55 protein-coding genes and 2 pseudogenes (2 of these 57 only partly in view) are annotated in these 57671 nt (G+C 53.1%); 33 read left to right on the top strand and 24 right to left on the bottom strand.

Annotated elements, in window-relative coordinates; genetic code table 11:
• Window positions 1-55, bottom strand: the 5' portion of a protein-coding gene (locus JMJ04_RS28805) for a TetR/AcrR family transcriptional regulator (protein WP_201373856.1). Its footprint begins 524 nt before the window's first position; 55 of the gene's 579 nt are visible here — the first part of the coding sequence; it begins with the start codon at window positions 53-55; its stop codon lies beyond the left edge, outside the window.
• A gap of 127 nt (window positions 56-182) precedes the next feature.
• Between JMJ04_RS28805 and JMJ04_RS28800 the strand changes: the two genes are divergently transcribed.
• Together JMJ04_RS28800 and JMJ04_RS28795 are read left to right on the top strand one after the other, a co-directional pair.
• Window positions 183-539 (top strand): CbrC family protein, encoded by a 357-nt coding sequence (locus JMJ04_RS28800; protein ID WP_201373855.1) that lies wholly within the window; start codon window positions 183-185, stop codon window positions 537-539.
• Window positions 540-683: 144 nt separating this feature from the next.
• Window positions 684-2123, top strand: a complete 1440-nt coding sequence (locus JMJ04_RS28795) for a transposase (RefSeq protein WP_236038450.1) — start codon at window positions 684-686, stop codon at window positions 2121-2123.
• 588 nt (window positions 2124-2711) lie between these two features.
• On the opposite strand, the gene JMJ04_RS28785 is transcribed toward JMJ04_RS28795, so the two are convergent.
• On the bottom strand, window positions 2712-3272 hold the full coding sequence (locus JMJ04_RS28785) for a GNAT family N-acetyltransferase (protein ID WP_201373854.1): 561 nt from the start codon (window positions 3270-3272) through the stop codon (window positions 2712-2714).
• 163 nt (window positions 3273-3435) lie between these two features.
• Window positions 3436-4668 carry an NO-inducible flavohemoprotein gene (gene hmpA / locus JMJ04_RS28780; protein WP_201373853.1) on the bottom strand — a complete coding sequence of 411 codons (1233 nt, stop codon included), beginning with the start codon at window positions 4666-4668 and terminating at the stop codon, window positions 3436-3438.
• A gap of 153 nt (window positions 4669-4821) precedes the next feature.
• Here hmpA and JMJ04_RS28775 point away from each other — a divergent pair, with 153 nt between their 5' ends.
• From JMJ04_RS28775 to JMJ04_RS28765, 3 genes are all read left to right on the top strand, one after another.
• Window positions 4822-5280 carry an Rrf2 family transcriptional regulator gene (locus JMJ04_RS28775; RefSeq protein WP_201373852.1) on the top strand — a complete coding sequence of 153 codons (459 nt, stop codon included), beginning with the start codon at window positions 4822-4824 and terminating at the stop codon, window positions 5278-5280.
• Between the two features lie 155 nt (window positions 5281-5435).
• Window positions 5436-6017: a TetR/AcrR family transcriptional regulator gene (locus JMJ04_RS28770; protein WP_201373851.1), complete on the top strand. Its 582-nt coding sequence runs from the start codon at window positions 5436-5438 to the stop codon at window positions 6015-6017.
• A gap of 87 nt (window positions 6018-6104) precedes the next feature.
• A complete protein-coding gene (locus JMJ04_RS28765; RefSeq protein WP_201373850.1) occupies window positions 6105-6833 on the top strand; it encodes an SDR family oxidoreductase in 729 nt (242 codons plus the stop codon).
• Between the two features lie 85 nt (window positions 6834-6918).
• On the opposite strand, the gene JMJ04_RS28760 is transcribed toward JMJ04_RS28765, so the two are convergent.
• The 3 genes from JMJ04_RS28760 to JMJ04_RS28750 are packed head-to-tail and all read right to left on the bottom strand — an operon-like array spanning window position 6919 to window position 8337.
• The gene (locus JMJ04_RS28760; RefSeq protein ID WP_201373849.1) at window positions 6919-7257 is read right to left on the bottom strand and encodes a GIY-YIG nuclease family protein; all 339 of its coding nucleotides are present in this window, start codon (window positions 7255-7257) and stop codon (window positions 6919-6921) included.
• Entirely contained in the window at window positions 7250-7741 is a 492-nt protein-coding gene (locus JMJ04_RS28755) for a DUF3291 domain-containing protein (protein ID WP_201373848.1), read from the bottom strand. The genes JMJ04_RS28760 and JMJ04_RS28755 overlap by 8 nt, the downstream gene beginning before the upstream one ends.
• Window positions 7742-7779: 38 nt before the next feature.
• A complete protein-coding gene (locus JMJ04_RS28750) occupies window positions 7780-8337 on the bottom strand; it encodes a hypothetical protein (RefSeq protein WP_201373847.1) in 558 nt (185 codons plus the stop codon).
• 187 nt (window positions 8338-8524) lie between these two features.
• Between JMJ04_RS28750 and JMJ04_RS28745 the strand changes: the two genes are divergently transcribed.
• The 4 genes from JMJ04_RS28745 to JMJ04_RS28730 all read left to right on the top strand — a co-directional run bounded on the left by JMJ04_RS28745 (window position 8525) and on the right by JMJ04_RS28730 (window position 11782).
• The gene (locus JMJ04_RS28745; RefSeq protein ID WP_201373846.1) at window positions 8525-9448 is read left to right on the top strand and encodes a GNAT family N-acetyltransferase; all 924 of its coding nucleotides are present in this window, start codon (window positions 8525-8527) and stop codon (window positions 9446-9448) included.
• Window positions 9449-9689: 241 nt separating this feature from the next.
• Entirely contained in the window at window positions 9690-10328 is a 639-nt protein-coding gene (locus tag JMJ04_RS28740; protein WP_201373845.1) for a hypothetical protein, read from the top strand.
• Between the two features lie 90 nt (window positions 10329-10418).
• Complete coding sequence (locus tag JMJ04_RS28735) at window positions 10419-10703, top strand: hypothetical protein (protein WP_201373844.1); 285 nt, start codon at window positions 10419-10421, stop codon at window positions 10701-10703.
• A 104-nt stretch (window positions 10704-10807) separates the two neighbouring features.
• A complete protein-coding gene (locus JMJ04_RS28730; protein WP_201373843.1) occupies window positions 10808-11782 on the top strand; it encodes a sodium:calcium antiporter in 975 nt (324 codons plus the stop codon).
• Between the two features lie 55 nt (window positions 11783-11837).
• Here JMJ04_RS28730 and JMJ04_RS28725 read toward each other — a convergent pair whose 3' ends face one another.
• Together JMJ04_RS28725 and galE are read right to left on the bottom strand one after the other, a co-directional pair.
• Window positions 11838-13070 carry an MFS transporter gene (locus JMJ04_RS28725; RefSeq protein WP_201373842.1) on the bottom strand — a complete coding sequence of 411 codons (1233 nt, stop codon included), beginning with the start codon at window positions 13068-13070 and terminating at the stop codon, window positions 11838-11840.
• 204 nt (window positions 13071-13274) lie between these two features.
• A complete protein-coding gene (gene galE, locus JMJ04_RS28720; protein ID WP_201373841.1) occupies window positions 13275-14252 on the bottom strand; it encodes a UDP-glucose 4-epimerase GalE in 978 nt (325 codons plus the stop codon).
• Between the two features lie 239 nt (window positions 14253-14491).
• Between galE and JMJ04_RS28715 the strand changes: the two genes are divergently transcribed.
• Window positions 14492-15067, top strand: a complete 576-nt coding sequence (locus JMJ04_RS28715; RefSeq protein WP_201373840.1) for a YbhB/YbcL family Raf kinase inhibitor-like protein — start codon at window positions 14492-14494, stop codon at window positions 15065-15067.
• A gap of 269 nt (window positions 15068-15336) precedes the next feature.
• Here the strand turns inward: JMJ04_RS28715 and JMJ04_RS28710 are convergent.
• A protein-coding gene (locus JMJ04_RS28710) for an IS3 family transposase (protein WP_420799497.1) occupies window positions 15337-16456 on the bottom strand; the annotation gives its coding sequence in 2 pieces (ribosomal slippage) (window positions 15337-16183 and window positions 16182-16456; 1122 coding nt in all).
• Between the two features lie 39 nt (window positions 16457-16495).
• The gene (locus JMJ04_RS28705; RefSeq protein WP_201373839.1) at window positions 16496-16735 is read right to left on the bottom strand and encodes a putative antibiotic biosynthesis monooxygenase; all 240 of its coding nucleotides are present in this window, start codon (window positions 16733-16735) and stop codon (window positions 16496-16498) included.
• 326 nt (window positions 16736-17061) lie between these two features.
• Here JMJ04_RS28705 and JMJ04_RS28700 point away from each other — a divergent pair, with 326 nt between their 5' ends.
• Together JMJ04_RS28700 and JMJ04_RS28695 are read left to right on the top strand one after the other, a co-directional pair.
• Window positions 17062-17325: a hypothetical protein gene (locus JMJ04_RS28700; protein ID WP_201373838.1), complete on the top strand. Its 264-nt coding sequence runs from the start codon at window positions 17062-17064 to the stop codon at window positions 17323-17325.
• The gene (locus JMJ04_RS28695; protein WP_201373837.1) at window positions 17312-17992 is read left to right on the top strand and encodes a hypothetical protein; all 681 of its coding nucleotides are present in this window, start codon (window positions 17312-17314) and stop codon (window positions 17990-17992) included. Before JMJ04_RS28700 ends, JMJ04_RS28695 begins: the two co-directional genes overlap by 14 nt.
• A gap of 174 nt (window positions 17993-18166) precedes the next feature.
• Here JMJ04_RS28695 and JMJ04_RS28690 read toward each other — a convergent pair whose 3' ends face one another.
• The 4 genes from JMJ04_RS28690 to JMJ04_RS28675 all read right to left on the bottom strand — a co-directional run bounded on the left by JMJ04_RS28690 (window position 18167) and on the right by JMJ04_RS28675 (window position 22001).
• A complete protein-coding gene (locus JMJ04_RS28690) occupies window positions 18167-18424 on the bottom strand; it encodes a hypothetical protein (RefSeq protein ID WP_201373836.1) in 258 nt (85 codons plus the stop codon).
• A 39-nt stretch (window positions 18425-18463) separates the two neighbouring features.
• On the bottom strand, window positions 18464-19684 hold the full coding sequence (locus tag JMJ04_RS28685; protein WP_201373835.1) for a sialate O-acetylesterase: 1221 nt from the start codon (window positions 19682-19684) through the stop codon (window positions 18464-18466).
• A 150-nt stretch (window positions 19685-19834) separates the two neighbouring features.
• Entirely contained in the window at window positions 19835-21394 is a 1560-nt protein-coding gene (locus tag JMJ04_RS28680) for an outer membrane protein assembly factor BamB family protein (RefSeq protein ID WP_201373834.1), read from the bottom strand.
• Complete coding sequence (locus JMJ04_RS28675) at window positions 21387-22001, bottom strand: RNA polymerase sigma factor (RefSeq protein WP_201373833.1); 615 nt, start codon at window positions 21999-22001, stop codon at window positions 21387-21389. Before JMJ04_RS28675 ends, JMJ04_RS28680 begins: the two co-directional genes overlap by 8 nt.
• Window positions 22002-22362: 361 nt before the next feature.
• On the opposite strand from JMJ04_RS28675, the gene JMJ04_RS28670 reads away from it, so the two are divergent.
• From JMJ04_RS28670 to JMJ04_RS28640, 7 genes are all read left to right on the top strand, one after another.
• A complete protein-coding gene (locus JMJ04_RS28670) occupies window positions 22363-23097 on the top strand; it encodes a hypothetical protein (protein ID WP_201373832.1) in 735 nt (244 codons plus the stop codon).
• Between the two features lie 137 nt (window positions 23098-23234).
• Window positions 23235-24734, top strand: a complete 1500-nt coding sequence (locus JMJ04_RS28665) for a phage terminase large subunit family protein (protein ID WP_201373831.1) — start codon at window positions 23235-23237, stop codon at window positions 24732-24734.
• Between the two features lie 260 nt (window positions 24735-24994).
• On the top strand, window positions 24995-26032 hold the full coding sequence (locus JMJ04_RS28660) for a HEAT repeat domain-containing protein (RefSeq protein ID WP_201373830.1): 1038 nt from the start codon (window positions 24995-24997) through the stop codon (window positions 26030-26032).
• Between the two features lie 10 nt (window positions 26033-26042).
• Window positions 26043-27062, top strand: coding sequence for a HEAT repeat domain-containing protein (locus JMJ04_RS28655; RefSeq protein WP_201373829.1), 1020 nt, complete (start codon window positions 26043-26045; stop codon window positions 27060-27062).
• Window positions 27063-27069: 7 nt separating this feature from the next.
• Window positions 27070-27813 carry a hypothetical protein gene (locus JMJ04_RS28650; protein ID WP_201373828.1) on the top strand — a complete coding sequence of 248 codons (744 nt, stop codon included), beginning with the start codon at window positions 27070-27072 and terminating at the stop codon, window positions 27811-27813.
• Window positions 27814-27871: 58 nt separating this feature from the next.
• On the top strand, window positions 27872-28411 hold the full coding sequence (locus tag JMJ04_RS28645; protein WP_201373827.1) for a DUF6036 family nucleotidyltransferase: 540 nt from the start codon (window positions 27872-27874) through the stop codon (window positions 28409-28411).
• 69 nt (window positions 28412-28480) lie between these two features.
• Window positions 28481-28921, top strand: a complete 441-nt coding sequence (locus tag JMJ04_RS28640) for a hypothetical protein (protein WP_201373826.1) — start codon at window positions 28481-28483, stop codon at window positions 28919-28921.
• Window positions 28922-28967: 46 nt separating this feature from the next.
• On the opposite strand, the gene JMJ04_RS28635 is transcribed toward JMJ04_RS28640, so the two are convergent.
• Window positions 28968-29657 carry a hypothetical protein gene (locus tag JMJ04_RS28635; protein ID WP_201373825.1) on the bottom strand — a complete coding sequence of 230 codons (690 nt, stop codon included), beginning with the start codon at window positions 29655-29657 and terminating at the stop codon, window positions 28968-28970.
• A gap of 259 nt (window positions 29658-29916) precedes the next feature.
• Between JMJ04_RS28635 and selD the strand changes: the two genes are divergently transcribed.
• Window positions 29917-30972, top strand: coding sequence for a selenide, water dikinase SelD (gene selD / locus JMJ04_RS28630; protein WP_201373824.1), 1056 nt, complete (start codon window positions 29917-29919; stop codon window positions 30970-30972).
• A 60-nt stretch (window positions 30973-31032) separates the two neighbouring features.
• On the opposite strand, the gene JMJ04_RS28625 is transcribed toward selD, so the two are convergent.
• Complete coding sequence (locus tag JMJ04_RS28625) at window positions 31033-32142, bottom strand: winged helix DNA-binding domain-containing protein (RefSeq protein WP_201373823.1); 1110 nt, start codon at window positions 32140-32142, stop codon at window positions 31033-31035.
• A gap of 225 nt (window positions 32143-32367) precedes the next feature.
• Here JMJ04_RS28625 and JMJ04_RS28620 point away from each other — a divergent pair, with 225 nt between their 5' ends.
• Together JMJ04_RS28620 and JMJ04_RS28615 are read left to right on the top strand one after the other, a co-directional pair.
• Window positions 32368-33342, top strand: a complete 975-nt coding sequence (locus JMJ04_RS28620) for a helix-turn-helix transcriptional regulator (RefSeq protein WP_201373822.1) — start codon at window positions 32368-32370, stop codon at window positions 33340-33342.
• A 121-nt stretch (window positions 33343-33463) separates the two neighbouring features.
• Entirely contained in the window at window positions 33464-34600 is a 1137-nt protein-coding gene (locus JMJ04_RS28615; RefSeq protein WP_201373821.1) for an AZOBR_p60025 family cell surface glycopolymer formation protein, read from the top strand.
• 98 nt (window positions 34601-34698) lie between these two features.
• Here JMJ04_RS28615 and JMJ04_RS28610 read toward each other — a convergent pair whose 3' ends face one another.
• From JMJ04_RS28610 to JMJ04_RS28590, 5 genes are all read right to left on the bottom strand, one after another.
• Window positions 34699-35514, bottom strand: coding sequence for a COG4705 family protein (locus tag JMJ04_RS28610; protein WP_201373820.1), 816 nt, complete (start codon window positions 35512-35514; stop codon window positions 34699-34701).
• Window positions 35515-35699: 185 nt separating this feature from the next.
• Complete coding sequence (locus JMJ04_RS28605; RefSeq protein WP_201373819.1) at window positions 35700-36152, bottom strand: HIT family protein; 453 nt, start codon at window positions 36150-36152, stop codon at window positions 35700-35702.
• Window positions 36153-36324: 172 nt separating this feature from the next.
• Window positions 36325-37086 carry a hypothetical protein gene (locus JMJ04_RS28600; RefSeq protein ID WP_201373818.1) on the bottom strand — a complete coding sequence of 254 codons (762 nt, stop codon included), beginning with the start codon at window positions 37084-37086 and terminating at the stop codon, window positions 36325-36327.
• A 340-nt stretch (window positions 37087-37426) separates the two neighbouring features.
• Window positions 37427-38179, bottom strand: coding sequence for an immunity protein Imm33 domain-containing protein (locus JMJ04_RS28595; protein WP_201373817.1), 753 nt, complete (start codon window positions 38177-38179; stop codon window positions 37427-37429).
• Complete coding sequence (locus tag JMJ04_RS28590) at window positions 38160-38423, bottom strand: hypothetical protein (protein ID WP_201373816.1); 264 nt, start codon at window positions 38421-38423, stop codon at window positions 38160-38162. Before JMJ04_RS28590 ends, JMJ04_RS28595 begins: the two co-directional genes overlap by 20 nt.
• A 97-nt stretch (window positions 38424-38520) precedes the next feature.
• Between JMJ04_RS28590 and JMJ04_RS28585 the strand changes: the two genes are divergently transcribed.
• Window positions 38521-38979 carry a hypothetical protein gene (locus tag JMJ04_RS28585; protein ID WP_201373815.1) on the top strand — a complete coding sequence of 153 codons (459 nt, stop codon included), beginning with the start codon at window positions 38521-38523 and terminating at the stop codon, window positions 38977-38979.
• 138 nt (window positions 38980-39117) lie between these two features.
• A pseudogene (locus JMJ04_RS28580) lies at window positions 39118-40965 on the top strand (glycoside hydrolase family 127 protein); the annotation flags it as partial.
• On the opposite strand, the pseudogene JMJ04_RS48930 reads toward JMJ04_RS28580, so the two are convergent.
• Window positions 40933-41112, bottom strand: a pseudogene (locus JMJ04_RS48930) (hypothetical protein); the annotation flags it as partial. The pseudogenes JMJ04_RS28580 and JMJ04_RS48930 overlap by 33 nt on opposite strands.
• Before the next feature lie 443 nt (window positions 41113-41555).
• Between JMJ04_RS48930 and JMJ04_RS28575 the strand changes: the two are divergent.
• The 4 genes from JMJ04_RS28575 (at window position 41556) to JMJ04_RS28560 (ending at window position 49185) form a co-directional block, all read left to right on the top strand.
• Complete coding sequence (locus tag JMJ04_RS28575) at window positions 41556-43352, top strand: ABC transporter ATP-binding protein (protein ID WP_201373813.1); 1797 nt, start codon at window positions 41556-41558, stop codon at window positions 43350-43352.
• Window positions 43349-45115, top strand: coding sequence for an ABC transporter ATP-binding protein (locus JMJ04_RS28570; RefSeq protein WP_201373812.1), 1767 nt, complete (start codon window positions 43349-43351; stop codon window positions 45113-45115). Before JMJ04_RS28575 ends, JMJ04_RS28570 begins: the two co-directional genes overlap by 4 nt.
• 109 nt (window positions 45116-45224) lie before the next feature.
• On the top strand, window positions 45225-48359 hold the full coding sequence (locus JMJ04_RS28565; protein ID WP_201373811.1) for a winged helix-turn-helix domain-containing protein: 3135 nt from the start codon (window positions 45225-45227) through the stop codon (window positions 48357-48359).
• Window positions 48360-48471: 112 nt separating this feature from the next.
• Window positions 48472-49185 carry a TMEM175 family protein gene (locus JMJ04_RS28560; RefSeq protein ID WP_201373810.1) on the top strand — a complete coding sequence of 238 codons (714 nt, stop codon included), beginning with the start codon at window positions 48472-48474 and terminating at the stop codon, window positions 49183-49185.
• A 17-nt stretch (window positions 49186-49202) separates the two neighbouring features.
• Here the strand turns inward: JMJ04_RS28560 and fxsT are convergent, their stop codons facing one another.
• Complete coding sequence (gene fxsT / locus JMJ04_RS28555) at window positions 49203-51302, bottom strand: FxSxx-COOH system tetratricopeptide repeat protein (RefSeq protein ID WP_201373809.1); 2100 nt, start codon at window positions 51300-51302, stop codon at window positions 49203-49205.
• A 113-nt stretch (window positions 51303-51415) separates the two neighbouring features.
• On the opposite strand from fxsT, the gene JMJ04_RS28550 reads away from it, so the two are divergent.
• Both JMJ04_RS28550 and JMJ04_RS28545 read left to right on the top strand, forming a co-directional pair.
• The gene (locus tag JMJ04_RS28550; protein ID WP_201373808.1) at window positions 51416-51817 is read left to right on the top strand and encodes a hypothetical protein; all 402 of its coding nucleotides are present in this window, start codon (window positions 51416-51418) and stop codon (window positions 51815-51817) included.
• Between the two features lie 269 nt (window positions 51818-52086).
• Complete coding sequence (locus JMJ04_RS28545; protein ID WP_201373807.1) at window positions 52087-53343, top strand: MFS transporter; 1257 nt, start codon at window positions 52087-52089, stop codon at window positions 53341-53343.
• Between the two features lie 45 nt (window positions 53344-53388).
• Here the strand turns inward: JMJ04_RS28545 and JMJ04_RS28540 are convergent, their stop codons facing one another.
• A complete protein-coding gene (locus tag JMJ04_RS28540) occupies window positions 53389-54351 on the bottom strand; it encodes a helix-turn-helix transcriptional regulator (RefSeq protein WP_201373806.1) in 963 nt (320 codons plus the stop codon).
• A 297-nt stretch (window positions 54352-54648) separates the two neighbouring features.
• Here JMJ04_RS28540 and JMJ04_RS28535 point away from each other — a divergent pair, with 297 nt between their 5' ends.
• From JMJ04_RS28535 to JMJ04_RS28525, 3 genes are all read left to right on the top strand, one after another.
• Window positions 54649-56913 carry a sensor histidine kinase gene (locus JMJ04_RS28535; protein ID WP_201373805.1) on the top strand — a complete coding sequence of 755 codons (2265 nt, stop codon included), beginning with the start codon at window positions 54649-54651 and terminating at the stop codon, window positions 56911-56913.
• 121 nt (window positions 56914-57034) lie between these two features.
• Window positions 57035-57442 carry a VOC family protein gene (locus tag JMJ04_RS28530; RefSeq protein ID WP_201373804.1) on the top strand — a complete coding sequence of 136 codons (408 nt, stop codon included), beginning with the start codon at window positions 57035-57037 and terminating at the stop codon, window positions 57440-57442.
• A 124-nt stretch (window positions 57443-57566) separates the two neighbouring features.
• A protein-coding gene (locus JMJ04_RS28525; RefSeq protein ID WP_201373803.1) for an SRPBCC family protein crosses the window boundary here: on the top strand, window positions 57567-57671 show its beginning. Its footprint extends 345 nt past the window's final position; 105 of the gene's 450 nt are visible here — the first part of the coding sequence; it begins with the start codon at window positions 57567-57569; the stop codon falls past the right edge of the window.

Raw genomic sequence — 57671 nt, 5'->3', positions numbered from 1 at the left:
ACGTTGCCGCGGCCTTCACAATAGCGTCATACTCTAGACCCGCTCTCGGCGCCATGGATATCACTCCCTCTATATCTTTCACGAGTAGGTATTTGTTGAATATGTTTACATTCTAGTCTAACATCATTAGATTGTCAAGAGGGATATGATACAATGTGCGAAAAAAGGGGTCGTATAGCTTTATGGATAGGCACGATGACTTACCCCTGCCCTTCTTCAAATATCATCCAGACCCTTTAGCTACAGGAATGATTCAACGGCGTCAAACGACCTGCCCGATATGCCAGCAAGTTCGCGCATATGTCTATGTTGGCCCATTTTATGCTGAAGAGCGGGTCAAGGGCATCTGTCCCTGGTGCATACAGAGCGGCCTGGCGGCCACAATGTACCATGGAGAGTTCCAGGATGTGGCCTCGTGCGAGGATGCAGCTCCGGAATGTCGAGATGAGTTAGCGCATCGAACACCTGGTTATAATGGTTGGCAGCAGGAAATCTGGCTCAGTCATCACAACAACTTCTGCGCATTTGTAGGGGTTTAGACAGTTGTCAAAAAGCTATAACTATCATGTACTTCTGCAACTATCTATAGCCGCTTCAAAGAAGCCCAAAACAGTTGTAAGTACATGCTTTTCCTGTTATACTTCTCTTCATGAGGACAAATGTTCGCAAGAGGAGGAGGAACGATGCGTACCAACCGTACCCACCAGCCCCTGACCTATGATGTGCGGTTGCCTGACGAAGCCCAGGCCGATGCGCTTCGCCTCCTTGACGCCAGTAAGGCCGTCGTCAATGTGGCACTGACGATCCTCTGGCCCTGCCTCGACGCGTTTGGGGATGAGCGTGAAGGGCCTGCCTGGAAGCAGGTTGGCAAGTACATCGCAAGCCCGTTGCCGCATGGTGATCGTCAATGGCGCTGCGAGAGCGAGGTCGTCGGGCGCTTGCTGCGGGCGCAGGCCGAGCGCAAAAAAGTCTTTACCCTCGTCGCTCCCATTCTCTCCGATGGCTTCATTCGCCCCAAAACGGAGAGGCGCCCAGCAGGCAAAAACCGTCCAGCCATCAAAGAAGCCATTACGGCCTTGCAGCAGAGCCTCGATGAGGATGAAACCAGCTTTGTCACCCTACAAAATGTGGTCGAGCAAGCCTGCAATTTTTTCTTGCAGCATGATCGTTTCCCCTCTTCCTATGAAGAATTGCAACCCATCCCCTTGTTACACGTTGGTCTGCTGACCTATGCAGGAGACGATGGTGGGGCCAAAGGCCAGGCCTATCGGCTGGCTCTTGACGCAGATGCAGGGATGGCTCGGTTTCGCTTCCGCTCCCCTGACGAGATGGGGGTGTGGCGCTGGCGCAAAAAGGAGACCCTCATTGCGTTACCTGCTTGCCTCAAAGAGCGTCTTTCCGACGGGAAGCTCATGGCTCCCACGCTGCGCGAAGAGCGCCGAGCCGATGGTGAGCGCTTTGCCGTGCTCGACTTCATCATCGAGGTCGAAAAAACAGCCTTGCCCACCTGGGAACAGGTTGAATGCGTCTTAGGCGTGGACTGGGGTGTGCATACCCTCTTGACAGCGACTGCCATCAATGAACACAGTGAGCAAGTTGGCAGGCCATTCTTCCTGGACACGGGCGGCCTTGATGGCAAACAAGCCCGCACGCGGCGCCAGATTGATGAACTCAAGAAGAAGGTCGCGGCCTTTGAGCAGGAACGAGATGCCTTGCCAGAAGCCCATCCCAAACGCGCCTGGTACCAGGAGCGCCTCGAGCTCTATCGGCGCGAGATCGAGCGCTGCTGGGGCAAATATGAGCGGCGCAATCGAGCGGTGGCGCATCTGGCAAGTAACGTCTTGCTGCTGTTGTGTCAGATCCATGGCTGCTCGCTGCTCTCGATGGAATCGTTGAAAACCCTCAAAACCACCGGGCGAGGGAAAGGCGTCCGGGGGCGCTGGCGCCACTATCGCAATAACTCGACCGTCCGCGGGGAAATCTGGAGGATCCTTCGTTATAAATGTCATCTTCTGGGCGTGCGGTTCCGTACAGCGCAACCACGAGGAACCAGTCATACCTGCCCCCGCTGCGGGATCACGGCAAAAACGTATCGTTCCCCAGTGATCGTCGTGAAACGGTGAAGTGGGGGCGGTGGATGGCTTGTGAGGCCTGTCAGTATAACGGTGATCGGGATTATTGTGCGTCGGTCAACATTGCGAGACTGGGCGTGGCATATCTGGCTCACATGAAACACGTAGGCAAGGCGAAGTCTTGCTCCATCTCTGACCCCAGGGTCAAGCCCGTTTCGTATACCGGAATGGGTTCGGCGTTGCTGTTGCCGCCGACGGGAGAGACACCCGCCCGCACCTTGCGGGGAAAGATCTGGTACTATCCTGGCTGGGTGGCTTCTGCCTTCCTTCAATCGTCACAGCCCAAAGCTGTTTTCCTTCGATTGTGTGGATAGTTGGGCCTTGTTCAAGATAGTTCTAGATTTTAGCAACGGTATATACATTGGAAGGAGCTAGGTCTCCTGGCTGAAGAATTAGCAGAGGACCTGGTAACAATTACAGCGAGGTTTGGGATCTCGCTGGCACAGTTAGAGCAATGGGGAGACGGCAGCCCCTTTCAGGGATATCTGTTCCAGTGTGTTATCTGCGGACAGCACCGTCTCGCAGCCGACGCGACATAGTTGCGTTCCATTTGCTCTTTTTCTTCTTGCTAGAGAAGCCTTATCGCTCCTTGACCCATTGTCCCATTTCGATAGTATCGATATAGACACCAGGGGCCATCTTGATGCGGCCACTCAAGCGGCCCTCTTCTTTGAAGCCAAGCGAGGTATAAAGAGCAATGGCGCGTGCGTTATTCGCGAAGACTTGCAACTCGACCTTCTCGATTGTGGGCTGTTCCCTGGCCCAGCTGAGCAGCGTCGAGAGCAAGGCGCGGCCAATCCCTTGATCGCGTACGGTTTTGGCCACGCTCATGCTGAATTCGCCCTGGTGCGCGATGCGCTTGCGTGCACCATTGGCGAAGTTAAGCATACCAAGTACTCCGCCCTCGTACTCGGCGATGATGACGAGTTTGCAGGGATCATCGAGATTGTTTTGGATCCAGGCCTCCTCCATCTCCTGCGTCATGCGGAAATCTTCCGGAGTGCTCAGCACGAACTCGCCCTCCTCAAGGTTGGCGTGAACCAGTGTTAAAATCTTTGCGGCATCTCTCGGGGTAGCCGAACGAATAGTTGCCACCCGGCCATCCTTCAGGTTGATTGTCTTCTCGGTGATTGTGCTCATCTCTAATGTGCTCCTCATTCTATTGCTGATGTGCTTTAGTATCGCACATTGGAGATGGGTGCTGCTCGCGCCTGCGGCGCTTGCCCTGGTTACTGTGGCTACGGCCTGGTAGCCGTAGCCACAGTAACCAGGGACCTAAAAAACAACATGCGTATAGCGTTAACTACTCCTGGGGGACGGCGAAGGCCAGGGCGGGACCAAAGATCTCGTAGTGGAGTTGCTCTGGCTTGAGTCCCTGTTTGAGTAGTGTGGTAAGGATGCCTTGCATAAAGCCATGGGGACCACAGAGGTAGACTTCGGAGTCCAAGGATACCTGCTCCTGCAACCAGGCTGCGTCTATACGACCGGCGCGATCAAAACGTCCGACCTGCTCATCCTCTACGGCTGGCTGTTCATAGAAGATGGTTGCGCTTACCTGTTCGTTGTCGCGCACCAGGTGGGCGATTTCATCAGCAAAGGCGTGGTATTCTCCATTGCGTACCGCGTAGCCAAGTACTGCTGTGCGCTCAGGCTGTCGCTCGCGTAGCGTATAGAGCATAGAGAGGAGCGGCGTAATGCCAATGCCCGCACCTAGCAAGACAACAGGTCGAGGTAATGTATGGTCCAAAGTAAAAACGCCGCCTGGACAGCTCAGTTCAAGCACATCGCCCTGGGAAGCCTGCTCATGCAGGTAGCTGGAGACCTTCCCCGCATGGCTTCCCTCCTGTCCCTCGCGCTTGACACCGATGCGGAAGTGCTTTTTGCCGGGCGCCTCAGTCAAACTATACTGACGCAGGTGGTAGAATTTATCTATCTGTGCGCGCACGCATACATATTGTCCAGGCTCATAGGCAGGCAAGGTCTCGCCATCCTCTGGCTCTAGATAGAGCGCGATCAGACCCTCGCCCTCCTGCTCTTTGCGCTTGACCACAAAGCTCTTGAAGCCGCTCCAGCCGCCTGGCTGCTCCGCTCCCTGGCGATAGATCTCCTGCTCAAGCTGGATGAAGGCATCGGCGATGACGTTATAGGCCCGCTTCCAGATCGAGAGAATCTCGGGTGTGGCCTGCTCTCCTAACACCTGCTGCACCGCCATAGTCAGGTACTCGCCAACAATGGGATAGTGTTCTGGCTGCACGCCCAGGCTACAGTGTTTATGCGCGATGTGCTTCACGACCGGCAAGATATTTTCCAGGTGATCCAGGTTGGCAACAGCCTCATAGACCGCTGTCGCGAGCGCCTCCTGTTGCAGCCCTGCACGCTGATTATTATGGTTGAATATATTTAGTAGCTCAGGATAATCTCGAAACAGGGTGGCATAAAAGATCGTGGTAATTTCCTTGCCATGCTCTTTCAGAGCCGGAACCAGCGATTTAGCGATAGCGATATCATTCCCACTCAACGTGGCAGTTTGCGTCATAGGTTATATACTTCCTTTGCTTGCTTAAAGATATATGCAATATACATCTTTATATCGGCACATCGCAAGGATAGTAATAGAAAGTCATGAAGAGTATAATACACTGACGATTATCCCCATTATGGTCCTTAGCTCGGTGGAAGGAGATGCTGCATGCGCCTGACCTATCACACTGATTACGCTCTCCGTGTCTTGCTCTACCTGGCGGCCTACCCTGATACCCAGCTAGCAAACATTCAGGACATCGCCGATACCTACGCCATCTCTAGCAACCACCTGATGAAGATCGTGCATAAGCTGGGCAAGCTTGGCTATATTGAAACAATCCGAGGACGTAACGGTGGCATGCGGCTGGCGCGCAAGCCTGTTGATATCCGCATCGGCGAGGTGGTACGACAGACAGAGGAAGATTTTTTTCTGGTGGAATGCTTTGATAGCGAGCACAATTGCTGCGTCATCACGCCTGTCTGCAACCTCCGCACCGCCTTGCAGGAGGCGCTCGCCGCTTTTCTCAGCGTCCTCGACAAATACACCCTGGCCGACCTGACCAGTAATAAGGCCCTCTATCAGCAACTCATTACGATCACGCGGAAGGAACCACAAAGCTTGTAGGAAAAGCCGAGGTGCGGATCGGGTTTGCCCAACCCACGCCTCGACTTTCCCTGCCTGTGAGAGCCATAAGCGCGAAGATTCATCGAATCCTTGACTTTTCATTCCAACATGGTTTATACTTACCATTAAGAGAAGGAGGAAGCAGAGACAGGACTATGGCAGGCAAGAAAGCATTTCAACCGGAGCAGGCACTGCAACAGGCAATGGACCTGTTCTGGGAGCGGGGATATGAAGGCTCATCGGTCGAGGACCTGGTGGCACACACGGGTATCGGGCGTGGAAGCCTTTACGATACGTTTGGCGATAAACACTCATTATACCTGGCCGCACTGGATCGCTATTGCGCCCGAAACCAGGGACAAATAGAGGCCTTTCGTCAGCAATCGGGACCGTTGCGTGAGGTTCTGGCGAGCATTTTTCAAACATATATCGATATGTTGCTCAATGATCCCAAACATCGTGGCTGCTTCCTGGTCAACGCCAGCGTTGAATTGGCGCCTCATGATCCCGATGTACGCACGCGTGTGCAGGCCGCCTACAAAGTTATGGAAGAGGCCTTCTACCGCCTTCTCATCAAAGCACAGGCGGCAGGCGAACTTGCCTGGACATATGATCCACATCAATTCGCCCATTTTCTGCTTGGTGCTCTAATCAGCATTCGCGTGCTCGCACGCGCTAACGTTGAGCGTGAGGTACTCCAGAACATCGCGCGCACAACTCTGTCTGTCTTTGACTAAATTTTTTTACCCTCATGTTGGAATAATTATTCCAACATGAGGGTAAGTTAGATCGATAGTGTGATTAGTTACAAAAGGGAAACGGCTATGCAAATCGAAGGTTCAATCGCTCTAGTGACTGGTGGTAATCGTGGACTGGGGAAAGCCTTTGTTCAGGCCTTGCTTGACGCGGGAGCAAGCAAAGTGTATGTTGGCGCCAGGAAGCTTATAGGGACAGATGATCCCCGTATTCAGCCAATCCAGCTCGACGTGACCAGCGTGGAGGATATCGAGGCAGCCGCACAAGCTTACCAGGACGTCAATATTCTGATCAACAATGCGGGCGTTGCGTATGTAAACTCTCATGCTGCGCCTACGTCAATAGATGAAGCGCGCCAGGAGATAGAGACGAACTACCTGGGAACGCTGGCCATAAGCCGGGCATTTGCCCCAATCCTTAAACAGAATGGAGGTGGCGCTCTCGTCAATATGCTTTCTGTCGTGAGCTGGTTCTCGAATCCCGTTCTTGGCTCCTACAGCGCGTCCAAGGCGGCTGCCTGGTCTATCACTAATAGTATACGTACAGAGTTGCGAGCCCAAGGAACGCTGGTCACCGGCGTCCACGCCGGCTTTATCGACACCGAGCTGGCCTCCTCCTTTCCAGGCCCCAAGTCTCGGCCTCAAGACATCGCTCAGGCTACTATTGAGGGCATTCTTGCTGACCGCGAGGAAGTCCTTGCCGACAAACCGAGCCATGAGATCAAGGCCGCGCTGGCGGCTGACCCAACCGCCTTCTATCATCGGATACAGCAGCAATGGGACAGCAGCACACGATAAGTAACCCTGGACGGGGGTAGGAAGTAGTGGCGTGCATCACGGTAGTGACCGCAATGCACGCCACTACTTCCTACCATAGGCGAAGTCAATATTCTTGTGCAGGGTCAAGGGTAGCACGATAGAGTTGTTCAAGCGCTTGCAAATCGTCCATAAAGGCTTCATGGCTCTGGCCGGGCTTTTGTTCCAACTCTTCCAATATCTTAAATGTAAAGGCGTGAGCGCGTAGCTCCGCCCAGTTCTGGCGCAGCTTGGGATGGAAGGCGACGCCCGTCATCTGCCCAAATTGGAACTTGTTCTGCTCGCTCTCTATATTCGCGCTATAGCCTATGATATACTGCCCTGTGGTGGTATTCGTAATCAGATAGACACAACCACGGCGCTTGCGTTCTTTGTATTCATTGATAAGAGCTTTTCGTTTATTCATTGATGCTCGCCCTTCCAACGCTTTCGGCCTTGTCGCCTTCCGTGGCGGGAGCTGGAAAGTTTTGGCTAAAGGAGAAGGCAAAGGGTGTTGGACCATGCAGGCGTAGATAATCCATACGCTCTTTTACCTCGGCCAGGTCAGGTGTGTGTCCTGCTGGTACCCACCATAGGGCGATGTAGGCCCCCTTCAAGGGTACAAACCATTCTCGCCGGCGACGCATCACCTGCACGTGTTCCCCCTGATAGGTAAAAGCCCTGAGTGCCTCGATGGAGGACCAGACCGATATAGTCGCAAAGAGCCGCTCATCTGTGGGCAGATCATGCGAAGATGAAGAAATGTCCTCGGCCTTTAAGCGCCAGATAAAGCCCGGACTGGCCTCGGCAAGCGCGTAGATTTGGTCTAGTTGAGCGGCAAAAGCGGCCAGACGTGGATCGCCCAACGGCGCGAGGGCGTAGGCCATATTGACCTGGGCAATATGATACATAAATTGTTTGGCTTTCCTTTCTGGAAGCAACGATCTGTTTATTCTTCTAAAAGTCGGCGTTGAGCACCCAGGCGCTCCACCTGGGTGCGAAGCACGCGCTTATTTTGCTGGGGATTAGCCACAGAGGGATCGGGAATCCACTCCAGCAAGCCACTCTCAATCGCTCGCCCAATACGCATCCGGTTGGCCTGGGTATTCTCGCCAAAGGCCAGTGCAGCCGCATTACTGATCGTAATCAGGTCATCGACCGAGATCCACCAGCGCACACGCGAGACCAGGATACCTATATCTGTCTGCCAGAAGCCAGCAGGAAAGCTAGTTTTGGAGCGCAGTGCGTTTCCCAACAGGAGATCCAGGAGGTGACCCAGCGCCACCTCGGCGCGCTGAATCTCATCCCTGGTCGCGCGCATACGCGCATACTCTCCATTAGCAATGCGTATCAACAGATCTAGCTCCTGCCACAGGGAACTTCCCTCATCCAACCACCTCTGACCCGCAGGCAACTCCGGCTCACCCAACGCCATCCCCAGTTCACGATAACGCTGGCGGACCAGGGCCGCGATCTCTTGCACAAGGGCATCAGTAAAAAGAGCCATAAACTTCCTCGTTTCATTACATCATCTCCCCTGGATCATAACGTAACTAACGTTAGTTGTCAACAATTCACCACTTCAGCTTCTCACGCGCCAATGGTTTGCCTTTCTCCTTATTGGTGTGATACAGTTTCCTCACACCTCATCAATAAACAAGAATAAATGGTTGAAGATAAAGGAAGCATTGTAGATGATTTCTCGCCTGGTTCTGTTGCCAGATGATTTTGTTCGTATTGATGAACTCCTCCGTATTTGTGAAACTGCAGATACGGTTGATCTCGATCTTCATCGCCACGCGCTCCAAAAAAACCAGGCTACCGAACGATTCCAGGTATGGCTTGATGATGCTGGCAACATGCAAGGGTTTGCGCGGCTCCACTTTAATGAGACAGAGAGTCTGACAGAAGGCCGGTACTGGTATTACCTTCGGCCAACAGCCATGGGTCAGGGTATCGAGGCGAGTGCTTTACAGTGGGCTGAGCAGGAGACCTTGCAGCAGCGTACGGATCGTGCATGTCGTCTGTTTACCGCGTCGCGTGCGGATCATCCCGCTCGTTTTCAGTTTCTGGAAGCGAACAACTTTACTCGTGAACGCTATTTCTTCACCATGAAACGAGCGCTACATGAGATTCCACCAGATCCAGAAGTACCCAGTGGCTACACGATTCGCACCGCGACATTGGCAGATATCGAAGACTTTACTGATTTGCATAATGTGGCGTTTCGAGAACACTGGAACTCCCTCCCAATTACCAGTGAGGAATTGCATGCGGAGAAGCTTGACCCTAACTATCGGCCTGAGATCGATCTCCTGGCGGTGGCCCCTGACGGCACCCTGGCCAGCTTTTGTACTGCCAGCATTGAGCCCATGAAACGCGAAGGAAATGATGAAGTTGTTGGCTTTATCGATGGCCTCGGAACCCATCCATTACATCGTGGCCTTGGACTTGGTCGTGCACTCCTCCTCCAGAATTTGCGTACACTGCGTGCTCTTGGGATGATCAAGGCATACATTAGTGTCGATGCGGCTAATCCCACTGGTGCAGTGCGTTTGTATGAGTCGGTGGGATTTCAAACGTTTGAGACATGGCTCTCCTACTTCAAATCTTTGTAGCCAAGCGCGCACCGGTTTGAGCGCTGACTTGCATCTCACCTTTCCAGAGGAGATATAGATCAGCGCTTCCAGCTCAATCTGTTTAGACTGGCACCTGCTGATCTTTTTGCTCCCATACACCATACCCCTTCGTGCCTGCGGCACAAAGGGAAAGTAAGCAGGCACAGACATCAAAGAGAGAATATGTGATAGGATAAACAGAACAAAAATTGCTGTGCATTTGTAGAAGGAGAAACCTTTCGTGCAGGATCACTCTATTCCCAGGGCTGCCATGATTGGAGCCGCATCTGGAGTCTTGGTGATGGCTTTCTTTAGCACCGGCTGGGCCTCGCTGGCTGTAGGTTCCTTGAATGGCTGGGGCAATGCCTTCCTCTCGCCTCTTGTGTGGCTCACTGGCATCATACAGCTTATCGCGGGGATCTACCTGCTCATCGCAGCGCGGCAATTTCCTGTCGCGACAGCTGAGCAGCAGGCACAAGGCCGAAATATGGGCAAGTGGTATGGCATCACCTTTGGGCTGGAAGGCGTTTTCATTGGTGTTGCATCAGCGATTTGCAATATAATCGGCCATACTGAGATCCTTATTCCGATCATTGCCCTGATTGTTGGCGTGCATTTCTACCCCTTCGCGCTTATCTTTAACAGGCACATCGACTACTGGCTCGCCTCATGGACCTGCCTGGTCGCGCTTGTGGCGCTGTTTGCCGTCCCAGCAACACCTATAACATCAGGTGGATTGACTATTGACATGCAGTGGCTTGTATGTGGCCTTGGAACTGCCATCGCGACCTGGATCTACAGCGTGTACGGATTCCGCGAGGGAATGCGCATGCTGCGCTTCAATAAACAGCGTCGGGTCGGTGTTACGCTTTCTTCATAGGCGTCACGCCCATAGCTCCATGCTCCTACACACCGCTGCAGGCTATAATGTTCACAAAGCCCAGACCCTTACACGCTATAAGGAGAAGGTATGATGGTGAGCGATAGAATGCTGGGGCAGCCAGCACGCCTCTACTTTCAAGGTCAATATAGCCAGGAGCAACAGGGACTGCGGTTGCTCGATGCCTACCTTTATATCCACAAAGAGAGCTATGAGGTGGCGCGGCGCTTGTTAGCATACCTGGAGTTGGGAAGATACCACGAGAACATAGATACGCACCTGATTTATGGAGAACTGGCTGGTGATTGGACTATTGATGTGGCGGTCTATAGCCTGCAAGGCTATTTCAATTATATGGTTGTACTCAGTACATAATACATAGCGGGAATGCAAGACTTGAAACGCGTGCTAACGCTTCAGGCGCTCCATGACCTGCGCATGGCTTTGCGCAAGCAGTTGATCGAAGAGGAGAACACGGCGTGTTGACTGGTGTATTGGCACTCCTGCTATTGGGGATAGGAACGCTTGCCCTTATGAAGGGCGCGGATTGGTTTATGGATGGCGTTGGCGATGTGGCGCGTCTGGCTGGCATCAGCCTCTTTGTCGTGGGTATTATCCTGGCAGGGCTGGAGCCGGAGGAGATGCTCACCGCGGCCATTGCTTCAGGGCAGGGGAATGCCTCGCTCGCGCTGGGCAATATCCTCGGTAATAATTTCACGATGATTACTATCGCGCTTGGCCTCTCGGCGATCCTCTTTCCCATTGTTCTTGGGCGCGAACTGCGTCGTCAGGCCGTCATTGCCACCCTTATCTCGCTGCTACCAATCGGTCTGCTTTTTCTGGGAACTATATCTCGCCTGGCTGGCCTGCTGCTCCTCGTTGTCTTTGTCGGCTACACATGGTTATTGCTCCGGGTAGATCGCCAGGCCATCGAGCGCTTTCAGAAACGTGAAGATGACGACGATGATGACAATCAACAAGTGCCCAGGCAGAAGCTCTGGCGACCGCTAGGACTCGTTGGGGGTGGCTTGCTGGGGATGGCTCTGGGAGGACCAGCCATCGTGTGGGGCGCGGAAGCCCTGACACAGGTTGTTGGTCTGAGCCAGCACGTTATTGGAGCCACGCTTGTCTCCCTGGCGACCGCGAGCGAGATGATCGCCCTGGGGATCACGGCGGCACGTAAGAGGCAAGCGGAGGTCCTGGTGGGTGGTGTGCTAGGGTCGTTCGCCTATAACCTGCTAGTTACCCTTGGCCTGGCAGCCCTGGTGCGCCCACTCCCAGTAGATCTCCATCAATTGATGATCTCGCTACCCGCTATGATCCTGGCTCATTTGCTGTTGCTTAGCTTCATCTGGCGTGGGCGCCTGGGGCGCTTGACAGGAGCCTTCCTGCTCGTGCTCTATGCTGGCTTTATCCTGGTGATGGTGCTCACCGGCCACCAGGTAAGCTCATAGAAAAAAAGTAATTGGGACATATAGCTAGACAGGCATCTCCTGGCTATTGTGACCCTTACTGCCCATGCTCTTGTCTGTGGGAACGAAGAGGAAGCAGCAGGGCGACAATACTCAAGAGAAGTAACGCCCCTCCCAGGCCAATGCCTACCCACGCCAGCCCGCTATCTCCCAGGCGCCCTATAAGCGGGTCCAGGGTACTTTTCCCCAGCGAGCCAACCAGGGAGAGCGCGGAGAGCGTGGTCGCCCTGGTAGTGTCTGCGATACGCCTATTCACCTCTTGTGCTATCACAGGCTCCTGCCAGGCGGAAATGATGATCACGCCCGCGATTAACAGGAGGGTAAATAACCAGCTATGAGTCGCCCATGGTAAGAGCAGGTAGCAGAGCCCAGGGAAGAAGCAGGAACAGGCCAGCAAGAGACGTGTGCCCAATAGCTTGTGTATAGCTGCCAGGCGTAGGAGAATGAGCAACTGCAAGCCGAGTGCGGCGGCTGTTAGCGGCCCAAATAGGGCAACTGGAATACCCGCTCGTTGAAAGTAGGGCTGATTATACCAGAAGACTGCATTTGTCAGCGCGAAATTCGCTGACCCCCACAGGCTCAAGAGCGTGAGGACAGGTTGAGAACGCACGGTCTTCCAGGCACGTTGTAACACCTGCCTGACTTGCACCTGCTCACTGCTCTCCGTAATTCTAGAAGCTGGGGCATAGTGCCATATACGAAATGCCGCAAGGAACGCGAACAGGGAGGGTACGAGGCTCGCCATAACCGCAAGCAAGGGACTGGCAGCACCCAGAAAGCTACCCGTCAGCAGGCCTAGAAAGAATCCCGCGCTCGACGCGCTGGCGAGCAGTGCGAAAGCCTCTCCCCCTTGCCTGCTTCTCTCATGAGCAGGTAAAGCAGCGTAAACCAGGGCACTTTCGCAACCGGAAACACAGGCAAAAGCCACACCCCCCAGCACTTCAGCACAGGCAAAGAGCCAGAACCCATGTGCGAGCACGAAGACTAGCATCCCCACCAGGCCAATAGCGCGCCCAAGCAGAATCATCCTGGAATAGCCAATGCGCTCCGACCAGATGCTAGTTGGAACGTCAGCTAGCCAGATGCTAGCCGAGAGAATCGCCTCCATCAGAAACATCTCGGTAAAATTAAGCCCTCGCTGCTGCTGAAAGAGGACCAGCGTGGTCGAGTAGAAGAATAAATTACTGAAGAAGCGCGAGATAACCAGCCAGCGAAGTGTTGGCATAGAGAGCAGTGAGCGCCCCGGCACGAAGCGCCTAAAAAAAGACATGTAAATATCCTCCTGTCTAAAAAACACCCATCATCAGAGAAGGTGGATACAGGAGGTGCACGCACGGCCTGTCGAGCCAGCAGGACTTATATTGGATGTGGTTGTACGTGAATACGATCCATAATGAATTTGTTTCCCACTTGCGCATTATACGCCATTGATCTGGTTGCGAACGAATACCCGCAAGCAGACCAATGGCATATATTAATCGTGATAACCCTGGGGATGGGTCTGGAGCCAGTTCCAGGCATCGGCTATCATGCGCGCCAGTTCCGGCTTTTGTGGCTTCCAACCGAGATCGTGCTGGGCCTTCTCGCTGGAGGCAACCAGTACAGGAGGATCGCCCGCGCGCCGATCAGTCTCGATAGCCTTGATGGGTTTGCCCGTCACCTGACGTGCGGTCTCGATGACCTCGCGGACCGAAAAGCCCTTGCCGTTGCCCAGGTTGTAGATTTCGTGTTTCCCTGGCTGGGCATGAGTAAGGGCCAGGATATGCGCTCGTGCCAGGTCCTCGACATGGATATAGTCGCGAATTGCCGTACCATCAGGGGTTGGATAGTCCGTGCCATAGATCTGGACTGCTTCGCGGGTCCCTGCCGCCGCCTGGAGCACAAGCGGGATCAGGTGCGTCTCAGGATTATGCACCTCGCCCAGCTCGCCACTGGCGCCGGCAACATTGAAATAACGCAGGCTGACAGCAGCCAGGCCATGTGCCGCGGCCTCAAAGCCTATCATCTGGTCCACAGCCAGCTTGGAGCCGCCATAGGGATTAGTTGGTCTGGGTTGCGCGGTCTCCAGGATGGGAGTTTCCTCTGGTGCGCCATAGACAGCCGCCGTTGATGAGAAGACCAGGCGCTTCACGCCCGCCTCGCGCATGGCGTCGAGCAGGTTGAGTGTGCCCACGACGTTATTACGATAATAGCGCTCTGGCTGCGTCACCGACTCGCCCACCAGCGAGAGGGCCGCGAAATGCAGCACGCCATCGAAGCCATCCTTGAAGACCTCTTTGAGTCGCTGGGCATTGAGCAACTCGCCCTCCACCAGTTTGACCTGGGGCAGCACTGCCTGGTGATGACCCTTGGTGAAGTTATCCAGCACAGTGACCTCATGTCTAGCCTCCACCAGTTGCTTGGTCATGACACTACCAATATATCCGGCCCCGCCGGTAACAAGAAACTTCAAGCTAGAACCTCCGTATGTATTTCCCTGTAATCATACAACAGATAGAAAGCATCTGTAGATTTTGTCCATGATTTCTTCTATATCACGGAAGCTGCATCTTTCTATTGGTCGAGAGCGTGTAGGCAGAATGGAAGTTGGTTCTACAGAGGAGTTCGTACGTTTCTGCACCCATGTCCAAATCAGCGAGAAGACGGATATCAGCATGGATGGAGGAGGACCGTCGGGAGGAAAAGATCGTCATGAACACTTCTGCCGCCTGGAAACAAGTGTATATCCTATTCCTTAGTAGTATCCTGGGGGCGCTATTCATCGTGAGTACCAGCACGACGACGTTTGCCGCCCCAAGCCTGGCAACAGGAAAAAAGGAGGCTCCTATGAAGCTCACCAGTCCTGCCTTTGAACATGGTCAACCGATTCCATCTCAGTATACCTGTGATGGAGCTAATCACCATCCACCTCTTACCATTTCCGATGTGCCAAGGGAAGCACAAAGTCTCGCCCTGGTGGTTGAAGATCCGGATGCACCGATGAAAGTGTTTACGCATTGGCTCATCTATGATCTTCCTCCCTCAACGCAGCACATCCTGGAACAGGAGGGTTCTCTCGGAGGTGCTGAGGGCGTCAACGATTTTGGCACACGTGGCTATAAAGGACCATGTCCACCTTCTGGCACGCACCACTATGTCTTTCGGCTCTTTGCCCTCGATACACGGTTAGCGTTACCCGAAGGCATGAAAAAAGAGGACGTATTGGCGAAATTGAAAGGCCACGTGCTTGCAACAGCCGAATTAGTAGGAACGTATAAGAGAGGGTAAGAAGTGATGAAAGGTGGGTTGATAAGCCTGGCAGCATGTGAGTGATGGGTGAAAACCTCTCCAATTTAGAGTGCGCGTTCGCTGGAGCAGAGAGAGAAGTGGAAGGATGCCAGCACGACCCCAACACGGTCGAAGGGGGAGAGAATGGTTGCTGGTGCTGCTGCTCTTTCCACGTCTTTGCAACTGAGGGGGTGATGCTTTTATGGTGGTACCGTTTGTCTAGACAGAAATGGGCCAATTTTGAGAGTAAACTCAGCATTATGGAAAAGTCATGACGAATGTTTGGAGCGATACACCACAAAAGGTGTTTTGTAGTCCAGCGACTGGTGATATCGCTCATGATTGTAAAACTGGAAGTAGTGAGTCAGTCCACTCCTCGCCTCTGAAACCGTTTGGTAGTCTTTGAGGTAAACTTCCTCATACTTCACACTGCGCCACAAACGTTCTACGAACACGTTATCTAAGGCTCGCCCTCGCCCATCCCAGCTGATGCGAATGTTTGAGCGAAGCAGACGAGTGGTAAACTCGTGACTGGTAAACTGAACCCCCTGGTCAGTATTGAAAATCTTGGGTTGCCCAGCCCCCAGAGCCCGATCAAGCGTATCGACACAGAAACCAGTGTCCAACGTCGTTGAGAGCTCCCAGGCCAGGACGTAGCGGCTAAACCAATCAATGATGGCCACCAAGTAGACAAACCCTCGGGCCAGGCGGATGTAGGTAATATCGCTACTCCAGACGTGATCTTGGCTGGTGATACTCACTCCTCTCAAGAGATACGGATAACGTACGCTTGGTTCGCCAGGTCGGCTCAGCCGTGGTTTGGGATAGATCGTCTCTAGCCCCATTCGTTGCATGAGTCGTCTGACGCGTTTGCGGTCTACCTGATATCCTTGCTCGGCAAGAAAAGTGACCATCTTGCGCTTCCCGTAAAAAGGCGTCCTGGTATACTGTTCATCAAGCAAGCGCATCAAGAGAAGATCTTCCTCGCTCTCAGGGACAGGCTCATAATAGTAACTTGAACGGGCCAGCCCCAACAGCTCACATTGACGAACGATCGACAAGTGAGGATGCTCAGGCTCGATGAGGAGCCGCTTCTGCTCAACGGGAAAGACCAGATTTTTTTTTCAGGAAATCGAGCTCGACTTTGAGCTGACCGATTTCTTGATACAAGTTGGCGATTAAGGCTTCTTCGCTCTTGGCCCGCTCATGACCGTTGCGTGCGAAGATCTGTGGCAATTCATCAAGCACTTGCTTTTTCCATTGCGTAATTTGAGTGGTGTGAACTCCATACTCAGATGAGATCTCGTTGAGGGTCTTCTGTCCCTTGATGGCTTCTAAGGCCACTTTCACTTTAAAGTCACTATTGTACTTCTTCGGCGAACTTGCCACAATCTGCCTCCTTGTGGATGTACTCTCCCTCCTGCTATTTTATCTCATCTCCCTGTCCAGTTTTCCGCCCCCATTATACTTGTAGACGATTCGATATTCATGTTCATCGGGTGATACTGAGCGGAATACCGATGTACCCAGATGCCCGGGGAACTTCATGGCCGCTTGCACTATGCCCGAAATACACTCCTCGAGTTGCTCCTCACTCCCTGGCTTTGCTTCTCTAATGACACTGACGGTCACAGGTATATCGCTCCTCGCATATTTCTGTTCTGCCATATCGAGACTCTTTTCATCGCGAACATGTATTCGAATAGCGCTAATTTTTGTCTTCTTTGGCTCAAGGTATGTAGCGAACAACTGCAAGGGACTAGATAGTAACAGACGCAGAATCTCCCTATCTTTTGTCTCCAACTTTGTTCGCGCAAGTGTCTGCATCGCTGGCACCAGTCTTTTAGTGGTGATTGAAGCCAGCTCATACATCCAGTGTACAAGCCAACTTCTTACTCAACTTTAATTTTTGATATTCTTCTGATAACCAGGGTGCCCAAGCTCTTTGATGCGGGATTTCCTTGTAGAAGATGAGCAGAAGCAATCGGAATGGTATGTTTGTAGTTACAGTTGAAGAAAGGTTTGAATATCGTATGGTTGATATACAAGAAATGACTCAAAAGCGTGTCGTCTATACGTTATCAGGTATAGATGCAGTATTGATACGCAAAGACCTCACCTACAAGACAGTTGGCGGGATGCACTTAAAGATGGACGTGTACTATCCATCCAATCTCCAGAGCACATCACGGTATCCTGCCGTCATCCTGGTTGTGTTTCCTCTCGCAGAAGAAAGAGACAAGCTTGAAAGAAAATAGATTGGAAGAAACAAATACTCTCTGGGAATATATATTGACCACATATGGCTATTGTCCAGCATCAGAGAACCTTCAGGAAGAACGAATCTATCATGCCATTTTTCAGCCTACTTTCCATCGACATTGCTTTCTCCCATTGCACATCACACCTGGTGATACCGATGCGCTCTTAACCTTCGGCAACCTCGCTCATATCTGGGATTTGAAAAGATACTTTGAAATTTTATCTGCGATCAGGGAAATGCAAGAATTTCCAATACTATCGGATGAAGCGAACACATATTTAAGTAACATGCAGATAGAAACTTTGGGAGAGAAAAGCGTACTTCCACCATTTACCAATGAAGAGTCAGTATATTTAAGAAACGTTCAAATGGCACCAGTCCCAGTAGAAGCTCTTCGACACTTTGAGCAAAAAATGCAAGAAATCCAGCCTTTTGAGTTGAATTCTTTAATGTTGAAGCCTCAGGAGGCTCGTGATGGCATAACAGCGCGTGGAATCGTCACCGATAGGTATCGCAAGCATCATTTTGACATATGGCCTATACCCCTGACGAGCAGACATAAAGCCTTTTTTCTGGAATTCATCAGATTAGGCTACACAAGCGTTGAGGGGACGGGGCAGGAAAATTTGAAGGTAATCCAGCGCTACCTCTCTTTGGAATAACCCACCAAGCACTTGTAGCCGACGACTTGCACTGGCAATATGCGAGGCGCAGAAGAGGAGGCATATACAAAGAAGGCATTTCCTGGACATTGGAGCATAGGGGACGCTGTTCGCTTGCGTCCCCTATGCTATCAAAAACGGAGTCGAAAACACTCAGGAGAGCGATGCAGGAGCTTATACATCAACAGCCTGGGCAGCCAGGAGATGGCCTATGAAAGCGCCGTACTCGTCTTTGACTGGTAGATCTTTGTCGATCTTTACGCGGTGACGGGTCGTGATCGTTTCGAGATTACGATGTGGATCATAGCCGGCCTTCTCATATTCTTCCCAATAGATACCTGTCTCATAGCGCTGCCAGCGAGGTACTGCCTCAAATTGGATGCCACGTTGGAGCAGTAACTCCGCTTTAAATGCTAGTGACTTGCCGCTCAAAATATCCAATCACTCTATTCACAAAATATTCGCTTAAGCTCAAGCGAGTAGCCACGGGCCAAAGGCGGGAATAGCCATGTCCGCACCATCGGTAATATTGCAGTAGGGGTCGGCACCCCAGCCATACCAGAGGGCCGCGCCTTCAGGTAGAGGCTCCTCCGTGAGATGCAGGGTAATGACATTCCCTTCCAGAATCGTTTTATAGATGGCTGGGATGGCAACTCCCTGTTGATCGCGCAACGAAAAGCCTCCGGGCAACCCATGCGCGTGCAGACCCCCACGCACATAACGGTACGTGATGCGAATGCGCGCCCGCTCTCTTTCGAGCACGACAGAGGAGATATATGGCGAACGTAAGCCATCCACACAATCAGCGAGGCGTCTACCAAGTCGTTTCAAGCCTTGCGTGCCAACATGGATCCAGTCGTTCAGTTCGAGGTCGATTGCCGCTACCATCGCGGTATGAGGAAGCATATCCTGCCATGTACGCTGCGCCTCGCGCATCCCACTCCAGCACACATCGGCGTCAGGGTCTGCAATCGAGCGAATAAATCGGCCAATCTGCACATAGTAAAATGGGAGATCCGGGGCCTGGAGATCAGCACGCAAGGCTGTCACAAGGGTATGCATGCGCTGATGATACCGTTCGGTCGCTTCGGGATAGGCATCACTCTCCCCCTGATACCAGAGCACGCCCGCGATCTTGCCACCCACCTTCTCCACACGTTTGAGCAAAGCACCATACAGAGAGGCATCGCCCTCATCACGTTTGGCCGGGTCCCACTGCTCCATGGAGGTTCCGCCGTGCGCGCTTGGAATCAGTCCGATGGGCACTCCGGTACGGATATAGCGCTCCTTCGCGAAGGTCAGACCCAGGCCCGCCCCCTTTGTTCGCTGGGGATCACGGGGTGGTATTTCATCTGGTACCTTGTCGAACCCCCAGAGCTGATGATGCACAATACGTGGCGACTCACCAAGCCAGTGCAATGGCTCTTCCGCGATGGCCCACTCCTCGCGTGACTGAAAAGAATGCGCAAATGGAGAAGGTGATTCGACATCTACCAGATCGCCAATCCCCTCCATATTGCTCTGTCCGGCCAGGATCCAGATATCCCCCACCAAAATATCATGTGCGTCCCCCACCGTATATGGTCCCCCAACGGGCAACTCCACTATCTGTCCATCTGCCTGCTTTACGCGGGCCTGATTGTCAGAGTCTCGCTGCAATACCTGGTAGCGCTGCAAGGTTGTGTAGATCATCGGCGCTGCGTGCCCTTTCAACTGAAAAAATAGTAGTCAGTTTTACTATATCATTTTTCAGCCCGCATACAGCCAGAATTTCTCAAGGGCATATGATAACGGGCTGGCTCTGCCAGCCCGTTATCATATGCCCTTATTCCTTTTTTTACTCTACATGCCTGCTCCACCCACGATAACAAGGACATCTTTTACCGCGGCAAAGTGCCAGAGCTCCTTGCCAGTAGCCTGATCAAGCACAGCCCTGCTTAGCGGAAGTACCAGACTGTTGCCGAAAGGGAGAATCAATGGAGCATTTGATACAACACCATCGACGTCTTTGGACCAGTATATCTTACCATTCTGTGGATTAATGGCTTGTACTCTTTGCCTGCCTCCGTCAAGGTTGAAAATGCCATAGATGCTTCCATTGTTACTCGCGATGCCGACACCCGAGACTGTGTTTTGTGGCCCAGTCGTACACCAGGCATGTGTACCATCGCTGGTGTGGTATCCACAGAAGTGGCTGCCATCGAAAAGCACCAGCATATTCTGTACAATAACAAGGCCTGTAGGATTGCTAGCTTGCGACATGACTGACCACAATTGTGTGCCAGTAGTGGCATTCAGGGCAATGAGTGGTCTCTGATCTTTGAGGGAACCCTTAGGATCGTCAACTAAAGAATGCATAACCTGGACATAGAAGACATTATTCGCTACCGTAGCGCTAATTGGCCCAGTTTGAACATCTTGCGTCCAGAGTGTGTGCCCATCTTTCCCGTCCAGGGCTTTAATATAATGCTTATTGGCAATCACATAGGCAATGCCATTGTTCAGACTAAGTAGCGCGGGTTCAGGCGCGTCATAGTGCCAGATGATCTTACCCGTTTTCGCGTCCAGCGTATAAAGGTTCCCATTTGAGTACCCACTGGCATAGACGCGTCCCTGCTCGACTACAAGCAATGGCAAAGGGTCACCAATAACGACATGCTGGTTCATTGTCCCTAAATCTGTCTGCCAGATAAGGGTTCCATCCAGCGCATGCAGTGCCAGGACTTGCTTATTACCGGCGAAGTAAACAACGTGATCCTGAACGACCAGGTTGGGGTTGGCACTATCACTGTAGACTAACCCCTTCTTGCCCTTGATGTCAAAGACCTTACCATCTAATCCTTTTGGCACCGTATAGGACCAGAGTTTTACCCCTGTAGAGGCGTCCCTTGCTGTAAGAACTTCCCTTCCTATGGTAGGACCAGCAAGGGTAAGTTCTGCGGCAACCACAATATTGTGTAGTGTTTTATTAGAAGAGCCGGTAGATGTTTGTTGCTTTTTGGCAAGGTCATGAGACGCATTTACCGCCGAGAAAATGAGGAGTGCGCTGCCGATTAAGATGGCGACAACGGCAACAGCAGCAATCCCTCGAAGAGTGGTTAGCCAGCGTTTACGAGTTCGCGGTGCCTGCTCTGGCTGAGAGCGCAAGCTACGGTTAAGTTCAAGGGGCGGTGTTTCTTCGGTTGCCGGTGATTGCTTAGAAGATACGTGGCTCATTGTAGGTTCCTCCTTTTGATAGTCCTCTTGATGCATCTCAAAAATTAAATGCTCAAGATAAGGATCGTCTTCTGCTTCTTGCAGGATCGTGATAATCGTATCCAAATCTCCACGCTCAAGCGCCGTACTATAGCGATAGAGCGTCTTTTCATATGCCAGGCGTTGCTGCCTATCGTGCTTAAGCATGGTGCCCTCTCTCCTTCCCTTGCTGATCTCGTGCACGCCAGGTAGACCGCAGACGATTCAGCGCTCGATGTAGGCGGACGCGCGCGGAACCTGGAGAAACATTAAGCGCCAGGGCCAAACTCGATGTGTCCAGGTCCTGTAAAAATGCCAGGCGTATCACCCGTCGATCCTCGGGTAAAGCCAGCGCAAGTAATTCAGCAACCTGTGTGCGCGTCTCTACCTCTTGTTCAGGACCGGGATGGGTCAGGTTGCTCAGTTGATCAAAAAAATCGCTCTCGCCGCCAGGTTCCTCAGCAAAAAGTGAGCTACTGAATGAGAGTTCGCGCTGGCTTTGCTTGAACAGGGAGGCGCGCCGTCGTTTAATAACGTTAGCGGCAATACCTAGAAACCAGGCCCGAGGTTGGCGCACAGTATGAAAGACATCAATGTGGGCCAGGGCCTCCAACGTGGCCTCGTTCAAAACCTCGGATGCGATGTTCTGTAGCGTCTCGCCCTTTGCCAGGCCCGCGCGTGCGACATACGAGCGTATAATGCCCAGGAGTGGCTCCATATTCTCCTGCAAGAACGCGTGCAGAGCCAGGGCAGACTTATCTGCTGGTTGCTTCATAGCCTGTCTCTTCTCTCCACGAGATATCACAATATTTCACAATCCATTTCTCCAATACTGCTTCTCCAGGATTTTCAGTTACATGAGATAGTCAATGTAGCAAGTCGTTTTGTTACAGCTTTTCCAGAAGCTAAATATTTAACAACAGCGGGTTTAAAATAGTTTGATACAAATATACACAGAATGATTCATGTATAAGTCAAATTACCAGAAAAACATATGATAAAAAGAAGAATGCAATAGTGACTAAAAACAGGTAAATACGTTACTGTTATTGCGGAGCTTTTATTGTCGAACCCGCAAAATAGGCCCTTTAGCTCTTTATTGACAGAATACCTATATAATGCAGGGGGAGTTAGCAATGTCTATGCGCAGGATGGCATTCGGCGCTCAGGGAGGATACTCGCTGGCACGTTTGCTTATGCTATTTATCAACACCTACTCGGGACGTATTATTGGTAGCTCGCTGGTTTTGATCGCGGGCATTATCTATGGTCTACAATCACATGCGGTCTCGTATGATCATGCGCCGGCTGGAACCTACCATATTGTACTTGACGCTGAGGAAGGCCGTTATTATTTGCACTGTGAAGATTGCCACAACACTATTTATTACATTGCTCAAACTGGCGACTTCAAGCAGTTTGTACAGTTTGATAGTAGCGCTCACCTTGAGGATATGATCTATCGTAGTGATGCACTGGAGAATGTCAATGTCGATGGACAGACAGGCAAAGGCTACGAACTTACCTACATCGCCCAGGTTAATGCCAGCGGTCAGAAAACCGTCTACGAGACGCAGGAGCACCAGGGTCATCCAGATGATTACTTCGATAATCGTTGGACCCTTGGTCTCCCTATTATGGCGTTAGGTGGTGCGCTTCTCGTCTTCTCTGTCTGGATTCTGATCTCTGATAAGCGCAAGTTCACAGTGAAGCAAGCAGCCAGACCAGTGAAGCGCGTGCCAGATCTAACACCAACGCCCTTAGTTACCATGTCAAGTGCTCCACATGCTTATGGCAATAGCTATCAGGAGTTTAGCGCTTCCACCGATATGCGCCCCTACCAGGGTCCACGGAACCTACCCGAACAATAAATAAGTAGTGCATCCAACACAATTTTATCAGGTATACTAGAAGTAGAATAGCAAAATCCTAGGCGTGATGATGTAGCTGAAAAACTGGCGCAGGTGCAACTGATCTGTGCGATGTGATGGGGATGAAGAGGGGCTCTATGTCTAAACGCCAACAGCAACATCTCATATTACCTCCCTGGCCGGAGCGGCCTGGACTGGGCTGGTTTGCCCGGGAGATCCTGGGCAAACCACTCTACCCCTACCAGGAACTTGTAGGCGATGCCATTTTAGAGAGCGTACTCGAAGGGCGAGGCGATACCTTCACCGTCATGTTTGCCCGCCAGATGGGCAAAAACCAGCTCAGCGCCACCCTTGAGGCCTACCTGCTCTTCTGTATGCAAGAGGGCAGTATCGTCAAGGCTGCCCCCACTTATAAACCCCAGACTATCAATAGTCGCCAACGCCTGCTCTCCCTGCTCGATAACCCCTTTATGCGTAATCGCGTCTGGAAACACTTTGGCTATACAATAGGTATGGCCCCCAGGCGTGAACAGGTTCCCTATCAGACGGGGCCACGTGTGATGTTTTTCTCCGCCGGGCCAGGCGCCAGCATCGTTGGCGCGACCGCCTCCCTCTTGCTGGAGATCGATGAGGCGCAAAGCATTGATCCAAACAAGTATGATACCGATCTCAGACCTATGGCTAGCACAACTAATGCCACAACCGTTCTCTACGGAACCGCCTGGTCTGAAGAGACGCTCCTGGCACGCATGCGCGCCCATAACCTGGAGCTTGAGCGCCAGGATGGTCGCCAGCGTCATTTCGCCTATGATTGGCGTACCCTGGCGGCTATCAATGACCACTACAAGCGCTACGTCGAGAGCGAGATCAAGCGTCTTGGCGAGGACCATATCAGCATTCGTACCCAGTATCGCCTGCTGCCCATTCTCGGTTCAGGCTACCTGCTCAACGACCTGCAAGTCTCGCTCTTGCGAGGCCAGCACACCTGGGAGGCTACTCCAGATCCAACGGAGGGCTTTTACGTTGCCGGGCTCGATATAGCTGGTGAGCAGCATGCGCGCCCTGGTCAGCCAGCTGGCAAGCACGATAGCACCATCCTGACGATTGGACGCGTCACTATCAACGATCTCGGCCTGCCCGAGCTACGCATTGTGCGACACTACGACTGGACCGGAATGAAATATACCGACCAGTATGCCGCGGTTTCACGCATCCTCCAGGAGTGGAATGTGCGGCGCACTGTTGTCGATAAAACAGGTCTGGGTGAAGGATTGGCCTCTCTGCTCAGCACGCGCCTGGGCACTGAACGCATTCGCTCCTTCCACTTCACTCGCGCCAGCAAGTCCCAGCTCACCTACCATCTCCTTGGCCTTATAAACGCGGGCCGCGTCAGCATCTATCGCCAGGAGGGCTCTCCTAACGCCACCTATCAGCAGTGCTGGCATCAATTACGCCACGCACGTTACGAGGTACCCGCCGAGGGACTCATGAATATGTACGTGGACGAGTCTGATGGGCACGACGACTACCTGATGAGCCTGGCCCTTTGTTGCGAGGCTCTCCGCGATCACAATATGCCCTCCTCACCCAGTAGCATCATCCCTCCGCCCCAGGGCTACGACGATGGAAGATATTAGTAGAGGAAGAGAGTGATGGTTGGCTCTTGCAACCATCACTCTCTTCCTCTATCAGGAAATAGATGCATCTTAATATAGCTATACGAATTTTTGAGCGCATAAAATAAAAGGCTAAAGCTAAGGAGCGATGTTACCACTTTGCACGCTTGACAAGCAGGAGACGCTCACGTTATACTCAAAAAAGCAACGCTAAGGGACAGAATGTTCCCTACTAATTCACAGCATGCGCAGCACATGCTTTACTTCCCGCTGTATCACACATGACAGCTATCGACTCGCTCGATGACCCCCAGGCTCTTCAGCAGCTTCTGTTTCAGCTCTCCCACGTGAATGCAAATTTCAAAATCACTGCGCTTCGTCAAGCCGTCGCTTTTCAGGACAAGGCTCCGCTCCAACCCATTCTCGAAGCACTCCTGGATGGGCGCGAAGCTGTCCACTCAGCCACGCTAGAAACCATAGAGGTCCTCAAGCCCTGGATCACAGACGAGCAATGGCTGGAGACTCTTCTAAAGCCCTCTGACCTCGTTTATCAGGCCGCCCTTTCCATCCTGGAAACACAAGGGAAGGAGGCGCCGCTCAAGCCCGTTTTTCGCGCCTCTTTTGCCTTAAAGCGCTCTCTCCGTACCCAAGCTCAACGCCTTCTGGCAAGGCAAGCCCAACAATGGTCGCCAAAAACAGTAGCCTGGTTTATTCAGACAAATACAGAAATTCTACAAAAGGCCACTCCCTTTAGCCGTATGATTGTCCTCGAAATGCTTGGCACTTTAGGAGATAAAGCCCCTATCGAAGTTTTTCTAGCAGCGCTTCAAGATGACAGCGCAGATGTTCGCTGGACCGCGCTTTTACAACTCACTGCATATGGCAAGCAAAATCAAGAATTACCTATAGAACCAATCGCCGCCTTAATTCATGATCCACATACTCACGTAAGACGCTCCGTTCTTTACGCATTAGAGACACAAGAGAAGGCTTCTATTAACCTGTTTATCACCACACTCCATGACACTAATGAAGGCGTTAAGCAAGCTGCGGCCTTAATATTATGTAAGCGCAGAAGTATACAGGCAATACCAGCTTTACTCCAATTCCTCTTAAATGAGACTACCAGATTCCGCTGGGACTTCCAACACAGTGTCATGGAAGCATTCGAGGAATTACATGAGCATATACCTATCGAGCCTTTAATCGATGGTCTTAAAAACGATAAAAAACCAGTACGCCTTCGGGCAATTACATTGTTAACGTTCTTAAAGGCAAGAACTCCCGTTAAGCTCTTAATTAAGCTTTTTAGAGCATAAAGACGCCGCTATGCGCAGAGAAGCGATCTATGATTTAGGATTAGGCCACTACTGGGAACACCTTCCAATAGAGACTATGATCAATAAACTTAGTGACGTTGACGAGGAGGTCCGACGAACGTCAGGGTATGTGCTACTCGCGCACCACGCTAAAATTTCTTCTGAGCTCCTCTTCCCGCTCCTTGACGGCACGGAAGGCATTGCACTAGTAACTGTGATAGAACAGCTAAATACACGCATTCCAATAAAATGGTCAATAGCAGCAACACGCAATCAGGATGCAGAGGTGCGTGCAGCCTCAATTCAAGTATTAGGGACGTTAGACAAACAAGTTCCACTCAGTATATTTCTGGACGCCCTCAATGACCAGGAAAGAGAGGTCCAAGAAGCTGTGCTTTCCGCAATGCGTTACCAAAGTCATCGCTTACCAATTGAATCACTACAACAAGCGCTACAAGACGCAAGAGACCAGGTGCGTTTGATGGGCATTCAAGCACTACAATCGCGTGAACATATGGAGCCAACTCTGGTAAAAACAATCTTCGCTCTTCTCCAAGACGAAAATTATCGCATACGATACACTGCCATCGAGACGTTAATCCAATGGGGGTCAACTGAACCAATAGAGGCTTTTGTCACATCTCTAGCAGACGATACCTTCATAGTTCGCGAATCTGCATTTAACGCTTTAATACATGTAAGAGAACGCGTTCCACTCCACCTAATTAAAGCTCAAATTGGGGACAGTAACGCCTACCAATTTGCCATCAAATACTTGCAACAGACTCATCCCGAGATACTAGGCGAAGTAGTGGAAGAAGCCAGCAACATCCTGCTGGGACAAGAAATGAGTGAACTGCTTGGCTCGATCCAGCAGGCCCATATAGCCGAGATCATCGGCAACATGCCCAATCCAGGCCCGTTGCTGGTCAATAAACTGGTCGAGCTGCTGGACTGGCCTCATCAAAAGGTCCGCATGATCGCCGCGCAGGCCCTGAGCAAACTTCACATAGCATTACCAAAGGAGTAACCATATTATGCCAAGTCATTTCTCAACACTAGGATTTGCGGTTAAAACGCGTGAGGACTTTTCTGCCCTCGCTATGCAGGCGGACAGAGAAGGTCTCAGTATTGAAGTTCCTGGTCAAGGCTATTACAAAATCTGGACCCCTGGTGAGGGAATCGAGCTATGGGCGCAACTCGATCAAGAGGGCTACCTTATTGGCTTGAATCCACATTTTAATGGTGAGGCACTAATGTCCATTGGGCTGGTCAAACGGGTTTCTCGCCCCGACGATACAGAATTGGATGGTGCCTTCTACGCATGGGCGACACCTGGAGATGACCCAGAAATGGGTCTCTATCCATTTGCTTTCGATGCTCCCGATTACCGCATGTACGATGCCCTCCACCTACCACAGCTCGCTAACGCTCAACTAGCCGCTTTCGCATATGAAATTAAAGCCTACAAGAATGAAGAAGCATTACGAGCCACAGGCAAAAGGATGGCGGCCGAGTCATGTATTCCCAGCGGCACCTTTCGTCCTGGACCTACGGGAGGCCGGATTGACCCTCCTGAATCTCGGGTGATTTACTATGGTTATGTGCTAGAAACAGCCCTCCTCACCAATCCCGTCACGCGCCGCGCATTCTATTGGGCACGTATCCGTACGCTGGGCGGCGAGGTTGACCTGGTAGCAGACCCTGAAATTGTCAAGGGTACAATCGTCAAAGACGGCATTGTCGGTGGTCAATTCTGGCTCTCGGGGCGATTGAAGTAGGGATGTGCTAGCTCTGTCCCTGCACCCAGTACAGAGCCAGTGAAAGGATGCAAGCGACGTGGAAGGCAGCGAGATTGAGCGCTATTTGCAGGCGCTGGACGAGGAGCTGGAGAAGCGCGCAAAGGTGCGCAAGCCCGTGCGCCTGGCGGTAGTGGGGGGAGTCTATATGATGTTCTTTGTGCAAAATCGGGCCTCAACCAAGGATATCGACGTGGTTCCGCTCGATTTTCCCGATACCATGAATCCCAATCAGGAGACCAAGGCCTTTCGTTCAGCCATTAATGCTGTGGCGAAACGCTACCAGCTGACGCGCGACTGGATGAATGATATCGTGGCCTCCTTCACACCTGAGATGGGACCCATCACCCTCTGGCGCACCTATACCAACTTGCAAATCTATGTTCCCAAGGCCGAGTATATTCTGGCCCTGAAACTGCTGGCTGGACGCGCACGCGACGAAGACGATATCGAAGCTCTCTGCGAGCAGCTTGGCGTCGAGACACGTGCGCAAGCACAAACGCTGGTGGATCGCTATGCAACACCCGAGTGGCAGAAGGAGTGTAATCTTCAAGCTACATTTGATGACTTATTTGCGTAATCTTCAAAATAGGCAAAAATTTCTTCGATCCATGTTATAATAGATACGAAGACAGGAGGAGCTTCGACAATGTGGGCTGAAATACAAAGCATGCAGACAACCTACCGTCAGATCGTTCAAGGTGAGCGTCCATGGAATGCCCTGGGCGATTTCCTCAACTACTGGTATTGCTATGCCGTGGAGCGTCGCTCAGAGCTGGTGCAGGAAGCTATAGAGCAACCAGCCGGGACCGACCCGGAGCATTACCAGTGGGCGGCTTTTTGTGCCGCCGCCGTCGAGTTCCTCTGCTTACAGGCCGACATCACTGTTCCCGACTGGGTCCACGCCCCCATATATACCCTGTCTGACCCCTGGTTTACCGGCCTGGGCGCACGTAAACCCCATGTGCAGGCACGCCTCAAACAAGAGGCACCCGAGCCCTTCGCCCGGCGCAATGTCTATTGCAGCCCCCGCGTCTTCGCCAACAAATTCGAGGTCGCGGCTCAGGTAGCCTCACGCCAGACCGCCTAGCGGCTGGCGCTTCTCTATTTCCCCAAACCTGGTGAATTATGCCTCCTTATGCTTGAGGGTATTGTGTGCTCACCTGGCTCTGAGTTGTGCCAGTTGGATATGTATATGTGCGTGATCCCTCTTGATAGTGGTTGTACTCTTCTTTAGGCTGCGGCTGGGCAGGACGATATCCCTCCTGATAATTATTCTGCGGTTGAGTTGGGATAGGGGGCATCTGTGGGATAGCAGGAATTTTTGGTGCGTCAGGCGAGTTGGGATTATAGGGCACATACACAATCTGTTGATAGACCACTTGCTGCCCCTGCTGCTGAGGAACGGGCTGTGGCTGTTGAGGCTGCTGCGACACATGGAAGAACGCCACACGCTCACGCAATGAAAAAATGAACGGGGCGAGGCAAGCTAATATGACATTGAAGAGAATCGAGATAACCAGGACGGTAATCGCTACGGATGGACCATTATAAGGAGACATTGCAGAAAGAGCTAGAGCAAGACCCAACCCGAGTATACCCACAATTATATGCAACATAATATAAATTGCGCCTACACGCCTGGCACTGATGCCAAGCCAGAGTACTATCCCGATAAGGTAAAACATTACAAGCAAAACAACTGCTGTAGGATTAAACGCGAAGAGTTCACCAACCAGGAAGGTATATAGTGGAGTCACGAGAAGCACGATACCTAGCGTAATAAAGAAGCGCTTGAGTGAAGAAGGCCTACGAGGTGGATTCATAAATTCCTCCCAATTTTTCACTTGCATTTTTTTGACATATTTTATGTATATACGTCTAATTCCACTTTAAAGTTGTGGTTATCGTTTTAAATACATTTCCATAGGTATCAATTATGTAGAGGATAAAGGCAAAAAGGGAGAAGTTTATCTGCTTTCTATTGAGGCTACATCTCTCTTTGTGACTTACTAAGAGTATACTTTTGTTTCTCTATAGCTAACACTGTTTCATGCTATTTTCCTGGAGAGGAAAAATTTCTATATGAGCATACAACAGCCGGTCCGGCTCACAGAGCTTGCCAGTTGCGCGGGGTGCGCCGCAAAAATCGGCGCGGATATGCTGGCCCAGGTCGTGAAGCCTCTACGCCAGCGCGTCGTGCCGGAACAGTTGCTTATCGGCCTGGGCGCGATTGACGATGCCGCCGTCTACCAGGTCAGCGAGCAGCAGGCCGTTATCAGCACCGCCGATTTCTTCCCGCCTGTGGTGGATGACCCCTATACCTTTGGCGCTATCGCGGCCACTAACGCCCTTAGCGACGTCTATGCCATGGGTGGACAGGTGCTTATGGCCATCAACCTGGTGGCCTGGCCCGAGTCTCTGGATACCAGCATTCTCAGCGAGGTGCTGCGTGGAGGAATGGAGGCGGTCGAGCGAGCAGGCGGAGCAATCGCGGGTGGGCACTCAATCTCTGACGAAGAGCCGAAATATGGCCTCGCCGTCACAGGCATCGTTCATCCCAAACGTATCCTCACAAAAGGCGGCGCCAGAACCGGCGATATCCTGGTTCTCAGCAAGCCTCTAGGCACGGGCCTGATAACTACCGCTCAGAAACGCGGCCTGGTCCGCGAGGTCGATATGGCCGCCGCGGTCACCTCCATGACCACGCTCAATAAGCGTGCCAGCGAGCTACTGGTCGAGGCCGGTCCAGCCGTACACGCCACGACTGACATTACCGGCTTTAGCCTGGTGGGGCACGCCTGGGAGATGGCGACACAGAGTAAGACCTGTATGCGCTTCGATTACGCCGCGCTCCCCCTGCTTCCCAATGTTCGCCACTATGCCGAAGCAGGCTGCACACCGGGTGGCACGGCCCGCAACTTGCGCTCAGTCGGTTCGCATGTCCGCATCAGTGAGCACATCGATCAGTACGCCCAGGCCATTCTCTTTGATCCTCAGACCTCCGGTGGCCTCTTCGCCGCCATCGATCCTGCCCTATGGGAAACGCTCTCGCAACAGAGCGAGGTCCCCTTCCGCCGCATTGGCGAGGTAACTGATCTCGTCAGCGATCTCGAACAAGTCATACTCTCGATCGAATAGCTAGAAGCCCGCTACTGGCGTACGCGGTACTTGTCCAGGCCCCAGCACACCAGTAGCAGGCTATCCCACAACAGAGCCAAATTGGATATCAAATGCCTCCGCACCATCCAAGATCCAACGCATGAGGCTTGCTCCCTCACTATACAACGCCTCTTGCTCTGAGGAGGAGAGCGGCTTCGATACTGGTTCGATCACGAGCGCGGTGGATGCTGGCCGGCGCTCAAGCCGCCACCGTCCACGCACAAAGCCATCTATCAGGAACGCCGTGCATCGGCTATTGCCAATATAGATAGAAGAACGATGCTCGTCGGAGATGACCCGGCGACGGTCAGCGTGCGAGAACAGCAGGTTATCAAAGTCGGGGAGGAAGCGCACAGGCGCAGGGGTATCCGCATGTGGTCGAGGCGCATCAGGCAGATCAAAGAGCTCTCTCCCTTGCTCATCCCTGAAGGTGAGCAGTTCTGGCCGCAGGCTGTCGAAAATGGGTTGGAGCCTGGTAAGTGCGGACCAGGTCTGCATATCCTGCACACTTGCCGGACCGAACGCCGCCAGGTACCTCAAGACAAGCCTCTGCATATCCCCTTCTGAGCCAACTATTGAGCGCTCAAGCCAGGAAGCCGCCTCGGTGTGAGCAGGTCTACCAGTAAAACCCCAGGTCCCCGCGGGAATGGGCTGGATGAGCGCCATATGTATTCTTATGGCATCAGCTAATTGCTGGGTCCCCATCCCAGGAGAAAACTCCTCCATCTTCATACGCAACTCAAGCCCCGTCCGTGGCTGCTCACGTAGATATGCTTGCATCATATCGGTGAATCTCTCCAGATCAAAGCCCTGCGCCCTCTTTATAAAGAGGCGAAGATTACGACTCAATGCGGGCTGGATGAGAGGATGGACCAGGATATAATCCTCCGCCGTCATGAGATGTAGAGTACCACGAAGTGATGATCCCCTTACGAGCTGCCTGCGTTCAAGGAGCTGGGTTAATGACTCACGTTGGAATGAATGCAAACGCGTCCAGAGACCAATATAGGGAGCGTTGGCGACCTGGGCCTGCATAGCAATAAGACTCGTAATGACGTCCAGATGAGACTGCGTTGCCCGCTCCAACAAGAATTGGCGTGCCAGGGTGGCGCGATTCAACTCGCGCAGGGTCAAAATACGCTCAGCCATCGTGCTTACTGCTCTCTTTCATCCTCTATTTCCTTGACTTCTCTCTTATTCACATCTTACTATGGAAGAAGGACGGAACCAGCCCTCCTTTAAGAGATTTTTAGATTGGGATAGGAGGGCGTGGCGTGCCTGAATAGCCCGCTACTGGCGTACGCGGCTACTGTAGAGCCTGGACAAGTAGCCGCGTACGCCAGTAGCGGAATCACGCGAGGAGTCACGCACAGCATGTATCATCCGACCAGCCGAGTTCTCACTGTTCTTGAACTACTTCAATCTAAACCCTTTATTACTGGTCCCGAGCTTGCTACACGCCTGGAGGTGGATGTGCGCACGGTTAGGCGCTATATCACCACCCTCCAGGATGCTGGCATTCCCGTCGAGGCCAACATTGGACGCCATGGAGGCTACCGTCTCCGCCCCGGCTTCAAACTGCCGCCTTTAATCTTTACAGAGGAAGAAGCTACGGCCATCATGCTTGGTCTGCTGGGTACGTCGTGGCTGGAGATTGGGCAATCATCGGCAGCCGTGGAGGGCGCGCTGGCGAAGGTGTCGCGCGTGCTCCCTTTCCGGGCGCGGGACCGCCTGAACGCTGTTGCCTCTCACCTCTTCTTCTTTTCACCCCAAAAGGATGCACAGCCCGATGTCTCACTCTTAATCAATATAAGCGAGGCCATCGCCCAACAGCGGCGAATCACGCTGGATTATCGCTCTCATCGCGACCAAACAACTAACCGCAAAGTCGAGCCATACGGTATGATAGGCTGGGACGGACACTGGTACCTGATCGGCTACTGCTGCCTGCGGCAAGATATCCGCACGTTTCGCCTGGATCGTATTCAGCAGGTAGCGGCCCTGGAAGAAACATTTGAGCGCGAGGGGGACTTTGATTGTCGCGCCTACATGGCGGAAAAGTATACCCAGGGATCGGCTCGCTGGCGCATTGAAGTCGAGTTTCAGGCGACGCTCTATGCCATGCAGCAGAAGATTCCAGCCTCTTATGGCACGCTCACGCCCACAGCCAATGGAGTCCTGTTCCAGGCCGAATACGACAGCATTGATAGCCAGGCCCGCTACCTTATGTCTCTCAATATCCCCTTCGTCGTCCACCAGCCACCAGAACTCCGCGAGGCCCTGCGGAGACTGGGGGAGCAGATGCTTCAGATCGCAAGTGCCCCGCTTACCACACAAGTTAATAGTTAGGTAAAGAGTAGAGCACTCTTTGTTTTCTCCATAGAAGGGGTTATAATTGGCGATTAGCACATGCTTTAAATACGCATGTGCCAATGCATGAATTTTACTTAGAGTGGCTTGGAGTCTTGTAATGCTAACATCACCGCTACATAGGGTGCCAAAGGTCTCGGAGCGCTCAGAAGTGCTGGCAGCCTGGTGGCCTGCGTTCATCGTCGCTGCCCTTTATATCTTATGGGTAGGCCTGCTGGTCGTTCTGCGCAGCTATACAGCTCTAGATTTTGTCCACCTGGGCACTGTCTGGAGTGAACATAAAGCCAGCGGCACCTGGGGCTACGATGGTCAATTTTACTACCAGCTCGCCCATGACCCCTGGCATGCCTACCAGTTCATGGATAATGCCCCCTATCGCTATCAACGCATCCTCTATCCCCTGTTCGTCTTCGCCTTCAACCTGGGGAACGCGGCTCTGATCCCCTATGTTATGCTGATTTCCAATGGGATAGCGATTGTTGCCAGTGTGGCGATTGTAGCTCATATCTTGCAAAAACGCCAAGTCTCGCCCTGGTTCAGCCTGGCACTAGGTCTTTATTTCGGCCAGCTCGCGGCCTTCACGTTCGACACAGCAGAACCCTTCATGGTCTTTCTGCTCTGCCTGGGCATCCTCTTTACCCAGGAGAAACGCGTCTGGCTAGGAGCGCTCTGCATGGGACTGGCGGCCCTGACCCGCGAAACCGCGATACTCTTTCCGCTGGCCTATGGCGTGGCCTTTCTCCTCCAGCGCCGCTGGCGCGATCTTATCCCTATGACACTGCTGGGAGGCTTACCGCTTCTGCTCTGGCTTGCGGCCATTGTCCTGATTTTCGGCAAGAGTGGCCTGGGCTTTGCCCCCTCCTTTGAACGCCTTCCCTTCGCAGGAATTACTTATTTTGCCAATGCCCCCCGCAAATTCTGGCTCCTGCTGCTACTGATGTTCCTTCCCACTCTAGCCAATTGCCTGCTGGCGGGCTGGGAGATCTGGAAGCGGCGCTGGTCCCCCCTGTTGCTTGCCTGGGTCATCAATCTTCTATCCATCGTCTTCCTCTCGCATTATTCCTATATCGAGCTGATCTCCTGCAGCCGCATCAGTCTAGGCTTGATCCTGGCTGGCGTCATGTACGCCGCCTATAGCAAGAACAAGCTCCTTCTCTGGTCCACACACTTCTACACCCTCACCTGCCTGGTATATATAGCCGGCACGCTCCTGCGCTGGCCCGTCTTTATCGGGTAGAATATTTATCACATGATGTGTGGCAGTGCCACAAGCATTGCCACACCATATATACATACTGGGACATACTATGGCGAGAAAAACCATTACATCTTCTATCATTTTTTATTAAATCCCGTTGTGAGCCGAAACCGCCTGGTGAGCATTCGCCAATTTTGTTTCAACAAGCCAGCTTGTACACCCGATTCGTGAGAAATTTCCGGACGAGATGTAATGAGGATGAATACAAAAAGGATAGCCGCAAGGATCAAAGATGAGCCAATAGTGCCAAATCCCAGGCCGCCTTGTGCATGTGACTTTGTAAGAAGGTCACCCATTGTCGCACCGAATGGACGCGTGAGAACAAATGCCATCCAGAACAAGAGGGTTTTGGAGATCCTGGTAAAAAAAGCTGCGCAAACTATCAGCGCGAGTAGACCTGTAATGAGCAGCACGCCTCCCCCAAATCCGAGGTGGGAATCGTCTGCCAGGAAATCACCCAGCGCGGTCCCCAGGGTATTTGAAAAGAGAATTGCCGTCCAAAAGAGGATTTCAACCTTCACCGTAGTGATCTTATTCACCGAGAAAGAAGCCTTACTGAAGCGCCAGATTACAAAGATAGCTAGCAAGAGAGTGCAGAGTAGGAGGGAACCTTTTGCGTAGCCCAGCCCTAAAGTGCGGTCCATATAATCTGACATGGTAGTACCAGCGATACTGGTTGAAAGGATAACGCTCCAGTAAAGGAAGGGGTGATATTTCTTCGAGATAAGTTGCGTCGTCAGAGTGATGACAAACAGCCCAATGAAAAGTAGAGAACTAATGGCATAGCCAACATGCATAGTCATGGATAAAAGATCACCACCTGTTTCACCCAGAGTGGTTGCGCAAATCTTCATGATCCAGAACGCGATAGTAATTTGAGGGATTTTCTTCATCAGCATATCCTCCTACTACGTAGTCTACTGATGAAGAGAAGCGAAGCATAGAAGCGTATTGAGGCCATCTCTCGACCGAATTGCAGGGGGCCGCGCATTCACACAGAAGCCTGGGCACACCTCGCGAATCGCTCGTGCCCAGGAAGGTAATAGAAGCCAAAACCTATCCTCTTCTCCAGATAAATCTACTTAATGGCGCTTAGCTTACGCGTAAACTCATCGCAGAAGGCGGTCAACTCATCCGCAGGAATGATAGGATGCTCTTCGTCAGCCTTCAAGCGCTCGAAGATACGCGGCCCCTTGTGCTCGTCGGGGAGATCAGCCGGCTTGGGAACCATGTGGATATGCACATGAGAAAAGCCCTTGCTCTCCGCGAAACACATCAGATACTCTTTCTGCACATAGCTATCCAGGTGCATGGTCTGGGCCAACCTATATTGGATCTCAGCCAACTCCAAAAATTCCTCCCGAGACAGCTCATGCAGCGCCTCCACATGGCGCCTGGGCAGGATTACCAGCCAGCCAAGGTGGATGGTGGGATAGGCATGATCGACCATCCAGTAAGTTCCCTCATAGACGATGGGTCCAGGCGAAATACTACGCTCACCCCTCAGGCTGAGACAGCTTAAACACTCCATAGAAGAGCCTCTTTCCTCAAATAGTTCTCTATGAGTATATCATCCCTCGCGCCTGCGGCGCTCATGGGTAAGGGGATGTTGGTGTGAGCAGCAGCAAGGCCGCTGCTCACACCAACATCCCCTTACCTCAGGCGAGCTTGCGAGCCGATGAGTCCAGCCTGGAAAAAGAAGCCTATAAAGCGGTGATTGTCAGACTGCTGACACGCAGGGTGATGCCATGCGACTTGATATGCAGTGGTCCTTGAGAGAGATTGGGCGAGGATGCGCTGCCCACAGTAAAGGCCTTTACGCCATCGGCGAAAAACTCTAAGATGTTATCGCGAATCTCCAGCCTGTAGACATGTGGCTCCATGCGCGGATCATAATCAAAGGGAGGCTGGCTCTGTATCGCGTTGGCCGGCGGATCAATCATGGCCTGGAGTTGGGGATGAAGGCCGCCAATGGTCGGCAACTTGGAGAGCAGATTACTCGCCCCGGCATTATAGCCATCAATTGCGCCATTATGCGGCGCAAAGAAACTGAAGCTACCACCGTTTGGCGCGTTATAATGCATAACTTGAATGTGAACCTCTACAGCATACATAGTTGTAGGGGAAACAAAGGGCATGGTAAGCGTATCATCCTCATCACTTTTAGAATAAAGCTCTCCATGCTGGACCTGCCAACCCGTGGCCCCCTCCCAACCCGCAATACCACGCACCCAATCAGCCTTGTAGAGTATCGTTCCGGCCGCTGGCCCTTTATGCGGCGATGGCGTAGGCGTGAGCGCCTGAGAAGTGGGCTGCGTTCCTGAATTCGAACTGGTTGTGGGACCGCCAGAGCAGGCAGCCAATATCACTATGAGGCAGACAAAGAAGAGGCTACATATAAAGCGCCGCCGATGCCAGGGAGTATAAGCGAAATACAGCTTTTGTCTATACATTGACGAAGGCATACGAACACTCCTTTATTCGCTACAAGCCAGCAATAATATTGTGCAAATTCCCCCTGCACACAAACATCCTAGCATCCCAGAAGATTAACAAGAAGAGAACCTGAATAGCAATCAAATCTCTAGGGGAAACAGTAATTACTAAAACACTTGTTAGATCATTACCTATAGATAGTATAGGGGCAGAGATAAAAGAATGTCAAGAAATAGCCACGCTAGTGCTAGAAACAAAGAAGGCAAAGTTATGAATCGCAATAGAGGAGGAAAGCCTGGTAGATTTGGCAAATTCACACAAGCAAACGCTACATTAAATAGCTATAGCGAAAGATGATAGTTATTACGCTCAAGAGGGCAGAGTAGTGAGAGGGGCTTCTGGATCGACAAAGCCCTGTTCCTCGCCTGGAGGGAAGATGACCACTTTGTTCTCTTCAAAGAGGAGTGCCGCACCAACCGGCATAGCAATATACGGGAAGAACGCCGGAAGCCCCTTTACGAGATGCAGCAAGTGGCCCCTGTGCAATTCATCAGGATTGTCATGATCATGACTCTGATCACAGCAGCTAAAAAACCAACCGCTATGCTGTCCCTCGGGCTCCCAAAGACGCTGAGCTGATAGAGGGCGTAATTGCTGAATAGCCTCTGGCGTCACACGACTACAAATAAGCGCAAAATGTGTGGAAGAGGGGTATTGCACATCGCCTGTAACCTGGTTGCGCTGCATGGCCTTATGCTGGATTTGTATAAGCTCCATAGCCCGTATCACACCGGGCACAAATGGCACATCCTCAAGGGCAAAGTGAGATTCGTGCTCCTCAATGAGCAGAGCATCTGAGCCCGCGCCACTGATATTCTTCTCATCGCTCACAAAACGCAGCATCACCCAGCCATACCGAAACGTCTGCCCAGGCAGAATACGCTTCGGCTGACTTTTAATATAGCTCGCAATAAACTCCAGCAAATTAAGCAGGAGTCTGTTGCGCAGGTCATCATCCGAGCAGGGAGCCAGGACCGCGATTTCGCGCTGTCCTAAATCACTCAATCCTTCTGTATATGCCCAGCGCTGCTGATCTTCGGCATTATGAAAATAAATATGCATAACCCAGCCATTCTAGCAAAAAGCAGGCATAATAACAAGCGAGTAAAAGCAGATACACCTTGCTATTAAGCTGGCTCTGTACCGCCTTTACGGCGTCTCTTCTCGCCTCAAGGATAAGGGGATAGGGGATGGTGGTGGGGGTGACGGCTCCGCCGTCACCCCCACCACCATCCCCTATCCCCTTATCCTTGAGCACAGCAGGCGCGAAAGTGACGCCTCCATACACAACCAAAGCGCGAGACATTCGTATTCCTGGTAATAAAGGTATCGAAATCATAGAATTTTTTTTGGGGGGTCAAGCGTTGAAGCCCAACCCATCATAGAGGAAAGCAGGCACATTCATGCAATACGGAGATCCAAGAGACGCGCGGAGAGCGGCCAGGAACGCCAGGCGCGCCTACAGGCGAAGCTATAGACGGTCCAGGAGTGGCTGGCTCGGCATTATCTTGATCATCATCGCCGTCGTCTACTTTACACACCACATCTCGACAATCCTCTTCGGCCTGGGCGTGCTCGTCCTCCTGTTGATCGGGGCGGGCCTCTTCATGTCTAGTCGCAATAGAGGCATGAACTATCAACAGCCATACATGCCTCCCCAGCAATTCAACCAGGCACCCGCCGAGTCAGAAGAGCAGCAGCCCTACTATCAGCCATATGACCAGGGCTACCAGGCTCCACCAGAAAACTATCAGGAAGGCGGACAACAATACTACTATCCTTCGCAAAATTCAGCCCAGCCCCAGCCACACGAAACCCCCGAGGCACAATATCCTGAGCAGTTGCCACCCATGCAACAGTAAAGAGTAGCACGACGCTGCGAGAGCACACGCCTATATATGATGGGGCAGAGAATATCGTACCATTATATGTAGACGCGTGCTCTCGCAGCGTCGGCACCTACTTGGTAGATCTCATAACCAGAAAGGCTCTTGCCCACAATGACTTTTAGCCGTCATTCCAACCCACAGCAACAGGATACCGCTTTTGTTGTCGATACTCGGCGCAGTCCACAGGCCAGATTACACCCGGTCAGCCTGAGCAACATACAGCTTACGGATACGTTCTGGCAGCCACGCCGTGATATCAATCAGACCGTGACACTTCCACAGCAATACGAACTATCCGCGCGTACCGGGCGACTCGATAATTTCCGCCGGGCGGCTGGAGATAGCTCGATTCCTTTCAGGGGCATATTTTACAACGACTCCGATGTCTACAAATGGGTGGAGGCAGCCTCCTGGACACTCGCTCAGGCTCCCGAGGCACGCTTAGAGCAGCAGCTTGACGAGGTGATCGCGCTTATCGCCTCAGCTCAGGATGATGACGGCTATCTAAACACCTATTTTACCTTTGAGCGCCAGGCCGAGCGCTGGAGCAACCTCACGGATCTGCATGAACTCTACTGCGCGGGCCATCTTCTCCAGGCTGCGGTCGCGCACCACCGAGCAACCGGCAAGACCAGCCTGCTCGATGTGGCGACCCGCATAGCCGATAATATCGCCTCGGTCTTTGGTCCCCAGGGACGCCCGGGAACCTGTGGGCATCCCGAAATTGAGCTGGCCCTGATCGAGCTGGCCCGCGAGACGGGCGAGCCACGCTACCTGCAACAGGCGCAGTTCTTCATCGATCAGCGTGGCCAGAAACCGCCTGTCCTCAATGGCTCGCCCTATTGCCAGGATCATCTACCGGTACGCGAGCAGCAGGAAGCCGTGGGACACGCCGTTCGCGCCCTCTACCTCTATGCAGGGGTAACCGACGCCTATCTTGAGACAGGGGAAGCGGCCCTTGACCACGCGCAAGAGGTCCTCTGGCAGAATCTCACCGAGCGCAAGACGTATGTGACAGGCGGCGTGGGATCACGTTGGGAGGGCGAGGCATTCGGTGAGAACTATGAGCTCCCCAATGAACGGGCCTACACGGAGACCTGTGCCGCCATCGCCAGCGTCATGTGGAACTGGCGCCTCCTCCAGGCCAGGCCCGAGGCACGCTTCACTGATGTGATCGAACAGACACTCTACAACGGCGTTATCGCGGGTAGCTCGCTCGATGGGAAACTCTACTTTTACCAGAATCCTCTCGCGGACCGTGGCAAACACCGCCGCCAGCCCTGGTTTGACACGGCCTGTTGCCCCCCCAATATCGCGCGCCTGCTCGCCTCGCTCCCTGGCTATTTCTACAGCACCTCGCAGGAGGGCATCTGGTTGCATCTCTACGCCAGCAACACCGCTCAAATTCCCCTGACCAGCGGAGAGACCATTACCATCGAGCAACAGACGAACTATCCCTGGGATGAAGAGATTCGCATCAAGCTCCAGATGCAGGAGGCCCAGGACTTCACCCTCTTCGTGCGCATACCCGCCTGGGCGACAGGCGCCCAAATCCAGGTCAACCAACAGGCTGTCGAGGGGCTTGCCGTCAAGCCAGGAACTTATGTCCAGCTCAAGCGCACCTGGCAGCCGGGCGATGAAATCACAATAGTCCTGCCCCTGGAGGTTCGCCTCCTGGAGAGCCATCCCCATGTTACCAGCAACCGTGGCCGCGTCGCCATTGTTCGCGGCCCCCTGGTCTACTGCCTTGAGCAGGCCGACCACGGCTCCATCGATGTATGGGATATTGTCCTTTCGGGTCAGACACAGTGGGAAGCACAAGCCCAGAAGCAGCTTCTGGGCGGGATTGTAACCCTGCACACCCAGGCCTACGAGCAGGTCCAGGAGGAATGGCAGGGACAGCTCTATCGCCCCCATAACCAGGGTAAGCAACAGCGCTATCGCCCGGTCCAGCTCACCGCCATCCCCTACTACGCCTGGGCCAACCGCGAAGCCGGCCCCATGCAGGTCTGGCTCCCCCTGGATGAGCACATCCAGGCCCATCCCAATAGCCGCTAGCAGGCCTACCACAGTAGCCGCGTACGCCAGTAGCGGGCCCGCTACTGGCGTACGCGGCTACTTTTGGTCAATATACGCTAATAGTTCCCGAAATACCTCTTGACAATATTATAATTTTGCATATACACTTATTTTATACATCGTGTAATAGTGTCTGGAGAAGCAAAAATGTTGAACAGTTGCATTAAGTTCTTACCACGAAATGGCGGACTTCATTGCGGCAATGGCATGCCACTGGCCCAGGGGATCACTCTGCCTTTTTTGCCTGCATGCGCCTGTTCACATTCTTCGCGATCATCCCTCTCTCATTAGCGACTGATCGCGCTTCTCACCGGCGTACGCAGCGAGTACGACCGGTGATGATGAGCGTGCGTTGGCTTCACTCTACCCATTCCTTCATCTTCACTCCCTGAACCCGGAGCGCCTTGCGCGTCTCTGCCCTCAGCGGTTGTCCTCATCTGCGTCTTGTAAACCCATATGGAGGACAACCAATGAAGTTCTGGCAGTTTTTACTGTCGCTCAAGGCACGCAACTCACCACCACGCGTCACATCGCGCCAATACCTTACGCTCTTGCGGACGTATCTGGGGCCACAGCGTCTAAGGGTCGCCGCGATGGCGCTCCTGCTCTTCGCTAGCATCGCCATGCAATTGCTGGGACCGCAGATTATTCGCGTCTTTATCGACGCCTTTCAGTACGGCGCCACGCAGCAGGTGCTCACGCTTACGGCTCTGCTCTACCTGGGCGTGGCGATAGGTGGTCGCCTCGTCTCCGCGCTCGCGGCCTACTTCTGTGAGGATGTCGGCTGGCGCGCCACCAACTGGCTGCGTGAGGATCTCACGCGCCATTGCCTGAACCTGGATCGCGCCTTCCACAGCCGCTATACTCCGGGCGAGCTTATCGAGCGCGTCGATGGCAATGTCGATTCCCTGGCGAACTTCTTCTCGCGCCTTATGGTTCTCGTGCTGGGCAATGCCCTGCTGGTCCTGGGCATCCTGGTCCTTATGGCACGAGAGAACGCGTGGCTGGGCATCGTCATGGGCCTCTACCTCGTCGTCAGTATCTTTGCCTATGTACGCATCCAGAAATTTGCCATTCCATACTATAAGAAACACCAGCAGGCGGAGGCGGTCTTGAGCGGCTTCTGGGGAGAGCTGCTTGCTAGCCTGGAGGATATCGCCTCCAGTGGAGCAGCACCCTATATTCTGCGGCGCTATGTACAGTTGCAGCGCCAGGAGAACAGCGCTGAACTCAAGCGCACCTTTTACTGGACCAGTTTTGAGACCTCGGGATTGGCAATTGAAGTCGTGAGCATGATCGCCGTGCTCATCTTCAGTGTGTACCTCTTCATGCATGGCTCGATCACGCTCGGAACGCTTGTGCTCCTCCTGAGCTACAACTCGCTCATGCTCGACTACACCTTTGAGCTGACCGAGCAGTTTAGCGCGCTTCAGGAGGCCACGGCCAGCATTGAACGCATTAACGAAATCTATCATACGGCCAGCCAGGTTCCAGATGGTCCCGGCGTTAGCTTTCCCCCTGGCGCCCTGGACATCGCCTTTCAAGCAGTTAACTTCCACTATGAGCCGTCTCAGCCCGTGTTGCTCGATATCTCGTTTGAGGTGCCAGCAGGGATGACGGTAGGGCTGATCGGGCGTAGTGGCAGCGGCAAGACCTCGCTCACGCGTCTACTGATGCGCTTCTATGATCCCGTGGTTGGCAGTGTTTGCCTGGGGGGACAGAATCTGCGCCAGGCAAGGCTAGAGGACCTGCGCCAGCGTGTAGGACTCGTCACTCAGGAAGTGCAGCTCTTCCGCGCCACATTGCGCGAGAACCTGACCTTCTTCGATGAGCGGATCGACGACGAGCGTATCCTCGCAGCCATCACACGATTAGGCCTATACGATTGGTATACCCGCTTGCCAAATGGGCTTGATACACCACTTGCAAGCAACGGCGCGGGCCTCTCGGCTGGCGAAGCTCAGCTCCTGGCCTGTATCCGCGTCTTTCTCAAGGATCCCCAACTAGTTATCCTGGACGAGGCCACCTCGCGCCTGGATCCCGCGACTGAACGGCTCATCACCCAGGCAACCGAACGCTTACTACGTGGACGCACAGCGCTTATTATCGCCCATCGCCTCTCGACGGTTGAACGCGTTGAGCGCATCATGGTTCTGGAAGCTGGTCAAATAGTAGAGTATGGCGCACGCGCCAACCTGGCGGGAGACCCCACCTCGCTCTATGCCCAACTACTACAGATGATGCACCCGGAGGAGCTACTGGCATGAAAACACGACAATTTCTATGGCGCCTCATCAAATTCACACGCTGGAGCTACCTAGGAGACATCCTGCTCCAGTTCCCGCGCCGCCTCCTGCCGCTGGCGCCGGCCCTCATTATTCAGCAGATCGTGGATGGTTTGACGCATGGCATGCGGCTCGATGCCGACTTCTGGGGGCTGCTCGCACTCTTGTCGGGGCTGGTGCTGGCGCGCATGACGTGTCTTATTATAACGATGGTAAGCGAACGTTTCCCGATCTTCAACGTCGAGGCCCTGCTGCGCAAGAACCTGCTGGAGCACCTGCTACGTCAGCCCGCGGCAGTCGGCCTCCCTTATCCTAACGGAGACATCATCAACCGCCTCCAGCGTGATCCAGGAGGTGTAGGCTTCTTCCTGGTAATGAGCGCCTTTGTCTTTGGCATGGCCGTTGAAACCGTGACAGCGCTCATCATCATGGCCCATCTCAACTTTCAGTTGACGATTGTAGCAGTCATACCTCTGCTCCTGGGAAACGTGCTGGTCAATACCTTTGGCAGACGCATCGAGCGCTATCGCACCGCTACCCGTGAGGCTGGGAGCGCGGTCAGTAGCTACCTGGTGGAGATGTTTGGCTCCGTTCAAGCCATCCAGGTCGCGGGCGCGACCGAGAGCGTGATCGGGCATTTCCAGCGCCTCAACCAGCACCGCAGGCGGGCCGCACTCCAGGAGAATCTTTTTAGCAATGCCTTCCTGGGCCTCTTCGATACCGGCATTTCGAGTATCGGTATTGGTCTGGTGCTCCTCCTGGCAGGCAGTGCGTTGCGCGCAGGCCACTTTACTATCGGTGACTTTACGCTCTTTGTCGCCTATATGGCCAACATCGCCCGCTTCAGCGGTGAGCTTATCGAGCGCATCGCGGCCTACAGACAGGTACGGGTCGCGCACAAACGCTTGAACAACCTCATGCTCGGGGCAGAACCAAATGCCCTGGTAAGGCCTGGACCAATCTACCGTCGTGGTCCCCTACCAGCTATTCCAGTGCTACGCCAGGGAGCCGAGGAGCGCCTGGAAACGCTAGAGGTGAGCGATCTCAGCTATTATTATCCCGACGCCCAACGTGGCATTAGCAAGGTCAGCCTGCGCATTGACCGAGGGCAATTTGTGGTGATTACTGGGCGCGTCGGCTCTGGAAAGACGACGCTGCTACGGGCGCTACTTGGCTTACTCCCGAAGACACAGGGCGAGATCCGCTGGAATGGGGACCAAGTAGCGCATCCCACGAGTTTCTTTGTACCACCGCGTAGCGCCTACACACCCCAGACGCCCGCGCTCTTCAGCACAACCTTGCGCGAGAATATCACACTTGGTCTGGCCCTGGACGAGGGCCAGGTGCAACAGGCTATCCACACCGCAGTCATGGAACGCGACATCGAGACCCTGGTTTCCGGTCTGGAGACCGTCATTGGTCCCCGAGGCGTCAAGCTCTCAGGCGGCCAGGTACAGCGGAGCGCGGCGGCGCGCATGTTCGCACGCGAACCCGAACTGCTGGTCTTCGACGATCTCTCCAGTGCCCTGGACGTTGAGACTGAACGCCTGCTCTGGCAACGCATCTTCGCCCAGGAGCAGCGTACCTGCCTCGTGGTCTCACACCGCGAGGCAGCGCTGAGGCTAGCCGACCATATCATCGTCCTCAAAGAGGGGCGCATTGAAGCGCAGGGAAACCTGGAATACCTGCTTACCCATAGCGAAGAGATGCGCCAACTCTGGAAAGGAGAGGTGCATAGCGAGTAAGTCATCGCTTACAAGCCATAGATGGGGAGCACTTGTTTTTTGCTCTCCATCTATGTACAATCATCCATAGATATTGTTGGGGAGCACATAGAGGGAGTAATATACACCTATGCCCAGGCGCGCACAGTATACCATCAAATGGCTAGCTGAGCTGAATGCCTACTCTTTTACTGGACCAGCAGGTGAAACAGTTCCTTTCCTGCAAGGTGAGGAATGGCAACAATGGCTTGGGGAGCATACGGCCTTTGCCTTTCATGGGTATAATGGTCAACTCAATCTGCTCAAGGAGCGCCGCCGGTCAGGTGAAGGCTACTGGTATGCCTACCAGCGCCAGGAGACAGGCATGGTCAAGCGTTACATAGGGCGGAGCGAGCAGTTAAGCCTGGAGCGCCTGGAAGAGGTTGCGGCTCTATTAGGGCATGAGCGTAAGGGTGGCCCGCTACTTGCGTATGCGTCTACTGGCAACCCAGTAGACGCATACGCAAGTAGCATCGTCCCACCGCCACAGTTTGAGCCACTCTTGATGCCCAAGCTCCAGCTGCCCCGTCTTCAGAGCTCGCTTCTCCCTCGCGAACAACTCTGGAGCTTGCTAGACAAAGGTCTGGAGTATAAACTGACCATCGTCGCGGGACCAGCAGGCTACGGCAAGACGACAGCGGTCAGCCAGTGGGCCGCAGATCGCAGCAAGCAGGAAAAATTTCCCCGCGTCGCCAGTCTCATTCTGGACGAGGGCGATAATGACGTGATCCGCTTCTGGCGCTATATCATCGCCGCCTGCCAGGCCGCATATCCAGGCTGTGGCAAGGAGGCACTGGAGATCCTGCGCGCCCATCGCCTGCCTCCCTTTAAACCACTGCGTATGATGCTCACAGCCCTGCTTAACGAGCTTAGCCAGCTTGAACATCCCGCAGTGCTCATCCTGGATGATTGCCACGTGCTACACACGCCCCAGGTAATCGAAACGCTGAGTTTCTTCCTGGATCATCTACCGACCTCGCTGCATCTCTATATGCTCATTCGTGGCGATCCTCCCTTCTCGATAACACGCCTGCGCGCACGCAACGAGCTATTTGATATCTACCCTCCTCACCTGGCCCTCTCATTGGAAGAGACACGCGTCTTCTTTGAGCGCGAACTCCCCTTCCCACTCACACCCAAAGAGGTACGCCAGATTCACGAACATCTTGAGGGTTGGGGCACAGGATTGCGGCTGCTAGCTATGTCCATTACAGGAGCCAACAATAGGCGCGAAGTAGAACAGATCCTGCAAACCTTTACGCGTAGTCATTGGAGCGTACGTGCTTATCTCTTTGAAGAGGTGCTCCACACGCTCACGCTTGAACAGCAGGAGTTTCTCTTAGAATCATGCATACTCCCGCTCGTCAATGCCGAGCTGTGTGATGCCATCTATGAACGCAAGGATAGCGCAGCATTGCTTCAGGTCTTGCGCACAGGCGACCTCTTTTTGATTCCACTTGATACCTCTGCAACATGGACACGCTATCACTCGCTCTTCGCCGATACTATGCGCCAGGAGGCACATAAGCGCCTGGGCGAGCCACACTTGCATCAACTCTTGGCTCGCGCCAGCGCCTGGTATGAGGAACATAATTTATATGCAGAGGCGATTGAGACGGCACTTGACGCCACCAATTTCATGCGTGCGCTCGATCTGCTTGAATGCTTTCTCAAGGAGAAGTTACATACTCAAGCCCTGGCCACTCAGGAAATATACACGCTGCATCACTGGTTTAGACGTTTGCCTGAAAAAGACCTGGCACGCCATCCCGACCTCTGTGTACACTATGCTATGACCCATCTCTTCCTCTTGATGGAAGAGCCACAGCTTCACCCTGGCAGAGAACAGATAGACCACTTATTGCACCTGGCAGAACAGCGCTGGCGCGACGCCAATAACACAGAGAAGCTAGCCGAGATCTTTGCTTTCCGCGCGCTACTGACACGCCAGGAAGGTAATATTCTCCAGGCGGTGACCTGGGCCAGACAAGCCCTGGCCTGGCTCCCACAGCAGGATCGCACCTGGCGCAATCTCGCCCTGACAGTTGTAGGAACGGGAGAGATTCTGGCTGGCGACCTGCGAGAGGCACGAAGAGTCCTCCTAGAAGCCCTGGCACTTAATGAACAGCAGGGCAATTTTCTCTACGCACGCGCCACACGCGGAATGCTGGCCTGGGTAAGCTGTGAACAGGGAGCACTGCATCACACCGCCGAACAGTTTCGCCAGATGCTTAGCGAGGCCCGAGCACAAGAGGATCGCGACGATATTGCGCGCAGCCTGTATGGACTCGCCCAAATCCACTATCAGTGGAACGACCTGGAGCAGGCAGAGAAGTTGACTCATGAAGCCCTGGAGATGACGGAACAAATTCATGTAGAAGAAGTACAGGCTCAAGCCGCTATCCTCCTGGCCTTGATTGAGCAAGCCCAGGGACAGGGCGAGCAAGCGCAACAGCGCCTGACAGCCTGGCTGGTACGCACATCCACGCCTCACACGCCTTTAAGCTATCAACTCTACCGCGAGGTACAGGCCTGCCTGGCACGGCTTCAGCTTGCGCATGGCAATCTAGCTGCTGTAGAGCGCTGGTTTAGCAATGTAGAGCAGAGCGAGGAGGCCCTGCCGCTCCTCAAGCGCCAACGTGAACACATCCTCAAAATACGCTACCTGCTCACTCAGGGAAATATCTCTGTCGCCCTAGAGCAACTCAAACACATCTGTGCAGAAGCTCAACGAACTGATCACATCGCCCTTCTGCTCGAAGCTCAGGTCGTCATGATCCTGGCCTACGCGCGGCAGGGAACACAGATACAAGCACGAGCACAACTTCAGGCTCTCCTGGAGGCCACGCACAGCGAGAAACACACGCGCCTCTTCCTCGACGAGGGCGAGGAGATGGCCCTGCTCCTGCGCAGCATCCTCCCTCAACTTACAGACAAAACCCTACGCCACTATACCCTACACCTGCTCAACGCCTTCGCCTCAGCCAGCCCAACTCCAGCACAGCCGAGCGCCCCCAATACCTCACTCCTGCTCGAACCCCTCAGCCCACAGGAAGAGCGCGTCCTGCGCCTGCTGGCCTCTGGCAACAGCAACGCCGATATCGCCCGCGAGCTTGTCGTCTCCGTCAACACCATCCGTACCCAGCTTCAGAGCATCTATCGCAAGCTCAACGTCACCAACCGCGTCGAAGCCAGCAACATCGCCCGGCAACTTGGTCTCGTTTAAGTATCTAGCGGTTAATGCAATATTGACAATTATGATATTAAGCCTTACCATGAAATGCCTGAGGTAAATAACAAGCAGACAGATATATACACCCCACCTATGGAGTAGCTGAATGGAAACGAGACAACCTTCCCGATCAAAAAATTTTTTTGAGGAGAAATCCCTCGGTTTTGATCGCCTGATTATGCTCTGCGACGGCATCTTTGCCATTGCCATGACCTTGCTTGTACTTGATATCAAGCTGCCAGAGGGGGCCAATCTGACAGGCGAGGAATGGGACAAACTCCTGACGAAAAGCATCTTCTATCTAATTACCTTCATCACTGTAGCAGGTTATTGGGTGAGCCATCGCCAGCTAATGACATATATTAAACGCCAGGATGGGCCTTTTACGTCGCTCACGTTCTTATTTCTGGCCTTTGTCGTCTTTTTCCCCGCCTCCTTTAATGTCCTGGTAGTCAGTAAGGACTCAGATCAAGTTGTCGTCTTTTACACTCTCGTCCTGGCTTGCTGTGGCTTCTCATCCTTCTTTCTCTGGGCCTACGCCTCGTGGAAGCGCAGGTTAATTGACCCAGAACTGAGTCGCCACATCGTCTCTTCCCGATCACTCAGCCTCCTCATCAGCCCGGTTTATTTCTGCCTCTCCCTCGCCCTGTTAGCGATACCTAATATTGACCCAAACGCAGTTTTCTACAGTTGGGTTCTCCTGCCCGTTATTGCCAGAATCGTTCATGCCATCGGTGATCGTGTCGAGAAAAGTCCAGATCATCACAGCATAGGCACTCTATCGAAGCAAAAAACTGACATACCAGTCGCAGGCAAATAATATGCCAACCTTTTAACTCAGTATAAATAGGGGTGCCTTGCCTGTAATCCTTGCCGCTCCAGGCTAATGAAGCGCTGCGAAAGTGCCTGAGCCTCTTCGTAGCGCCCCTGCTTAAAATAGAGCGAGGACAGGTTGGTAAGGCTGATGGCAAGGTAAGGAGATTGTGCACCAGTAAGTGACTGCTCGCAGAGCTGAATGGCCTGTTGGAAGAGTTCTTCCGCTTGCTGAAGTTGACCCCACTTTACGCAAAGTTGAGCCAGTTCGCTGAAAGAGGCGGCTAGCAAGGAATGCTCCGCCTCCTTTGCCAGCAGAAGCTGGCTACTATGTAATGCCTGCTGGAAGAGTGTCTCCGCCTCTTCTTTGCGACTCTGCTCGGCATACAGAGCACTAAGCTTGCTGAGGCAATACGCCACATAGGATTGGTAGCGATGCTCCTGCTGGCGCTCGTTCACCTGGATGGCCTGTCGCAGGAGCTGTTGAGTCTGCCTATAGCGTCCCTGCGCGCTAGACAGCGTTGCCAGAATGCTCAAAACATAGATCATATCGGGATGGTCTGGCTCGCCAAGTTCCTCTAATATATCTCGCGCCCGCACTCCAAAGGACTCCGCCTCCTCATAGTGTGTGCGCGCAAGGAGATACCCCGCGACTTTCGCGCTCAGGAGGGCGATGGGATGCGCTATCATATTCCATTGCTCAGCATGGGACAGAGCAGTATAAACGTGAGGTAGGAGCCACTCACACTGCTGCCAGTAATCCTCATGCAACAGATCGAGTGGAAAGAGCGCTTCGAGCATACGTGCAACCATCAATATCCACCACTGTCGCTCCTCCTGAGGTAAGCTTTCTCGCACCACCATTTGCACCAGACGATGCATGGTGAGCAATTTTTCGCGCGCACTACGACCAATCAAGGAATAGGCCAGCAGTTCCCTCAGGGCCACATTGCGTCGCAAAGGCTCTGAGAGCAGTGAACGCAAATCTGGATCAAGAAATGACGCTCCCTGACTTATCATCTCCTCGGGAATACTCTCACCTGCCAGAAACGCGCAGAGCGTGAGCAGTTCCACGGCACCTGTCTGCCTGCCTTGTATTCTTTCAATAGAGACCTGAAAGGTTTTGAACACAGAGAGGGAATACCCAGAAATGTCTGCTTGTTGTTGCAGCAAGTCGACTGGATATACCTCCAGCAGGTGCAGAAACTCGCCAGGCCGACATTGCGTCTCTTCAATATATATCGCAGCCTGGTCAAGAGCCAGAGGCAGACCACCCAACACCTCCACAAGCTCATCCGCCTCGAAAGAGTGTATATCACGCTCTTGCTCCCCAGGAAAAACTGGAGACAACTCATCCTGCCCCAGGCGTCCAACTAGAAATGCACGCCCCTCCGCCACTGTAAATGGCTGTAATGGCACAATATGTCCCAACCCTTGAAGAGCTGTAAGCCGCGTCGTAAGGAGTATGGCACCCGAGCGTGCCGGAGGCAGAAATTCTTGAAGGAGGACAAGCTCTTCTACATTATCAAAGATAAGCAGCCAGCCAGAGTGATTAGTGAGCCAGTGCAGAACTGAAGAAATAATTTCATCCTCCAGCCTCAGCCCTGGAGAGATTTGTAAAGCGCGTGTTATGGCCTGAAAACTAATAAGAAGCGTATCGCGCGTGCTCGCATTGCACCAGAAAACTGCGCTATATTCCTCAGCATGAAGGTAGGCATATTCAAGAGCTGTTTGTGTCTTGCCAACGCCTCCCAGGCCGCTCAAGGCGTAGCAACTGGCACCGACTGTCTCTGTGAGCCGAGCATGCAGAGCTTGTAATAGTTCCTCGCGCCCAGTAAAGAAAGGGTTACGCGGATAGGGTACATACCAGTAAGCGGAGAGGGCTGTCAAGCTGGCCTCCAGAAGTTGACGCGTCTCCTGAATATCAAGCTGAAGTTGGCGGGCCAGTTCCAGAACCATACCCTTGCTATCTGGCAGAAAGTCGCCACGTTCCCAGGTGCCAATGGTATTACGATGCACACCAAGACGGGCCGCAAGATGCTGCTGGCTCAGCCCCTGCCGCTTACGAAGTAATTTTAGCAGTTCACCAAAGGTGGTCGCTTCAAGCGGTTCTCTCTTCTGCATATCTCCTCGCTCCACTCGCTTGCCCTCAATTGCACAATTGATTCGTGCATCGCCTGTCCTATTATATCCCTAGAGCTTATTGGTCATTCAAACACAAAGGAACGAACAAACCAATGAAATTTGCAAAAATGGTATTCCTGGTCGCAGGAATTTACGGTATTGTGGTGGTTGCGCCGCTCTTTCTAACAGAAGGGGTTATTAATGCCACGCAGCCACCAGCCATCACCCACCCTGAGTATTACTATGGTTTTGTGTGTGTGGGGCTGGTGTGGCAGCTACTCTTCCTGGTGATAGCACGCGATCCAGCGCGCTATCGGCCAATCATGCTGCTGGCAGTCTTAGAGAAGGCCTCCGGGATAGCATTTCTCCTGCTCGTCTTTCTCCATCGATCCCCGCCAAGTATGCTTATTGGAGGTGTGGACGTGCTTCTCGGTATCCTCTTTCTTGTTGCCTATGTCAGAATGGCGCCCGCCCGAGTTCAGCACGCAACAGTTGCACGCAGTTCCGGAGCATAACCATGTTCATCGACCATTACATACGGGAATGATTTGTCCCCACCTCACTCTCAGCACTTACGGTGCCTCGCATAGTGTGATGCTGGCGTGACTCAGTCACGCCAGCATCACACTATGCGAGGCAAAAATTGAAGATCGTTTGAGCATGCTCCAACAGACTTAATCCCTTTAATCATCCATAGAATCATGCATATGTGCGATGCGGGCTCATCCATCTGGCGCTTATAGTAGGGGCAGTTATCATAGCACTACTCGATTGGAGCACAGATATGAGCACATCAGAGATCTCTACGTTACCACCGGAGGGCACAAAGCGAACGTCTAAGCGGAAGATTATCTTCTTCCTCGCCGTAGTGGCTTTCCTGAATACCATGGGCTTCACGATTATTGGTCCTGTAGTCCCGTTTATGACCCGTCAATACCTGGGCAACCCAAACGACCTGGCCGTCGTCGTGGGTTGGCTACTCTCCATCTATGGCATCTGCCAAATGATCGCGGCCCCCGGCCTGGGCCTATTGAGCGACCGTTATGGCAGGCGGCCAGTCATCTTCATCTGTCTGCTTGGCTCAGCCATCGGCTACCTGCTCTTTGGATTGGGGGGTGCGCTCTGGATGCTCTTCCTGGGCCGCATTATTGATGGCCTGACCGGGGGCAACTTTAGCGTCCTCTTCGCCTATGTCGCGGATATCACCGAGCCTGAAGAGCGTGGCAAATACTTCGGCATCTTCGGCGGGATCTCGGGCGTAGGCTTTATTGTCGGCCCGGCCATCGGTGGCCTGCTGGCGAATGTCAGCTATAGCATGCCCTTCCTCGTCGCGGCGGGGGTGACGCTACTCAACCTGGCCTGGGGCTTCTTATTCCTGCCTGAAAGCCTGGATAAAGAGCATCGCCTGACCACCATGCGCCTGCGCGACCTCAATCCTCTCGCCCAACTAGGCACTGTCTTTAATATGGCAAATCTGCGCTGGCTGCTCCTGGCTGGCTTCTTCTACTCCTTTCCCTTCGCGATCTTGCAGGCCAACCTGACCATCCTGATGCGCGACAGCCTGGGCTGGAACGCGACGGACGCGGGCCTCGTCTCGACGCTCGTAGGAGTTGTGGATATCCTGGTACAGGGCGTGCTAGTAGGCAAACTCATCGACATCTTTGGCGACATCAAAGTAGGCATCGGCGCGCTGGTACTGGTCGCGATCAGCTACCTCCTGCTTGGATCAATTGCCCTGATCGCCTCACCAATTCTATTGATCGCGGGCGTAATCCTCTTCTCAGGTTCGGGTGGGCTGGTCGAGAATGCGTTGCGTGGTCTAACCTCGCGTGCGGTGGGACCCAAACAGCAAGGCCTGGTGGGTGGCGCAAGCCAGTCGATGCAATCCCTGGCCTTAATCCTGGGTCCGATCCTTGGTGGCGTGCTCTACGCCCAGTTCGGACATGCCACACCCTACTGGAGCGGCGCGCTGATCATTGGACTGGCTATCCTCTCCGTTGTTCTGGCACTTCCAGCCCTACGCACAGCGCGGCGCTACTAAAGTACGCATTTACGTATGATGGTACAATACGTGTCGTGTCACCTCTTACGCCGGATCGTCCACCTGGGCGATCCGCATTATTTGTTCGGCCAGTTCGCGTAGGGCCACACGTAACTCGGGCGGTTGCCGGACCACAAAGGGGAGATCCAGGTTGACAAGATAACGCGCGAAGGCAGGCAGATGCACATGATGCGTCTTGAGGAGCGTTCCAGTGGCAGTGGCGCTCAGCTCGCCATGCGAAGAAGGGACCTTATGTCGTACCTCGTAGAGCGGCACCTGGAACTCGACCTCGATCTGCCACCTATTGGGGATGCTGCCCAGGTGCTTCATAACGTACGCCTGGCAATCGAAGTCCTCGTCACGTGTGAATGTCTCATCCAGAAAGCGCACACTATCGACGCGATCCAGGCGAAAGAGGCGTGGAGCCTGGCGCAGGCAACAGTAGCCAACAACGTACCAGTGGCCCTTCCAGCCCACCACGCCATAGGGTTCGATATCGCGCTGAGACTCCACATTATGGTGCGAGCGATATGCTATCGCGATACGGCGCCGCGTCTGCACCGCCTCGCTGACATTGACCAGCAGCTCGGCATCGGGGCGTTCATCCCTCTGCTGGGGCGAGAGGATCATATGCGAAGAAATAGCCTGCAAACGCTCGCGTCCCCCCAGCGGCAAAACGCGATACACCTTGGCGAGTGCCCCCTCAAGAGCCACAGAAGGCAGGCTGACCTCCAGCCAGGGCGCTCCCAGCAGTGCCAGGACCAGTACCGTCGCCTCCTCTTCCGTGAAAAGCAACGGTGGCAGCTTGAAGCCAGGACGCAAGCGGTAGCCTCCACCGGGACCACGCGCTCCCTCGACGGGCATACCCATCTCCTGGAGCATCTGGATATAGCGCCGCACGGTGCGCGGCTCTACCTCCAGGCGACGCGCCATCTCCTCCCCACTCATCTGCGAGTGCGTTTGCAGCAGTTCCAGAATCGTCAGCAAGCGCGTCGTCGGATGATACATTGCCTTCCCTCGCTTATGTATTCTTTGTATCGCTCATTAGAAATGTATTTTATCCTCTACCACTGATAAAGTACAATGTTTTCCCTTGCCCTGCATAAACTTCCAATTCTCCTCGGCTCGCTGCGCAAGCCGTTGGTATAAGGGGTGTGTGCATGGAAAACGGTCATAGCCGTTTTCCATGCACACACCCCTTACTCTTAAGCGACGCGGGCGCGAAAACTTACGCAAAGGCAGCCTTTACCGCTTGGAGGCTGGTACTATACCAGTAAGAGAGAGGCAAAAAAAAGAAGGAAGCTCATGCATTCAGAACACCCTCTGTTTCAAGAAGATGGCAATACCTGGACTCCTGGCCTGACCGCATCGTCGCGACTTTCTGCACTTACGCAAGAAATGTTCGATGTCTTCTGGATTTTAACGCCAGCAGGAGAGATACAAGCCATTAGTTCTAGTTGGCAAACACTTCCTGACCAGCAGGAATTTGTATATCCTGGTCGAGGGTGGCTTGATGCTGTTCATCCCATGGATCGGCAGCAAGGAGAAGACGCGCTACACCAGGCTATCAACTCTGGACATACAAGCGAACTAGTATGCCATATCCGTGGCTATGATAACTCGTATCACCTGGTACACCTGCGTTTCATCCCTGTACGCGAAGCTTCCGGCACAATCGGCGAGGTTTTAGCCTGTGGCAATAACCTTACGAAGCAGATGCAGACGGAACAGATGAGCGAGGCACAGATACAGTTCGCCTTGAAGGCTTCTGGCGTAGGCATGTGGGATTGGGATCTTATCAAGGATGAGCTAGTGTGGACAGATCAGAAAAGAGCCCTCTTTGGTTTGTCATCAGAAATCCCCATCAGCGATGAGCGTTTCCTGGAAGCTTTACATCCTGACGACCGTGAGCGCACCCGTCAGAGTAACATGCAGGCCATAGCCGAGAAGAAAGAATATAGCAAAGACTACCGTACGATCTGGCCTGATGGGAGTGTGCATTGGCTTACAGACCGAGCACAAGTCATCTGTGATGAGACTGGAAAACCGACACGCGTGGTGGGCGCCACGCTGGACATTACTGAGCTAAAACACACAGAAAAAGAACTTCAGGAAGCCAAAGACGAGGTGACCACCATTCTAGAAAGTATCACTGATGCCTTTCTCTGCCTCGATTCACAGTGGCGTTATTTCTATGTAAACCAGCGCATGGAAACGTATTTGGGCAAGAAACGCGAAGAGGTATTGGGCAAGGATATGTGGGAGGTTGTACCTATGCTCCTCGGCACAATATTTGAGGATCGCTACCGCACAGCGATGGCAACACAGCAAGCAACACATTTTGAAGCATTCCATCCCGCCTTCCAGCGTTGGGTCGAGACACGTGTGTATCCTCAGCCCCATGGGCTATCAATATACTTTCACGATATCAGCGAACGGAAACAGATAGAAGAGGCCCTAAGAGAGAGCGAAGCCCGCTTTAACCGCCTTAGGGAATCCAATATCATTGGTATAATAACAACGGATAGGGAAGGCAACATTCTCGAAGCCAACGAGGCCTTCCTCTCGCTTCTTGGCTACACGCAAGAAGACCTGGCGGCTGGTCAGATGAAGTGGGATATCATCACTACTCCCCAGACTCGCGCAAGAGACACTGAGGCAATAGAGGAGGCACTGAGAACGGGAGTTGCCCAACCATATGAAAAAGAATATATCACCAAAGGTGGTAAGCGCGTGCCGGTGCTCATTGGGCGTGCGCTCTTCCGTCGGGAAGGCTCACCCCCATTATTTCTGTGTTTCGCCCTGGATCAGACTTCGCGTAAGGAAATGGAGAAACAAAAAGATCTCTTCCTGGGTATAACTGGTCATGAGCTTAGGACCCCCCTGGCCGCTCTCCGAGGAACGCTCCAACTAATCGAACGACGCCTCAGGCGCTTTATCAACAAGACGGATAATCTCTCTCCAGAGATGGTCTCATTCTTTGACGGTATGCAGAAAAACCTGGCGAATGGCGTCCGGCAAGTCGATATCCAAACCCACTTGATTAACGACTTATTGGATGTCTCACGTATTACATCTGGCACCTTAAAGCTCTCATTACAGCGCTGCGACCTGATCCCCATCATACGCGAGACCGTCGAAGACCTCCGCTTAGTAGCTCCTGAGCGCCAACTCCTACTTGAATTGCCAGAAGACACGCCGGTCAACGTCCTAATTGACCAGAACCGCATCGGCCAGGTGATAACGAACTATGTGACGAATGCCATCCGCTATTCGAGCTCAGATCAGCCGGTACACATCGGGTTAGCCGTTCAGGAGAATATGGCCCGCGTCTGGGTGCGAGATCACGGGCCGGGCCTCTCAAAAGAAGCTCAGGAGAAGGTCTGGCGCTGCTTCCACCAGATCAAGGAGGTGCCAGTGCAAAGCGGCTCAGGGAAAGGTCTGGGCCTGGGCCTATATATTTGTCAAACCCTCATAGAACAACACCAAGGAGAGGTGGATGTTGAAAGCATCTCTGGCAAAGGCTCGACCTTCTGGTTTAGCCTCCCCCTCGCCAACGGAAATGAATAAAAATTTGCTTGAATTTAGGACCAAATCTCTCCTCTACTAGTGATATGCTACCTATGCAGATCAAGAAACGTGAGAAACAAAGATTGCATCTTTGTTTAAAAGCAGGAAAAAGGAGCCTCTGATGAAATTCGCCTCTATGCGTCTACTGGTTAATGATTTTGCGACCTCGGTTCGCTTCTGGCATGACCTACTGGGATTAAACATGACCTATAGCGATGAATCAATGGGCTACGCCTATTTTGAGACTGGCAGCACCGGGATAGAACTCTACCAGCGTGATGGCTTCGCCTCCGCCCTGGGCGAAGTCACCCCTACTGCCGCTCCCACGGGTCGCCAAACGGTACTGACCTTTGGTGTGGACGATGTAGATACCACCTACGCCGACCTCATCAAACGTGGTGCCATCGAAGTCTCGGGACCACATGACCGCCCCGAATGGCGCGCCCGCACAGCCCATATCAGCGACCCCGATGGAAACCTCGTCGAGCTATACAGCCCTCTCCAGGCCTCTGAACTACCAACTGCATAACAGCCCCGCCTGGCGCTGCTCAAGCATGTGTTTACATATTAACGGTCTATTATATGCAAACACATGCTTGAGCAGCGTAGGTCAACCACAGTTCACTGCTACCATACACTATCAAGGAGAAAATATGAGCAATCGCACAACCATCTCAAAAATCACCATAAACGCATCAGCCGCCAGCGTGTGGGGCGCAATCACGCAACCAGAGTTGGTAAAGCAATGGCAGTACGGC

Source organism: Ktedonobacter robiniae (assembly GCF_016587375.1).
Taxonomy (GTDB): domain Bacteria; phylum Chloroflexota; class Ktedonobacteria; order Ktedonobacterales; family Ktedonobacteraceae; genus Ktedonobacter; species Ktedonobacter robiniae.
Note: the sequence above shows the minus strand (reverse complement) of the source record. Positions and strands in the feature narration are given on the sequence as shown.

Coding starts and splice junctions, on each gene's coding strand:
- JMJ04_RS28675 (WP_201373833.1), bottom strand. CDS start 22,001: ATGAAGCAACCAGCAGATAAGTCTGCCCTGGCTCTGCACGCGTTCTTG.
- JMJ04_RS28760 (WP_201373849.1), bottom strand. CDS start 7,257: ATGAATAAACGAAAAGCTCTTATCAATGAATACAAAGAACGCAAGCGC.
- JMJ04_RS28545 (WP_201373807.1), top strand. CDS start 52,087: ATGAGCACATCAGAGATCTCTACGTTACCACCGGAGGGCACAAAGCGA.
- JMJ04_RS28575 (WP_201373813.1), top strand. CDS start 41,556: ATGAAGTTCTGGCAGTTTTTACTGTCGCTCAAGGCACGCAACTCACCA.
- JMJ04_RS28610 (WP_201373820.1), bottom strand. CDS start 35,514: ATGAAGAAAATCCCTCAAATTACTATCGCGTTCTGGATCATGAAGATT.
- JMJ04_RS28605 (WP_201373819.1), bottom strand. CDS start 36,152: ATGGAGTGTTTAAGCTGTCTCAGCCTGAGGGGTGAGCGTAGTATTTCG.
- JMJ04_RS28745 (WP_201373846.1), top strand. CDS start 8,525: ATGATTTCTCGCCTGGTTCTGTTGCCAGATGATTTTGTTCGTATTGAT.
- JMJ04_RS28700 (WP_201373838.1), top strand. CDS start 17,062: ATGTTTGTAGTTACAGTTGAAGAAAGGTTTGAATATCGTATGGTTGAT.
- JMJ04_RS28685 (WP_201373835.1), bottom strand. CDS start 19,684: ATGATCTACACAACCTTGCAGCGCTACCAGGTATTGCAGCGAGACTCT.
- JMJ04_RS28540 (WP_201373806.1), bottom strand. CDS start 54,351: ATGTATCATCCGACGACGCGCTTGCTGACGATTCTGGAACTGCTGCAA.
- selD (WP_201373824.1), top strand. CDS start 29,917: ATGAGCATACAACAGCCGGTCCGGCTCACAGAGCTTGCCAGTTGCGCG.
- JMJ04_RS28795 (WP_236038450.1), top strand. CDS start 684: ATGCGTACCAACCGTACCCACCAGCCCCTGACCTATGATGTGCGGTTG.
- JMJ04_RS28620 (WP_201373822.1), top strand. CDS start 32,368: ATGTATCATCCGACCAGCCGAGTTCTCACTGTTCTTGAACTACTTCAA.
- JMJ04_RS28665 (WP_201373831.1), top strand. CDS start 23,235: ATGTCTAAACGCCAACAGCAACATCTCATATTACCTCCCTGGCCGGAG.
- JMJ04_RS28680 (WP_201373834.1), bottom strand. CDS start 21,394: ATGCTTAAGCACGATAGGCAGCAACGCCTGGCATATGAAAAGACGCTC.
- JMJ04_RS28770 (WP_201373851.1), top strand. CDS start 5,436: ATGGCAGGCAAGAAAGCATTTCAACCGGAGCAGGCACTGCAACAGGCA.
- JMJ04_RS28570 (WP_201373812.1), top strand. CDS start 43,349: ATGAAAACACGACAATTTCTATGGCGCCTCATCAAATTCACACGCTGG.
- JMJ04_RS28725 (WP_201373842.1), bottom strand. CDS start 13,070: ATGTCTTTTTTTAGGCGCTTCGTGCCGGGGCGCTCACTGCTCTCTATG.
- JMJ04_RS28635 (WP_201373825.1), bottom strand. CDS start 29,657: ATGAATCCACCTCGTAGGCCTTCTTCACTCAAGCGCTTCTTTATTACG.
- JMJ04_RS28785 (WP_201373854.1), bottom strand. CDS start 3,272: ATGAGCACAATCACCGAGAAGACAATCAACCTGAAGGATGGCCGGGTG.
- JMJ04_RS28590 (WP_201373816.1), bottom strand. CDS start 38,423: ATGTCTCGCGCTTTGGTTGTGTATGGAGGCGTCACTTTCGCGCCTGCT.
- JMJ04_RS28600 (WP_201373818.1), bottom strand. CDS start 37,086: ATGCCTTCGTCAATGTATAGACAAAAGCTGTATTTCGCTTATACTCCC.
- JMJ04_RS28735 (WP_201373844.1), top strand. CDS start 10,419: ATGATGGTGAGCGATAGAATGCTGGGGCAGCCAGCACGCCTCTACTTT.
- fxsT (WP_201373809.1), bottom strand. CDS start 51,302: ATGCAGAAGAGAGAACCGCTTGAAGCGACCACCTTTGGTGAACTGCTA.
- JMJ04_RS28560 (WP_201373810.1), top strand. CDS start 48,472: ATGGAAACGAGACAACCTTCCCGATCAAAAAATTTTTTTGAGGAGAAA.
- JMJ04_RS28750 (WP_201373847.1), bottom strand. CDS start 8,337: ATGGCTCTTTTTACTGATGCCCTTGTGCAAGAGATCGCGGCCCTGGTC.
- JMJ04_RS28660 (WP_201373830.1), top strand. CDS start 24,995: ATGACAGCTATCGACTCGCTCGATGACCCCCAGGCTCTTCAGCAGCTT.
- JMJ04_RS28530 (WP_201373804.1), top strand. CDS start 57,035: ATGAAATTCGCCTCTATGCGTCTACTGGTTAATGATTTTGCGACCTCG.
- JMJ04_RS28585 (WP_201373815.1), top strand. CDS start 38,521: ATGCAATACGGAGATCCAAGAGACGCGCGGAGAGCGGCCAGGAACGCC.
- JMJ04_RS28775 (WP_201373852.1), top strand. CDS start 4,822: ATGCGCCTGACCTATCACACTGATTACGCTCTCCGTGTCTTGCTCTAC.
- JMJ04_RS28655 (WP_201373829.1), top strand. CDS start 26,043: ATGCGCAGAGAAGCGATCTATGATTTAGGATTAGGCCACTACTGGGAA.
- JMJ04_RS28670 (WP_201373832.1), top strand. CDS start 22,363: ATGTCTATGCGCAGGATGGCATTCGGCGCTCAGGGAGGATACTCGCTG.
- JMJ04_RS28535 (WP_201373805.1), top strand. CDS start 54,649: ATGCATTCAGAACACCCTCTGTTTCAAGAAGATGGCAATACCTGGACT.
- JMJ04_RS28755 (WP_201373848.1), bottom strand. CDS start 7,741: ATGTATCATATTGCCCAGGTCAATATGGCCTACGCCCTCGCGCCGTTG.
- JMJ04_RS28705 (WP_201373839.1), bottom strand. CDS start 16,735: ATGGCAGAACAGAAATATGCGAGGAGCGATATACCTGTGACCGTCAGT.
- JMJ04_RS28625 (WP_201373823.1), bottom strand. CDS start 32,142: ATGGCTGAGCGTATTTTGACCCTGCGCGAGTTGAATCGCGCCACCCTG.
- JMJ04_RS28615 (WP_201373821.1), top strand. CDS start 33,464: ATGCTAACATCACCGCTACATAGGGTGCCAAAGGTCTCGGAGCGCTCA.
- JMJ04_RS28565 (WP_201373811.1), top strand. CDS start 45,225: ATGCCCAGGCGCGCACAGTATACCATCAAATGGCTAGCTGAGCTGAAT.
- JMJ04_RS28640 (WP_201373826.1), top strand. CDS start 28,481: ATGTGGGCTGAAATACAAAGCATGCAGACAACCTACCGTCAGATCGTT.
- JMJ04_RS28715 (WP_201373840.1), top strand. CDS start 14,492: ATGAACACTTCTGCCGCCTGGAAACAAGTGTATATCCTATTCCTTAGT.
- JMJ04_RS28650 (WP_201373828.1), top strand. CDS start 27,070: ATGCCAAGTCATTTCTCAACACTAGGATTTGCGGTTAAAACGCGTGAG.
- JMJ04_RS28765 (WP_201373850.1), top strand. CDS start 6,105: ATGCAAATCGAAGGTTCAATCGCTCTAGTGACTGGTGGTAATCGTGGA.
- JMJ04_RS28595 (WP_201373817.1), bottom strand. CDS start 38,179: ATGCATATTTATTTTCATAATGCCGAAGATCAGCAGCGCTGGGCATAT.
- JMJ04_RS28800 (WP_201373855.1), top strand. CDS start 183: ATGGATAGGCACGATGACTTACCCCTGCCCTTCTTCAAATATCATCCA.
- JMJ04_RS28550 (WP_201373808.1), top strand. CDS start 51,416: ATGAAATTTGCAAAAATGGTATTCCTGGTCGCAGGAATTTACGGTATT.
- hmpA (WP_201373853.1), bottom strand. CDS start 4,668: ATGACGCAAACTGCCACGTTGAGTGGGAATGATATCGCTATCGCTAAA.